At 62.1% G+C, this 57,671-nt stretch carries 49 protein-coding genes and 1 rRNA gene (1 of these 50 running past the window's edge); 20 read left to right on the top strand and 30 right to left on the bottom strand.

Annotated features, from left to right (window positions below; all coding sequences use genetic code 11):
* The 3 genes from VW35_RS00240 to VW35_RS00230 all read right to left on the bottom strand — a co-directional run.
* Positions 1-13, bottom strand: partial view of a DUF6035 family protein gene (locus VW35_RS00240; RefSeq protein ID WP_046141024.1) — the 5' portion only. Its footprint begins 1,445 nt before the window's first position; only the first 13 of its 1,458 coding nucleotides appear in the window; it begins with the start codon at positions 11-13; the stop codon falls past the left edge of the window.
* A gap of 65 nt (positions 14-78) precedes the next feature.
* Positions 79-1,293: an AAA family ATPase gene (locus tag VW35_RS00235; protein ID WP_046141023.1), complete on the bottom strand. Its 1,215-nt coding sequence runs from the start codon at positions 1,291-1,293 to the stop codon at positions 79-81.
* A 717-nt stretch (positions 1,294-2,010) separates the two neighbouring features.
* Positions 2,011-3,570 carry an autotransporter outer membrane beta-barrel domain-containing protein gene (locus VW35_RS00230; protein WP_152662415.1) on the bottom strand — a complete coding sequence of 520 codons (1,560 nt, stop codon included), beginning with the start codon at positions 3,568-3,570 and terminating at the stop codon, positions 2,011-2,013.
* Positions 3,571-3,721: 151 nt separating this feature from the next.
* On the opposite strand from VW35_RS00230, the gene VW35_RS21415 reads away from it, so the two are divergent.
* The 5 genes from VW35_RS21415 to VW35_RS00210 all read left to right on the top strand — a co-directional run bounded on the left by VW35_RS21415 (position 3,722) and on the right by VW35_RS00210 (position 8,721).
* The gene (locus VW35_RS21415; protein ID WP_161796824.1) at positions 3,722-3,871 is read left to right on the top strand and encodes a hypothetical protein; all 150 of its coding nucleotides are present in this window, start codon (positions 3,722-3,724) and stop codon (positions 3,869-3,871) included.
* On the top strand, positions 3,817-4,383 hold the full coding sequence (locus tag VW35_RS00225; RefSeq protein ID WP_280136748.1) for an amino acid ABC transporter permease: 567 nt from the start codon (positions 3,817-3,819) through the stop codon (positions 4,381-4,383). The genes VW35_RS21415 and VW35_RS00225 overlap by 55 nt, the downstream gene beginning before the upstream one ends.
* Positions 4,384-4,910: 527 nt before the next feature.
* Positions 4,911-5,393, top strand: a complete 483-nt coding sequence (locus VW35_RS00220) for a hypothetical protein (protein ID WP_046141021.1) — start codon at positions 4,911-4,913, stop codon at positions 5,391-5,393.
* A gap of 139 nt (positions 5,394-5,532) precedes the next feature.
* Positions 5,533-6,918 (top strand): M20/M25/M40 family metallo-hydrolase, encoded by a 1,386-nt coding sequence (locus VW35_RS00215; protein WP_046141020.1) that lies wholly within the window; start codon positions 5,533-5,535, stop codon positions 6,916-6,918.
* Between the two features lie 3 nt (positions 6,919-6,921).
* Positions 6,922-8,721, top strand: a complete 1,800-nt coding sequence (locus VW35_RS00210; RefSeq protein ID WP_046141019.1) for an adenine deaminase C-terminal domain-containing protein — start codon at positions 6,922-6,924, stop codon at positions 8,719-8,721.
* A gap of 14 nt (positions 8,722-8,735) precedes the next feature.
* Here the strand turns inward: VW35_RS00210 and VW35_RS00205 are convergent, their stop codons facing one another.
* From VW35_RS00205 to VW35_RS00170, 8 genes are all read right to left on the bottom strand, one after another.
* Positions 8,736-10,250, bottom strand: a complete 1,515-nt coding sequence (locus VW35_RS00205; RefSeq protein ID WP_046141071.1) for a DUF5060 domain-containing protein — start codon at positions 10,248-10,250, stop codon at positions 8,736-8,738.
* An 11-nt stretch (positions 10,251-10,261) separates the two neighbouring features.
* Positions 10,262-11,839, bottom strand: a complete 1,578-nt coding sequence (locus tag VW35_RS00200; RefSeq protein ID WP_046141018.1) for a DUF5060 domain-containing protein — start codon at positions 11,837-11,839, stop codon at positions 10,262-10,264.
* Positions 11,840-11,876: 37 nt separating this feature from the next.
* Positions 11,877-12,701, bottom strand: coding sequence for an ABC transporter ATP-binding protein (locus tag VW35_RS00195; RefSeq protein ID WP_046141017.1), 825 nt, complete (start codon positions 12,699-12,701; stop codon positions 11,877-11,879).
* Positions 12,698-13,609 carry an ABC transporter ATP-binding protein gene (locus VW35_RS00190; RefSeq protein ID WP_052951388.1) on the bottom strand — a complete coding sequence of 304 codons (912 nt, stop codon included), beginning with the start codon at positions 13,607-13,609 and terminating at the stop codon, positions 12,698-12,700. The genes VW35_RS00195 and VW35_RS00190 overlap by 4 nt, the downstream gene beginning before the upstream one ends.
* Complete coding sequence (locus tag VW35_RS00185) at positions 13,606-14,517, bottom strand: ABC transporter permease (RefSeq protein WP_200896849.1); 912 nt, start codon at positions 14,515-14,517, stop codon at positions 13,606-13,608. Before VW35_RS00185 ends, VW35_RS00190 begins: the two co-directional genes overlap by 4 nt.
* Positions 14,514-15,515, bottom strand: a complete 1,002-nt coding sequence (locus tag VW35_RS00180) for an ABC transporter permease (RefSeq protein ID WP_046141016.1) — start codon at positions 15,513-15,515, stop codon at positions 14,514-14,516. Before VW35_RS00180 ends, VW35_RS00185 begins: the two co-directional genes overlap by 4 nt.
* A 71-nt stretch (positions 15,516-15,586) precedes the next feature.
* On the bottom strand, positions 15,587-17,446 hold the full coding sequence (locus tag VW35_RS00175; RefSeq protein ID WP_161796823.1) for an ABC transporter substrate-binding protein: 1,860 nt from the start codon (positions 17,444-17,446) through the stop codon (positions 15,587-15,589).
* A 323-nt stretch (positions 17,447-17,769) separates the two neighbouring features.
* Positions 17,770-18,600, bottom strand: a complete 831-nt coding sequence (locus VW35_RS00170; protein ID WP_083982261.1) for a DeoR/GlpR family DNA-binding transcription regulator — start codon at positions 18,598-18,600, stop codon at positions 17,770-17,772.
* Between the two features lie 310 nt (positions 18,601-18,910).
* Here VW35_RS00170 and VW35_RS00165 point away from each other — a divergent pair, with 310 nt between their 5' ends.
* The 8 genes from VW35_RS00165 to VW35_RS00130 all read left to right on the top strand — a co-directional run bounded on the left by VW35_RS00165 (position 18,911) and on the right by VW35_RS00130 (position 27,250).
* Positions 18,911-19,750, top strand: a complete 840-nt coding sequence (locus VW35_RS00165; protein ID WP_342016355.1) for a transketolase — start codon at positions 18,911-18,913, stop codon at positions 19,748-19,750.
* Positions 19,750-20,709 carry a transketolase family protein gene (locus VW35_RS00160; protein ID WP_046141012.1) on the top strand — a complete coding sequence of 320 codons (960 nt, stop codon included), beginning with the start codon at positions 19,750-19,752 and terminating at the stop codon, positions 20,707-20,709. The genes VW35_RS00165 and VW35_RS00160 overlap by 1 nt, the downstream gene beginning before the upstream one ends.
* On the top strand, positions 20,706-22,169 hold the full coding sequence (locus VW35_RS00155) for an FGGY family carbohydrate kinase (RefSeq protein ID WP_046141011.1): 1,464 nt from the start codon (positions 20,706-20,708) through the stop codon (positions 22,167-22,169). The genes VW35_RS00160 and VW35_RS00155 overlap by 4 nt, the downstream gene beginning before the upstream one ends.
* A 13-nt stretch (positions 22,170-22,182) precedes the next feature.
* The gene (locus tag VW35_RS00150) at positions 22,183-23,175 is read left to right on the top strand and encodes a sugar phosphate isomerase/epimerase family protein (protein WP_046141010.1); all 993 of its coding nucleotides are present in this window, start codon (positions 22,183-22,185) and stop codon (positions 23,173-23,175) included.
* The gene (locus VW35_RS00145; RefSeq protein ID WP_046141009.1) at positions 23,175-24,080 is read left to right on the top strand and encodes a nucleoside hydrolase; all 906 of its coding nucleotides are present in this window, start codon (positions 23,175-23,177) and stop codon (positions 24,078-24,080) included. Before VW35_RS00150 ends, VW35_RS00145 begins: the two co-directional genes overlap by 1 nt.
* Positions 24,081-24,260: 180 nt before the next feature.
* A complete protein-coding gene (locus tag VW35_RS00140; protein WP_046141008.1) occupies positions 24,261-25,205 on the top strand; it encodes a Bug family tripartite tricarboxylate transporter substrate binding protein in 945 nt (314 codons plus the stop codon).
* The gene (locus tag VW35_RS00135) at positions 25,202-25,687 is read left to right on the top strand and encodes a tripartite tricarboxylate transporter TctB family protein (protein WP_046141007.1); all 486 of its coding nucleotides are present in this window, start codon (positions 25,202-25,204) and stop codon (positions 25,685-25,687) included. The genes VW35_RS00140 and VW35_RS00135 overlap by 4 nt, the downstream gene beginning before the upstream one ends.
* 15 nt (positions 25,688-25,702) lie before the next feature.
* Positions 25,703-27,250, top strand: coding sequence for a tripartite tricarboxylate transporter permease (locus VW35_RS00130; protein WP_046141006.1), 1,548 nt, complete (start codon positions 25,703-25,705; stop codon positions 27,248-27,250).
* Positions 27,251-27,268: 18 nt separating this feature from the next.
* On the opposite strand, the gene VW35_RS00125 is transcribed toward VW35_RS00130, so the two are convergent.
* The 9 genes from VW35_RS00125 to VW35_RS00085 form a co-directional block, all read right to left on the bottom strand.
* On the bottom strand, positions 27,269-29,815 hold the full coding sequence (locus VW35_RS00125) for a sensor histidine kinase (protein ID WP_244465798.1): 2,547 nt from the start codon (positions 29,813-29,815) through the stop codon (positions 27,269-27,271).
* On the bottom strand, positions 29,812-30,483 hold the full coding sequence (locus VW35_RS00120) for a response regulator transcription factor (protein WP_046141005.1): 672 nt from the start codon (positions 30,481-30,483) through the stop codon (positions 29,812-29,814). Before VW35_RS00120 ends, VW35_RS00125 begins: the two co-directional genes overlap by 4 nt.
* A gap of 83 nt (positions 30,484-30,566) precedes the next feature.
* On the bottom strand, positions 30,567-32,228 hold the full coding sequence (locus VW35_RS00115) for a urocanate hydratase (protein WP_046141004.1): 1,662 nt from the start codon (positions 32,226-32,228) through the stop codon (positions 30,567-30,569).
* An 11-nt stretch (positions 32,229-32,239) separates the two neighbouring features.
* Positions 32,240-33,337 (bottom strand): DUF917 domain-containing protein, encoded by a 1,098-nt coding sequence (locus VW35_RS00110; RefSeq protein ID WP_046141003.1) that lies wholly within the window; start codon positions 33,335-33,337, stop codon positions 32,240-32,242.
* Positions 33,338-33,408: 71 nt separating this feature from the next.
* A complete protein-coding gene (locus tag VW35_RS00105) occupies positions 33,409-34,161 on the bottom strand; it encodes an ABC transporter permease (RefSeq protein ID WP_046141002.1) in 753 nt (250 codons plus the stop codon).
* A complete protein-coding gene (locus VW35_RS00100; protein WP_046141001.1) occupies positions 34,158-35,093 on the bottom strand; it encodes an ABC transporter ATP-binding protein in 936 nt (311 codons plus the stop codon). Before VW35_RS00100 ends, VW35_RS00105 begins: the two co-directional genes overlap by 4 nt.
* Complete coding sequence (locus VW35_RS00095; protein WP_046141000.1) at positions 35,090-36,292, bottom strand: ABC transporter permease; 1,203 nt, start codon at positions 36,290-36,292, stop codon at positions 35,090-35,092. Before VW35_RS00095 ends, VW35_RS00100 begins: the two co-directional genes overlap by 4 nt.
* A gap of 39 nt (positions 36,293-36,331) precedes the next feature.
* Positions 36,332-37,243, bottom strand: coding sequence for a glycine betaine ABC transporter substrate-binding protein OsmF (gene osmF, locus VW35_RS00090; protein ID WP_046141067.1), 912 nt, complete (start codon positions 37,241-37,243; stop codon positions 36,332-36,334).
* Between the two features lie 191 nt (positions 37,244-37,434).
* Complete coding sequence (locus VW35_RS00085; protein WP_046140999.1) at positions 37,435-39,006, bottom strand: aromatic amino acid ammonia-lyase; 1,572 nt, start codon at positions 39,004-39,006, stop codon at positions 37,435-37,437.
* Between the two features lie 264 nt (positions 39,007-39,270).
* Here VW35_RS00085 and VW35_RS21875 point away from each other — a divergent pair, with 264 nt between their 5' ends.
* Together VW35_RS21875 and VW35_RS00075 are read left to right on the top strand one after the other, a co-directional pair.
* Positions 39,271-39,819, top strand: a complete 549-nt coding sequence (locus VW35_RS21875; RefSeq protein WP_152662414.1) for a biliverdin-producing heme oxygenase — start codon at positions 39,271-39,273, stop codon at positions 39,817-39,819.
* Entirely contained in the window at positions 39,797-41,938 is a 2,142-nt protein-coding gene (locus tag VW35_RS00075) for a histidine kinase dimerization/phosphoacceptor domain -containing protein (protein WP_244465797.1), read from the top strand. The genes VW35_RS21875 and VW35_RS00075 overlap by 23 nt, the downstream gene beginning before the upstream one ends.
* A gap of 118 nt (positions 41,939-42,056) precedes the next feature.
* On the opposite strand, the gene VW35_RS00070 is transcribed toward VW35_RS00075, so the two are convergent.
* The 8 genes from VW35_RS00070 to VW35_RS00035 all read right to left on the bottom strand — a co-directional run bounded on the left by VW35_RS00070 (position 42,057) and on the right by VW35_RS00035 (position 51,391).
* Complete coding sequence (locus tag VW35_RS00070; RefSeq protein WP_152662413.1) at positions 42,057-42,269, bottom strand: hypothetical protein; 213 nt, start codon at positions 42,267-42,269, stop codon at positions 42,057-42,059.
* 94 nt (positions 42,270-42,363) lie between these two features.
* Complete coding sequence (locus VW35_RS00065) at positions 42,364-44,226, bottom strand: adenine deaminase (RefSeq protein ID WP_046140996.1); 1,863 nt, start codon at positions 44,224-44,226, stop codon at positions 42,364-42,366.
* Positions 44,223-45,173 carry an ABC transporter permease gene (locus tag VW35_RS00060; RefSeq protein WP_046140995.1) on the bottom strand — a complete coding sequence of 317 codons (951 nt, stop codon included), beginning with the start codon at positions 45,171-45,173 and terminating at the stop codon, positions 44,223-44,225. Before VW35_RS00060 ends, VW35_RS00065 begins: the two co-directional genes overlap by 4 nt.
* Positions 45,170-46,267: an ABC transporter permease gene (locus VW35_RS00055; RefSeq protein ID WP_200896848.1), complete on the bottom strand. Its 1,098-nt coding sequence runs from the start codon at positions 46,265-46,267 to the stop codon at positions 45,170-45,172. Before VW35_RS00055 ends, VW35_RS00060 begins: the two co-directional genes overlap by 4 nt.
* A complete protein-coding gene (locus VW35_RS00050; RefSeq protein WP_046140993.1) occupies positions 46,264-47,808 on the bottom strand; it encodes an ABC transporter ATP-binding protein in 1,545 nt (514 codons plus the stop codon). The genes VW35_RS00055 and VW35_RS00050 overlap by 4 nt, the downstream gene beginning before the upstream one ends.
* 211 nt (positions 47,809-48,019) lie before the next feature.
* Positions 48,020-49,069 carry a BMP family lipoprotein gene (locus VW35_RS00045; protein ID WP_046140992.1) on the bottom strand — a complete coding sequence of 350 codons (1,050 nt, stop codon included), beginning with the start codon at positions 49,067-49,069 and terminating at the stop codon, positions 48,020-48,022.
* Between the two features lie 25 nt (positions 49,070-49,094).
* Positions 49,095-50,048: a nucleoside hydrolase gene (locus tag VW35_RS00040; RefSeq protein ID WP_046140991.1), complete on the bottom strand. Its 954-nt coding sequence runs from the start codon at positions 50,046-50,048 to the stop codon at positions 49,095-49,097.
* Positions 50,048-51,391: an amidohydrolase family protein gene (locus VW35_RS00035; protein WP_046140990.1), complete on the bottom strand. Its 1,344-nt coding sequence runs from the start codon at positions 51,389-51,391 to the stop codon at positions 50,048-50,050. Before VW35_RS00035 ends, VW35_RS00040 begins: the two co-directional genes overlap by 1 nt.
* 136 nt (positions 51,392-51,527) lie before the next feature.
* On the opposite strand from VW35_RS00035, the gene VW35_RS00030 reads away from it, so the two are divergent.
* The 5 genes from VW35_RS00030 to VW35_RS00010 all read left to right on the top strand — a co-directional run bounded on the left by VW35_RS00030 (position 51,528) and on the right by VW35_RS00010 (position 56,947).
* Positions 51,528-52,487: a cytidine deaminase gene (locus VW35_RS00030; RefSeq protein WP_046140989.1), complete on the top strand. Its 960-nt coding sequence runs from the start codon at positions 51,528-51,530 to the stop codon at positions 52,485-52,487.
* Positions 52,484-53,221, top strand: a complete 738-nt coding sequence (locus VW35_RS00025; RefSeq protein WP_046141065.1) for a creatininase family protein — start codon at positions 52,484-52,486, stop codon at positions 53,219-53,221. Before VW35_RS00030 ends, VW35_RS00025 begins: the two co-directional genes overlap by 4 nt.
* Before the next feature lie 9 nt (positions 53,222-53,230).
* Positions 53,231-54,238, top strand: coding sequence for a LacI family DNA-binding transcriptional regulator (locus VW35_RS00020; protein WP_046140988.1), 1,008 nt, complete (start codon positions 53,231-53,233; stop codon positions 54,236-54,238).
* A 3-nt stretch (positions 54,239-54,241) separates the two neighbouring features.
* Entirely contained in the window at positions 54,242-54,991 is a 750-nt protein-coding gene (locus VW35_RS00015) for a glutamine amidotransferase (protein WP_046140987.1), read from the top strand.
* Positions 54,992-55,078: 87 nt separating this feature from the next.
* Positions 55,079-56,947 (top strand): adenine deaminase, encoded by a 1,869-nt coding sequence (locus VW35_RS00010; RefSeq protein WP_046141064.1) that lies wholly within the window; start codon positions 55,079-55,081, stop codon positions 56,945-56,947.
* A 10-nt stretch (positions 56,948-56,957) separates the two neighbouring features.
* On the opposite strand, the gene VW35_RS00005 is transcribed toward VW35_RS00010, so the two are convergent.
* Both VW35_RS00005 and rrf read right to left on the bottom strand, forming a co-directional pair.
* Positions 56,958-57,461, bottom strand: a complete 504-nt coding sequence (locus tag VW35_RS00005) for a hypothetical protein (protein WP_052951386.1) — start codon at positions 57,459-57,461, stop codon at positions 56,958-56,960.
* 120 nt (positions 57,462-57,581) lie between these two features.
* A 5S ribosomal RNA gene (gene rrf, locus VW35_RS22220) occupies positions 57,582-57,671 on the bottom strand; the annotation flags it as partial.

Below are 57,671 nucleotides of genomic sequence, written 5' to 3'. Positions count from 1 at the left end.
TGGTCTTGGTCATTGAAGGGCATTCCTTCTGGTTTTTCTGAAAAAGTGGAAAAAGCGGAATTTTCGGAGAAGAAGGGGTCAGTGCAGCAGCGGTCGGGTGCGCACCGCCTGCGCCGCATCAAGCGCCTTGTGCAGCTTGCGTAGGCTTTTGATCTGACCAACCCGGCAGGCCTTGATGAGAGCGGAGACCAATTCGGGCTCGAGATGCCGCCGCTCGACTTCGCTCGCGGCAATGGCCGCAAGGTGATCTGGGGTCAAAGGCGGCAGCTGGATAACCTTGCAGCGATCGCGCACCGCTGGCGAAATGCGGTTGAGATCATTGGCCAACAGCACCCAGTTGAGGTGGCTGAAGTCGAGATCAATCCCGAGAAAGTGGTCATGGACCCGCCGCGCGCTGCCGCGCTCAAGGAAGGCGAGGAGGGCTTGGGTTGGATCCTGCCTTGCGCCGCGAGACATGTCCGCGATCTTGTCAGCTTCATCCAACACGACGATCGGATTGCCGATGCGGTTGTTGATCATGCCTTCGACGATGGTGCTGGCGCGAGAACTGCGGAAGACGGCATCGCCACCGATCAGTGGCACGGACGTCGTCATGGTCGAGCCATCAAGCCAGATCACCGGCAGTGCCATCCGATCGGCCAGGGCACGAGCCAGGGTCGACTTTCCCATCCCCGGGCCGGACGAAATAAGGATCGGGCGAAACTCGAGCCATTGCGCCCCGCGAGTAATGCTGAGATTGGCGCATTCCCGGATCGCCTGCAGAGCGGGGCCAAAATGCGGAAAGTGGGCATAAAGATCGGCAATCGCACTATCTATCAGATCGACAGAGTGCGGCCCTTTGAGCTCGGCAGCATCGCCAGAGTTAAGGAGCAGGTTCGCCTTGGTTGGATGATCCTTTCTCTCTTCGGCAGAAATCGCGCCCATGCTTACAACGAGGTCAGCATCGGTCAGGCGCATCACCGCAAAAGGCTTGAGCTTAAATAGCGCCACCCTGGGCTTGCCAAACCTCACTTCGCTTGCAGCACTATTGAGCCGATCAAGCTCGCGATAGGTCGTGATCCCATAGTCGCGGTACTCCCCGTAAAGGGCCCGAGCGAAGTCATCTAGTTCCGGCTCAGGCTGTTCCGACGTGTCATCGCCCTCATCGCCATCTGGTGGGCGATAGCTCAGATCGAGCGGATCAAGGTCTTCCGGTTTAGCGGGCTTGAAGAGACTGCGAGGCTGCTTGTTGGCATCGTCCTCAGGACGAGGGGGCGAAGCTTTTGACTTAGGCTTGGTGTTGTCATTGGTCATGGTGATTTGGACTCGTGGGCGAGCGAACCCGTGGCGCAGCAAGGCGCAAAGCGGGAAAGGCTCGCTGTGATCTGGACGGGCGTAGTCGATCCGCTCAGCGAAAAGCCGAGGGAAAGAACCCGCTATGAAGCTGGCGCTAGGCGCAGACCGCCCTTAAGCGGTCAGACGGTCCGGTGCGCCAAAGGCTTCAACGAGCCAGACAGAGACCAAATCTTTAGGGAAAGTGTTGCCGCGAATCTGATCGCAGCCGTAGATACGTTTAGCCATGTGGCTTCTCCTGTTCTAGCAGGGTGATGGCCGCCTGGTCAGGCCGTCGAAGTTGTTCCACCAACTTCGACGGCTGCTCCAATGGCAGCCGGGACATAAATCCCTCGCCTATCATGTCAACCTATTCTCAGTTGTCATCGACCATTGATCAAAATGGTTAATGTGGTACGGAGCAGTTGTGCCACAAAATGCGCTACGGACGGAGCTACGAGGCAAGATTGTCTTCGCCTAAACCATTGTGAATGCTGAAATATCTACGAGGGTTCAATTCCCTTCACCCGCTCCAGCGCCACCGCGTCGCGGTTAAGGTAACTCCCTGATAAACCGGTAAAAAACTGAGTGTCAGCCGCGCTGCAGCGTCGCATCGCCCAAAAACTTGGCTCACTGATCAAAGCCGCCTGTCGCACCTGCTGAGCTTAGCGCACGGTAACCTGGATACGGCGCCGCGTCCTATGACGTCGACCTGCCACCCGCCTGAAATCGTCCTGCTCGATCCGATAAGCACATCGGTATCGGAGGCAGACGAGAAGGACGAGATGCCAACACCGAAAAGACCACTGGCCTCTGCACCCCAGCGATGTTGACATCGACGTAGCCGGCTGCGGTCAGATTGGCGGCAAAAGACTGTTCGCCCGAAGCGCTTATTACGGACGCTTCCTCCTGCCTTAGTGAGGCAGTTCCCGTGCCAGTGATGGAAATGCCGTAGGCGCGGGCACCAGAGGTCATCACAAACGTTCTTGCTTGCAGCGACACCGAGCTTGCCCCGACACCGCGGTTGTTGACGAGAATGCCGTTCGCTTCAGTGCCTTTGGAATCGATGCGCGCGCCGGCCAGCATGCTGACGGCAGCTTGCCCCGCGCTCGCTGAATTATAGATGTTTGCCCGGATCCCGTTTGAAGACGCGCCATCTGTAGTAATAGTCCCGCCGGACGCTACGCTTACTTCACCCAAGCCAAAATTCAGCGCCCAGAGTCCATTGGAAATATCGCCTTTCGTCGTGACAGAAGCGCTTTCGGAAGCTGAAATGCGTGCATTTCCGGCGCTCGACGCATTGGTGATATATGCGATTGCGGCGTCCGAACTGTAATTGAGGGTCTCAATCTGGCCGGCCAGGGAGATGGATGCATCGCCAGATCCATCGTTGAGGCTGTAAAGACCGACCGCCTCTTCGCCATCCGTGACGACCGTCCCTTGTTCGGTCAGGCTGATCGGGGTTGTGCCGCCTGTTGTCAAAGTGTTCCAGGCATTGATCCCGTATCCCCGGAAACCAGCGGTTCCGATGCTGCCTGACGCGCTGATCGTTGCGGAACCCGCGCCATTATTCAGGCTGTAGATCCCGATGCCTTCCATACCGGAGACGTTTATCGAGCTATTTGCTTGTTGGACGATGCCTATATTGGCCGCCCCGGAAGAGTCGCTCGCCCATGCTTGCAGCCCGTATGTCCCGACGCCGGTTGGGGCAACAATGCTGGTAGGCACAGCGACGGCAATGTCTGCCGCCGAAGTTATGAACATGTCGCCAGAACTCTGAACGACGACACCACTCGCGTAGAGACCCGATGTGTTGACGACAACGCCGTTCGATAGCGTTATCGCGGCAGGGGCGCCCGTGAAGGTTTGCAATTGAACGCCGACATTGGCTGTGCCGGCCGTTCGATCGAGGATGATCCCACTTCCAAGATTGATTGCGACGATACCTGGCGAGGCATATGTTATCCCGTCAGCGAACGGATTATTCGAAGTGTCGTTGCAGGTGACCACACCCGCGACAGCAGGCCCGCATTCACCCGCGGCCATGCTTGGGCAAATAATAGCGCCCAGCCAGCAAAGGCTGGCGACGCCGAATATTGAGTACCTAGGCAAGGGGCTTGTGGCAAATCCCACCTTTTTTGTTTCCTCCTCGCTCGCCCGCAGGTTTTTGCTTCTCGAAGTCTTGGAGCATCGACGAACGCGGTTAAAAGGAGCTTTCTGCAGCCGGTCACACTTTGGCAGGGAAAGGTTCGGGAACATGTCGACACATGCCCAATCAGAGGGCACGACTTCTCAGTCTGCCGGGCGCTGATCGATTGCACCCTGTTCGTCGGTGCCTGCGCCTCAGATTTGCCGATTGCCCAGAACAGCGGGCCGGTCGCCGTGCGTATTGCCAATCAGCTCTAGCGCCATGTTCGATCCATCCAACCTCACAGCGGCTCTGCCGGAACTGCTCGCAGGAGCGGGCAACACCGTCGGCCTTGCAGCGGCCGCGATGCTGTTGAGCTGGGTCGTGGGCGCCATCGTTGTTGTCGGTCTCCTCGCGCCCGTCGCCCTCTAGCGGCGGGTGGCGGGGGTCTATGTCAGCTTCATCGCGGCACGCCCGGGCTGGTGCAGCTTTTCCTGATCTTTTTTGCGCTGCCCATGCTGGGGATAAAGGTGCCGCCTTTCTTTGCCGCAGCGATCACCCTGGGAATGAATTCGGGCGCCTATGTCGCAGAAATCCTGCGCGCAGGCCTCGTCTCTCTGCCGCCCGGCCAGGCCGAGGCTGCGGAGGCGATCGGCATGTCGCGCCGCCAGGTCTGGACCCGGATTCTCCTGCCCCAGGCCGTTCGTGTCAGCCTCCCATCCCTGACCAACGAGTTGACGCTTTTGGTCAAGACGACACCACTTGCCTCCGTCGTTGCCGTCACCGAATTGACCTTTGCCGGCCAGATCGTCGTGGCGCGCACCTTTGAACCTACCGAAGTGCTGCTTGCCGTGGCCCTGGCCTATTTCCTTCTCAACCAGGCCATCGTCGTTGGGTCTGGCCTTCTCGAGCGGCGTCTCCAGCCGGCTGGCGGCAGACGATGAATCTCGATCTCGAACTCCTTTCCTATGCGCTTCCGCTTCTGTGGAGCGGGTTCCTTTTTACCGTGCGGATCGGAAGCTGCATCGCTGTTGCTGCGGGCATTCTTGGCGCGCTTCTGGGCAAAGTGGGCGCGCCCGGATGCAACAGATTTCGGACCTGCACGACGAACTTGGGGAATTTTGACCGTCAGGCCTCTGGGCACCAGCCCCGGAGACCTGCGGTCGGCAGCCCGCGCCAATGGCAGCGACAACAGACACCAACGGCAAGACCGGTGAGCAACCCCATTTGAGTGCCACTCAGCATCAACTCGGCACGTATCGGCTCTGCCAGAATGAATGCTGCTTGAAGCTGTCACGGAGACCAAAGGTTAGAGGAAACGAGATGCCATCCAAGAGAAATTACTTGCCGTTCGCGGGATCGATCGAGCGTCCGCAATGGCCGGTCTTAGCATCCCGTTTACCAGGCTCGACCAGGATGGGGCGCGCGATCCGATCTCCGGGACGCGCGAGCCTATTCGGTCGGATGGTCCATGCGTACACCGTTTCTCTTCGTTCTCAGCCTTCTGTCTCTTCCAGCCTTTGCGGCCGATTGGAAATATGAGGGCGGGGCGACCCCGATTGCCTATGCTGACAATGGCGCCGCGCAGTTCCAGTTTGCTTGCCGTGGCAGCGTTCTCGCCATGGCCTATTGGGTCAAAAAGCCGAGCGCCAGCGTTGCCGGCTCGTCCTCGTTGAGCCTCGCGATGAATTCGGGCGGCGGCAGTGTTTCGGCCGGGGCCGACACTCGCTTCGCCCAGGATTTTCCGACCATCCACAATGACGGTAGTTCCCTTCTCATTCGCGGCCCCGTGGCCCAGCAATGGGCCCGCGCTGCGCAACAGGCGGGCGAGACGATCGAACTGGCCTTTGTTTCGACCCATGCGGCGGGCAAACCGACCTTTCTCGACACTCAGAAATTTGGTGCCAAGGGATCCTCTGCGGCGATCGCCAAAGTTTTAGGCCACTGCGGCTAAATCGCGCGCGCTACTCTTTTGGGCAGCGCAGCACGGGAATTTGCTGCCAAATCGCGGCAAGAGAAAAACTCATCAATCTTACCTTTTGTGCCGCGATGGCCCAGTGTCGGCGCAGTGCCCAGATTGATTCCCTTGTTCCATGACCACGCTCGATACCGTCCTTGCCGAAGCCGACCGCCAGCTCGACCAGAGCCTTGAAAGGCTTTTCGAACTCATCCGCATTCCCTCGGTCTCGACCGAGCCGCATTACGCGGCCGCTTGCCGCCGCGCTGCCGAATGGCTCCGCGACGAGCTCGCCAGCCTCGATTTCGACGCCAGTGTCCGGGACACGGCAGGCCACCCCATGGTTGTCGGCCACGGCCCCAAGGTCGCCGGCCCGCACGTGCTTTTTTATGGTCACTACGACGTCCAGCCGGTTGATCCTCTGGCGCTCTGGACGACGCCGCCCTTCGAGCCTTCCCTGGTGCCGCAGCCCGATGGCGAAACCTTCATCACCGGCCGCGGCGCCTCCGATGACAAGGGGCAATTGCTGACCTTCATCGAAGCCTGCCGCGCCTGGAAGACGGTGACCGGCAGCCTGCCCATTCAGGTCTCGATGCTCTTTGAAGGCGAGGAAGAGGCCGGTTCTCCCTCGCTCGGGCCGTTCCTCGAAGCCAATGCAGACGACCTCAGGGCCGACACGATCCTTGTCTGCGACACCGACATGTGGGACCGCGAAACCCCCGCGATCACCACCATGTGGCGCGGCTTCGTCTCCGAAGAGTTCGAGGTGACGACTGCCGATCGCGACCTTCATTCCGGCATGTTCGGAAGTGCCGCGCGCAACGCCGTCCAGCTCCTCGGCAGCATCATCGGCGCCCTCCGCAATGAAGACGGCAGCGTCGCCATCCCAGGCTTTTATGATGGCGCCATCGAATTGCCCGCCGCCAACAAAGCCGAGTGGGAACGTTTACCGTTCGACGCCGAAAAATTCCTTGGCGATATCGGCCTCTCCATTCCAGCCGGCGAAGCCGGTCGCTCGGTTCTCGAACAGGTCTGGGCCCGCCCGACCGCCGAAGTCCACGGCGTCTGGGGTGGCTATTCCGGCGACGGCTTCAAGACCGTCATCCCCGCCAAGGCCGGCGCCAAAATCTCCTTCCGTCTCGTCGCCGGGCAGGACCCGCACCGCATCCGCGACCTCTTTCGCGACTTCGTCCGCGCCATGATCCCGGCTGACTGCAGCGTCACCTTCAAGGCCTATGGCACCGCTGCTGCCCAATCCATGCCGCTCGATGGCAAATTGCTCACCAAGGCCAAAGAAGCCCTCACCACCGAGTGGCAGCGCGAAACTGCACTCGCCGGCACCGGCGGCTCCATCCCGATTCTCGGCGAATTCAAGGAGCGCCTGGGCATGGACAGCCTCCTCATCGGCTTTGCCCGCTTCGACAATCGCATCCATAGTCCCAACGAAAAATACGACCTATCGAGCTTTCACAAAGGCATCCGCTCCTGGGTGCGCATTCTTCACGCTTTCACCGAGGCCTGACCCATGGCGATCACCCGTTTTTCCGTAAGCCCGCTCCATAGCCAGATCACGACGCTCGCGGCCGTCGCTGGTGGCCGTGCGCCGGCCGATCTCGTCATCACCGGCGCACGCGTGCTTTCGACCTATTCCGAGCGTATCCTGGCCGACAAGGAAATCTGGCTCTCGGGCGGCCGCATCGCCGCCGTCAAACCGGCAGGCTCGTACAAGGCCGGCCCCGCGCCCAAAAAACTCTATGACGCCAAGGGCGGCATCATCGCCCCCGGCCTCGTCGATCCGCACATCCATATCGAAAGCTCGATGGTCACCGCCTGCGCCTATGCCGAGGCGGCGCTGCTCAACGGCACGACGACCATCTTCTGCGACAGCCACGAAATCGGCAATGTGATGGACGTTGCCGGTGTCGAAGCCATGTTGGAGGACGCGCGCCTCGCCCCGCTGTCGATCTTTCTCACCGTCCCCTCGACCGTGCCCGCCACCTCGCCGGACCTCGAAACCGCCGGCGGCGACCTGACGCCGGAAAAGATCGGCGCGCTTTTCGACAAATGGCCCGAAGCCGTCGCGCTCGGCGAGAAGATGGACTTTGTGCCCGTCGCCATGGGCGATCCGCGCAGCCACGCCATCATCGCCGAAGCGCTCAAGCGCGGCCGCCCGGTTTCCGGCCACATCTATGGCCGCGACTTCGTCGCCCCCTATGCCGCCTCCGGCGTCACCGACACACACGAAGCCATCGATCGCGACATTGCCGAAGATTTTGTTGAAGCCGGCATCTGGGTCTTCCTTCGCGGCGGCAATCCCGCAACGCCATGGAATTCCATCGTCGAAGCCATCAGGCCGATCACCGAGCTCGGCGCCAGCCATAAGCGCTTTTGCGTCTGCACCGATGATCGCGACGCTGACGATCTCCTGAGCTTCGGCCTCGATTGGGTCGTGCGCGAAGCCATCCGTTGCGGTGTCAGCCCCGAAAAGGCCTGGTCCATGGGCTCGCTCCACGGCGCCACCCGCTTCGGCATGGGCGACGACATCGGCGGCCTCGGCGGCGGCCGCCGCGCCGATCTCGTTTTGCTCGACGATGACCTGAAACCCGTCAACACCTGGTATGGCGGCGAGCTCATGGTCGAGGACCGCAAGGTCACGCCTTTGCTCGAAGAAACACTCAATCAGCGCTACCGCTATCCCGAAGCGGCTTACAATACCGTCCACCTTCCCAAAAGCCTCAAGCTCATTCCCGAGCTGCCTTCGGCCGGCGTCACCGCCAATGCCATCGGCATTGAAATGCCGGGCATCGTCCTACCGCACCGCAAGGTCGAGATCGCCCCCGCCAATGATTGGGCAACGGTTCTTGAGCGCGATAATCTGAGCTTCGTCACCGTCATCGAGCGTCATGGCAAGTCCGATGGCGGCATTGCCCATGGCCTGCTCCACGATTTCGGCATCAAGAACGGCGCGGTCGGCTCGAGCGTCGGCCACGATAGCCACAACATCATCCTCGCCGGCACAAATGAAGCCGACATGCAGCTTGCTCTCGACACGATCGAAGCCTCGAACGGCGGCGTGGCCGTTGTGCAGGAGGGCAAGGTCCTCGCCTTCGTCGCCCTGCCGATCGCCGGTCTCATCTCGGACAAGCGCGTGCACGAGGTCGCGGCCGAAAACCGCCTTCTCAAATCGGCCTGGCAACAGGTCGGCTGCACCATCCCCTATATGGGCTTCAACCTCATCCCGCTCTCGGTGATCCCGGAAATCCGCATCACCGACAAGGGGCTGGTAAAGGTCCCGGAAATGGTGCTGCAGCCGCTTTTCGACTGAGCCACCGTATCGCCCTATCTCGCGCCCCGTACGCGGATCGCGAGATAGGGCCGGCCCGGCAGTTCCACAGCAAACGCAGAATCTGGCCGCGTCGGCGCCACCACCGCGCCATGCCGCGTCGGATGATTTGCCGGTGCCGGAACGACCTTTGCCGGCTCGATCGTCATGTTCCAGGTGTCGATCAGGTCGACCTGATAATCGCCGTCCTCCTTGGGCAGGCCCGAGGCCCAGATCACCGGCTGGTGCTCGCCGAAATAGATGATCGTCGTGTCCCCGTCCCGCGCACCCGAAACCCGGTTCCACGGATAGCGCGTCTTGGGATCGATCGGCTCGAAGCCGTTCTTCGCATCCTCTTCCATAACCTGCCGCAGAAAGCCGATCCGCTTCCAGGCCTCGCCACGGAGTTCGCCTCCCTTGGCCCACCAGATCAGGTCTTCGGGATGGCTGAAGGTTTCGCCATGCCCCGCATAGCCCCCGCGCATCGTGGTAATCCAGAACCGATGGACGAGTTCCTGGGCCGAAATATTGCCCCAGACCTGGATGATATTGCCTTCATATTCCGGCTCGTCATTGACCACCGGCTTGCCATAGGCCGCGCGCCACTCGCCGGTCCGCTTCACATCCCAATTCTGGATGCAGGAATGGGTTACCCAAGGCTTGGTGTGATCGTAATTGGCTTCGGGGTCGCCATTGTGGATCGAGCGGAGATGATCATAGGGATCGTTCTCCTGGATGATGGAGAAGAACCGGTCCCACTGCTCCATCGGCTTGGTGTTGAGCAGGAAATCGTATTCGTTGGCGAGCGACCACCAGACATTGTGATAGGCGCCGAGCCTCGCGACGAGATAGGCGAAATAGCGGTAGTCCTGCGCTTCGCTCATGCCGGAATAGCCCCAGCGATCATAGGGGTGCAGCATGATGATATCGGCCTGAATGCCCATATCGCCGAGCGCCTTCACCTGATTTTCGAAGTGCCGGAAACTCTCGGGATTGGGCCGGTCGAAATCGAAGCTGCCATCGGCCTTGCGCTGATAGACATCATGCAGCGGCTCGTTGACGTTGTAGGGATAGTCCTTGGGGAAGACGCCCATGCGCAGCTTGTTGAACCGCGCCTTGGCGAGGGTGGACAGTGTCTTCTCCTGCTCGCTCAGCGGCTGGTGCGTCCAGGCGTAGCAGGTCGTGCCGAAGGACAGAAACGGCGTGCCGTCGGCATGGGCAAAGTGGAATTGGTTGGCGACGCGCACCGGTCCGTGCACCCCAGCCCGTGGTGCTGTTGCCGAAACGCTGCCGGTCTTGCCAGAAAGCGCCTGAGCGGAGGAGCTCGTCTCGTAGCGCCATTCTCCTTCCGCATCAGGCATGAAGCGAACGATATAGCGGCCCTCCCCATCGTAAAAGCCGGGCACGCGCACGGTGCGGCTGCCTTGCGAAAACACCGCCGCAAGCTCGACCTCGAGAAAGGGATTGCCCTCGCTCGGGCCATCCAGTGCCAGTTCGAAAATGTCCCAGACGGCTGTCGCACTACTAGTCATCGTCATTCCCCTCAGGCCTCGATACGATTGAGGCGCAGTGCCTGATAGGGCTTGGCCTTGAAGCGGAGCACATCTCCGCGCTGCACGCTTTCGGCAATAACCGCCTCGGTCATGTCCCAAGTGTCGATCAACGTTGCCCGATAATGCTCATTTGGTGGCACGGGCACGGCAAACTCGCCCGGCTGGTTTTGTCCGAAATAGGTGAGGTAATAGCGGTGCGGCTGCCCAGCCGTGGCAAAATGCGTTCCGACGCGAACCCAGCCTTCCTCGCCGGGATTGGGATTGATCAGCTCTCGCAGGTTCGCGTGATCGAGTCCGCCCGCCATCATCGTCTTGTATGAACCCGTGGTTGGCACCGGATCGAGCCCTTCGTCGGGCCCCGCTTCGAGAATGCGTTTCAAGAACGCGATACGCGCGACACTCTCGCCGACCAGCTTGCCGCCTTTGGCCCACCAGAGGTTTTCGGCTTCGTTGTAAAAGGTCTCGCCATGAGTGACCGAGCCGCCAGCCACCGTGCCGTCCCAGAACCGGTGCACCAGCTCGCGGCCTGAAATATTGCCCCAATGCTCGGCGATATCGCCTTCATAACAGCACTCATCGTCCGAAACCGGCTTGCCGAACTGCTTGCGCCAGAGCGCGATCCGCTCGGTATAAGGTCGCTGGATACTGACATGGGTGATGCGCTTGTCCGAATAGTCGTATGGCGCAAAACCATTGTGCACCGATAGCAGATGCCCGAACGGGTCGGCCTCGGCAACGACGCCGATCATGCGATCCCAATCGGCCAGCGTCTTGTTGAACATGAAGTCATATTCATTGGCCATCGACCACCAGACATTGGGATAGGCTGCTAGCCGCGCCACGACATAGCGCAAATACCGATCGTCCTGATCCGCCGACATATGGGCAAAGCCCCAGCGATCATAGGGATGGAGCAGGATCAGGTCCGACTCGATCCCGAGCGTATTGAGATCGGCAATGCGCTTTTCGAGATGCCGGAAATAGGCGGGCTCGAACCGGTCGCAATCGAACTCCCAGCCGCCGTTCTTCATCGAACCGCCCCACTCGCTCGTGCCGCGCTTGATCAGCGCGAAAGGATAGAGTGGCGGCTCGTTCTGGTTATAGCGATAATGCTTGGGAAAGACGCACATCCGGATCTTGGTGAAGGGCGCGCCAGCCAGCGTTGCCAGCGTTTCCTCTTCCATGGCATCGCCCTGGAGGTTCCAGACATAGGCCGTCGTGCCGATATTGATGTAGCGGCTGCCATCGGCATAGCGGAAGTGCTCGCCCATTGCGCGCACCGGTCCATGATCGCCTGCCTTGGCCGGCCCGACGGAAAGCGAGCCCTCGACCCCATCGAGCGCCGCGACATTGCTCGATGTCCGATAGTGCCAAGTTCCCTCGGCCTGCGGCATGAACCGCAGGCGATAGACGCCCTCGCCGTCATAAAAACCGGGCACCTTTAGCGTTGTGCCGCCCTGGCTGAAGGTCGCCTCGAATGTGACCTCCAGAAACGGGTTACCCGCCGAAGGACCATCGAGCGCGATCTCGAAGAGGCCCCAAAGCGTTGCGGAATGAGGATCACTCATAGGTCAAATCCAATAGTCTTGTTGTGCAGAAATGGGGTCAGCCGGCGCGACTGACCCGCGGCCGCCAGCGGCTCTTGGTGGTCGGAATGGAATCGAGCAGGAGCTTTGTGTAAGCGTGGCTCGGATTGCTCATCACCGCGCGGGCCGGCCCGAACTCAACCACTTGCCCCTTGTTCATCACCGCCACGTAGTCGGAGATGTAATAGGCCGTCGCGAGATCATGGGTGATATAGACAAAGCTCCGCCCCGCTTCGTCGCGCAGCCGCTTGAAGAGATTGATGATGATCATTCGCCGCGAAGCATCGATCATGCTGACCGGCTCGTCGGCAATGATCAGCTTTGGCTGCGGGATCAGCGCCCGCGCCACCGAAATGCGCTGCAATTCACCGCCCGAGAACTGGCCGGTATATTTGCCGCGGATCTCGTCATAGTTGAGCCCGACGTTTCTGAGGGCTTCCTCCACCGCCCGATCGGCCTGCGCCTCATCGAGCCCCGCCACGCGCCGCGCCGTTTCATGGAGGTACGTGTCGACAGGCCGATAGCGGCTGAAGGCTTCGAACGGATTCTGGAAGATGGGCTGCACGAGCCCGAGAAAATCGCGCTTTGACGGCGTCGCGCCAGGCCCGGCCACCGTCGTATCGTAAACGATCGCGCGGCCCGAGGTCGGCGTTTCGAGCCGCAATAAGGTTTTCGCAAGCGTCGTCTTGCCGCTGCCCGATTCACCGACGACGGCGATCACCACCGGCTTGTCGCTCTCGACGGTGATGTTGACCTCGTTGAGCGCGCTGATGGACTTGCCGCCCATAAGCCCGCCGCGGCGATAGACCTTGTTGAGGTTTTCGGTCTTGAGGATGAGGGTCATGCCGGCACTCCCGCCGTCTCTTTCGCCAGAGAGACGAAGTGGTTGGGCTTGACCTCGACAAGGCCCGTCCCGACACCGAAGGCCCGATCGCCCCCTGCCCCTGCCGTACTGGCGATCACCCCGCGCATGCTGTCGTCACCGATGGTCGGCAGGCTGTCGATCAGCATTTTGGTATAGGCGTGCTGGGGGTCGGCGAAGACGCTGTCGGTGTCGCCATATTCGACGACCTTGCCGGCATACATGATCAGCATCTTGTGGGTGACCTGAAAGTGCACGCCCATGTCGTGCGAAACGACGAGGATCGTGTTGTTCATCTCCTCCTGCAGCTCCATCAGCAGCATCAGGATTTCCTTTTGCACCACCACATCGAGCGCCGTCGTAGGCTCGTCGGCGATGATGAGGCCGGGCTGAAAGAAGGTCGCAAGCCCGATCATCACGCGCTGCCGCATGCCGCCCGAAAGCTGGTGCGGATAGGACGTCATGACCTCGGGCGGCAGACCGAGTTTGCCGAGAAATGCCGTTGCCCGATCGAGCACGCGCTTTTTGTCCCGATCGGTGCCGGGAAAATCGGTGAACTGCTTGCCGATGCGAACAACCGGATTGAGCGAGTTCATCGAACTTTGCGGCACATAGGAGATGGTCTTGAACCACTCGTCGCGGATATTGGCCGTCGTCACCGGCCTGCCGTCCGAACCGTTGAAGCCGTAGTCGATCGAGCCGCGCGAGATATACATAGGCGCCTGGATATCGCCGTAGATCGCCTTCATCAGCGTTGACTTGCCCGAGCCCGATTCCCCGGCAATGCCGACGATGCAACCCTCGGGAATGGTGAGGCTGACCCCATCCACCGCATCGATGACGCGGCTGCCGATGCGGTAGCTGATCTTGAGGTCGTTGAGGCGGATCATGAGACACCCCGCTTGCTGGCAAAGGCCTGGTTGAAGCCTGTCGAGGTGAGGAAAAGCCCGAGGAACAGCGTCACCGTGGCGACGATCGGCGCGACGAGCCACACATATTGGCCGGTAAAGAGCGCATTGTAGTTGAGCGCCCAGAAGATGATCGAGCCAAGCGTCGGCACTTCGACCTTTGAAAGCCCGATCACCGCCAACGTCGCCTCGGTGTTGATGGCAAAGAGCACGACATTGATGAAGCCGACCACCATATAGGCAGACACATAGGGAAAGATTTCCCGCGTGATGATCTGCAGCGTATTGGCGCCGGAAAACCGCGCCATGTTGATGAATTCGCGCTCGCGCAGCGACAGCGCCATGGATCTCACAGTACGCGCATCCCAGGCCCAGCCGAAGATGATGATGATCAGCCCGACCGTGAAGAACGAGGTATTGCCCCGGATCAAGGCGCCGAGAATGATCAGGATCGGCAAGAGCGGAATGGTGATGAACGTATCGACGATCAGCATCACGACCCGCTCGAAGCGCCCGCCGATATAGCCGGCGCTCAGCCCGACGATCGTCGCGATCAGCGTCACCCCCACCGCTACCAGGACGCCGAGCGCCAGCGAATTGCGGATGGCGAAGACGAGGAACCAGAAAATGTCCTGGCCTAGGGAATTGGTGCCGAGCCAATGAACGCCCGAAACTGGCAGGTTGCGCATATAGCTCGCCTGGATCGAGGGATCGACCGGCGCGAACCAGGGGAGGATCATGCTCCCTAGCCCCATGACGACCAGAATGACGAGGCCGATCGAAAGGCGCGGATTGAAGAGCCAGACAAGGCTACCCCGCCGCCGCGACTTGGCGATGGGCCCCGCCGGGACGGCCAAGACGATGGGATCGACGTCCTTGCTCATGCTCATTTGTGACGGATCCGCGGGTCGAGGAGAGGATAGATGAGATCGATCACGAGCCCGGCCGTGGCCACTGCGATGATCGAGAGCGTGATCGCGCCATAGAGCACGTTATAGTCCCCGCCCGTCGCCGCCGTGCGCATGATCAGCCCGATGCCGGGATAGGAGAAAATCATCTCCGTCAGCAGCGCGCCGTTGAACACCATGCCGAGCGACAGCGCCAAGGCGGTCACCTGCGGCAGCAGCGCATTGCGGAAGACATAGCGCGTCATCCGCGTCCAGTTCGACGCGCCCTTGAGCCGCGCATAGGTGACATAGGGCTCTTCGGTCGTCGCGACGGCCAGTGCCTTCATCGAGAGGATGTTCCAGCCGAAGCCGGCAAGCACCAGCGTGATCCCGGGCAGAAGCGAATTGTAAAAGATCATGCCGATCTTTTCCGGCGTCATCTGCCCCACTGGGAAAGTGGGCGAGAGCGGAAAGATCGGGAAGATATAGGCGAGCAGCAGCAACACCGTGACGGCGAGAATGTAATAGGGGATCGGGTAAAGCAGGATTCCCAGGAATTCGAGGACCGAAGCGGCCCGCTTTTTGTGGAAGTAGCCGGCTACGAGCCCGACCATATTTCCGAGCACCCAGGCGATGAATGTCGCCGTCAGCAGCAGCCCCAGCGTCCAGGGCAGCGCATTGAGGATCATCGCCGAAACCGGCTGCGGGTAATAGGTAAAGGACGGCCCGAAATCGAACTGCAGCACAACGCGCTTCAAATACGAAACATACTGGGTGAAAATATCGCCGTTGAGACCGTAGAGTTGTTCGAGGTTGGTGCGCATCTCGGCAATGGCTTCCGAGGTCAGCGTGCCGTTGGCGCGGCTCTGCAGCTGGCCGATATAGCCATCCACTGGATTGATCGGCATCAGCCGCGGCAACATGAAGGTTATCGTCAAGCCAATGAACAGAACGGCCAGATAGAGGCCGAGGCGCTTGGCGACATAGCGCAGCACACCCATGGGCGGATCCTTTGACGGAGAAGAAAAGGCAGGGCGGCGGAGGACATGCCGCCCTGCCCGAACCGGTCAGATTATTGCTGGCCGGTCGGTTCGATCGAGACCACGGTCTTCTTGAACGAGCTCCACCAGGTATAGGGCGCTGCGTAGAAGTTGTCCTGCTTGGGGAAATTGGTCCAATAGGTCGAGTTGGTCGGGATCGTCGTCGGGATGTTCATCAGGTTGATGATCTGCATCTCGCTCGCGATCCGCATGGCGATATCCTGGCCGTTCTGCACGAATTTTGGATCATCGAGCGGCAGCTTGGCGCCTTCTGAAACGAGGTCGAGCACTTCCTGATCGGTGATGCGGGCATAGTTGCCGCTCAGCGGATCGTTGGAGTCGGCCGGCTTGATGTTTTCAGTGCGGAACTGGTTCCAGTTGCCCAGCCAATTGGAGTTGTAGACGCAGGTATTGGACCAGTTGATCTGTAGCTCGTTGCGCGCATTGGTGTTCTGGACGGTGGTATATTCACCATTGTCCACCTGGCGCGCATTGACGTTGAACCCGGCCTGGCGCCAGCTATCGGCAATCGAGAAGCCAAGACGCTGGAGCACCTTATTCCAATCGCCGGGGATGACGAATTCGATCACCCAGGGCGACCCGTCGGGCATGGCATAGAAGCCATCGGCGCCCTTCTTGATGCCCACCGAACCAAGCAGCTTTTCAGCTTCCGCCGGATCGTGCTTCCACCAGCCCGCGCCGAACCCGGCATTGACGGCATCGCCGGTCGGCAGGAGCGAAGGATCGATCCCCTGCGCTTTCAGCGTTTCGACGAGCGTCGTGCTGAACCCTGGATCGAAAGGCTTGTAGCCATCGCCGATCGTCAGGTCCTGCAGCTTCTGGAGGTTAGCCTCGTAGAAAATCGGGCCGGTGATTGGCGTATCGGGCAGCGGCAGAGCCGCAGCCTTGAACTGCCCGCTCATCGCCGAAATGCCGACCTGCGACAGGTCGAGCGACAGGGCCAGGGCCCAGCGCACTTCCGGCATGTCATAGGGCGCGCGCTGCTGATTGATATAGACGCCATAGGAACAGGCGTCGTTCATGTCGTGATAGGGGAAAGTCGGCGAGAACGTCTCGACCTTTGGGTTGCGGGCCTTGGCAGCGTCGATGCTGTCCGGGCTCATGAAGGTGTCGACGTCATACTGGTTCTGGACGAAGGCCAGTGCACGCGTCTCTTCGGCGCCAAAGTCCTTGTAGAGTATGTATTTCGGCTTTGGCGTGCCGAGATTGCCCCAGCTCGATTTCTGCCAATCCTCGCGCAATTCCCAAAGCTGCCAGAAACCGTTGGGGTCGAATTCCTTGACCTTATAGGGCCCGAGTGTCACCGGCGGCGCGTTCTGGAAGGTCACGACCTCGTCGCCAAGCGGCTCGAACACATGCTTGGGCACCCAGTTGAACGGCGTACCCCAGGTATAGACACCGAGGCGCGTCGTCAGGTCGTAGGACGGGTTCACCGTCTCGACCTCGAAGGTGTAGTCGTCGATCTTCTTGTAGCTCTTGAGATAGACCGTGACGCTCGCGACGTTGGTTAGCTGCTCGCGATATTTGAAAGCCGTGTCGAGCGAATAGATAATGTCGTCGGTGGTGAACTCGACGCCGTCGCTCCAGGTGATCCCCTTGCGGATCTTGATGCGGAACTGGGTGTGCTCGTCATTGAGCACTTCCGGCATGCCGTCGGCCATTTCGGGGTAGGACTCACCGGTGGCGGTGTCCATTTCCCACAGATACCCCCAGCCCAATTCGCGGAAACCGCGCCAGATGGCGTAGGAATTGAGCGGGTTCTGCGCCGTCGGGTTGGCCGAGCGGCCGTCGAACGTCTGCACGATCAGCGTTTCGCTGCGTGGCGTGCCGACATCGGTCATCGCCCCTTGCGCGAACGCCGTCGTGGTCAACAAGCCTCCCAGAAGCAGGGATGCCATCAAAGAACGGCCAAGCCGTGCCATAGTCTCCTCCTTTGCTGGCCGCTCCTTGAGCTGGCCACAGAACTTGTGGGTCTGTTTCCGGGGTTGGCAGACAGGCGCTTCCGTTCGCGCTCCGGGGTTAAAACCGGGCGCGTCAAAACCGTGAAATGCCGTATGCTTCCTCCCGCGCGTTCCCGACGCGGTCGCAAGTTTCGTGTTTTTTGTTTTCGATTACTTGCGATTTCTAACGAATAGGATCGAGCCTTTCGCTTGTCAATGGCCCTCCTGCAGCCAAATCGAAACGTTCGCAATCATCAAGGCGCGACGATGACCTCGACGCCGCGCCGCTCGAATTCGGCGCGATCGGCATCGGATATGCCGCTATCGGTGATGAGCGTATGCACCATCTCGACCCCGCCGAGCGCCGAGAACGACACCCGGCCGATCTTGGTCGAGTCGGCGAGGAGATAGACGTGCGAGGCCGCTTTCACCATGGCGCGCTTGACGTAGATATCCCCGATGGCGGGATAGGTCAGGCCCACATCGAAGGACACGCCCGCCGTCGCCAGGAACAGCTTTTGCGCGTAGATGCCGACGAAGAACTCCACCGACTTCTCGCCGCTCAGCGACAGCGTCGGCGCCTTGAACTGTCCCGCTGGCATGTGGACGGTGTTGGTCGGGATGGCACCCAGGATCAGCGCGATGTTCAACGCATTGGTGATGATGTTAAGATCCTGACGAACCTTCAGATTTTCCGCGAACTGCGTGGTCGTCGTACCGGAATCGATGATCAGCGTGTCGTGGTCCGACACCAGCGCTGCCGCCGCCTGCCCGATCGCCCGCTTGCGGTCCATGTTCTGCACATGCTGCAGCGACATCGATTGCACCTGCTGCGGAATGGACTTGAGGTAGGCGCCACCATGCTCGCGGGTGATATAGCCCTCATTGTCAAGCCGCTCGAGATCCTGCCGGATCGTCGCTTCCGAAACACCGAAGGCCGCCGACAGATCGCGAACCCGCGCACTGCCCTCTTCCTGGAGCCATTCGAGAATACGCATACGCCGCGGCTCGGCCAGAAGTTGCGGCTGCCCCGTCGGTCCTGCCGCTGCGGTGTTTTTCCTGGCCGTTCTCGGCTTTTGCGCCATTCCAAAATCCCCCGACTGCCGATGATTTTACCGCGTACCCGCGCCATACGGCATCCTCAACCTGCTTTTCCACGATTTAGATTTTTTCGCTCATTTCGCATAAAGCAAAAACAAAACGCAAAAATTCGCGAATTTTCCTTATTGCGCGAAAGCGGGTGCGGCTGTAGCTATTCAAAAAACGAAGAACGGCGCAAGCTGGTCAGAGGAGTTCAGTAATGGCAGCCCGGTTCGGCTCGAAGCCGAAGGGTAGTCTATTGCCGAAAGCGCCTCGACACTTCTTTCGCGCCGGCCGGCTATCCAGGAGGCCGCCTTGCCATCGCCCGCCACACCGCTCACTACCGATCTCGTCGGCGAGATAGCAGCCCAGGCGCTGTGGATCCGCCGTCGCAGCTTTCAGATGGTCTATGAAGCCCAGCAGGGGCACCCCGGCGGCGACTTCAGCGCCACCGACGTGCTCGCGACGCTCTACTTCGGCGTCATGCGCTACGATCCGAAGAACCCGCGCGACCCCAAGCGCGACCGCTTCGTCATGAGCAAGGGCCATTGCACCGGCGCCTTTTATTCGGTCCTTGCCCGCGCCGGCTATTTTCCGGAAGCGGACCTTTCCTCCTATATGGAGCCGCTGTCCAAGCTGAACGGCCACCCCAACCGCAATTACCTGCCCGGCGTCGAAACCAATACCGGCCCCCTCGGCCATGGCCTGCCCGTCGCCCTCGGCATCGCCATTGCCGGCCAGATCGACAATGCCGAGTTCCGCACCTTCGTGCTCACCGGCGACGGTGAACTCCAGGAAGGCAGCAATTGGGAAGCCGCCCTCAACGCCGGCCACCGCAAGCTCGAGAACCTGACTCTGATCATCGACCGCAACCGCCTGCAACAGGGCGCCCGTACCGAGGAAACCGCCTCGCTCGATCCGCTGGACGAGAAGTGGCGCGCCTTCGGCTGGCATGTCGAGAACGTCGACGGCCACGACCATGCCCAGCTTCTCGAAGTCCTCTCAAAGTCCCCCAAAGGTCGCGAAAAGCCGCTCTGCGTCATTGCCAACACCTTTAAGGGCAAGGGCGTCAGCTTCATGCATGACAACGTCGCCTGGCACCATGGCGTGCCGACCAAAGAACAATACGAACAAGCCATGCGGGAACTCGTCTGATGAGCGTTGCTGCCCCCTCCAAAGCCGGCCTCTACGATTGCCGCGACAGCTTCGCCAAAACAATCGAAGCTTTGGCCGAAGCCGACCCCCGCATCGTCACTGTGGTCAGCGATAGCGTCGGCTCGTCCAAGCTCGGCGGCTTCAAGACAAAATTCCCCGAGCGCATGGTCAATGTCGGCATTGCCGAACAGACCCTCGTCGCCGTCGGTGCCGGCCTTGCCAATGGCGGCAAAGTGCCCTTCGTCTCGGCTGCCTCGTGCTTTATCACGGGCCGCGCGCTCGAACAGGTGAAAGCCGACATCGCCTATTCCAACGTCAACGTAAAACTGATCGGCCAGTCCTCCGGCGTTGCCTATGGCGAACTGGGCCCGACCCATCACTCCATCGAAGACCTCGCCTGGCTCCGCCTCTTCAACAATCTCAAGCTGATTGTGCCCGCCGACCCTTGGCAGACCGCCGAAGCCATCAAGGCCGCCGCGGCCTATGATGGCCCGGTCTTCGTTCGCGTCAGCCGCATGGCCGTCCCCGCCCTCGATCGTCCGGCGAATGCCACCTTTGAAATCGGCAAGGCCGAAACCCTCGTCGACGGCTCTGACGCAACGATCATCGCCAATGGCACCATGGTCCACCGCGCCGTCGCTGCAGCCAAAACCCTCGCCGCCGAAGGCATCTCCGCCCGCGTCGTCAATATGGCCACCGTCAATCCGCTCGATGACGCCGTCATCGCTGCCGCGGCTGAAACCGGCGCCATCGTCACCGTCGAAGAACACTCCGTCCGTGGCGGCCTCGGCGGCGCCATTGCCGAGGTTGTCATCTCGACCAATCCTGTGCCCATGCGCATCCTCGGCTTCCCTGGTTTCGTGCCCACCGGCTCGGCCGATTTCCTCTTTGATCACTTTGGCCTCAACGAAACCGGCATTGCCGACGCCGTGCGCCAGACCATCGCGCGCAAGAAATGACCAGCGAGCTGATCCTCGCCATCGACCAGGGCACCACCAACACCAAGGCCTTGTTGGTCGACGCCACCGGCCGCGTCCTGCACCAAGCCTCGGTTCCGAACATCGTCACCTATCCCCAGCCCGGCTGGGCCGAGCAGTCAGCCACCGCACTGGTGGATGGGGTAAAGACGGTCATCGCCGAAGTTGTTGCCAAGGCCGGCAGTGCCGACATCGCCGGCATCGCCATCTCCAACCAGCGCGAATCCATCCTCGTCTGGGACGCTGCGACAGGAAAGCCCACCGGCCCCGTCGTCATCTGGCAGTGCCGCCGCTCCGCCCCCAAATGCGACGCCCTCCGCGCCGCTGGCCACGCCGAGACCATCGAGGCCAAAACCGGCCTTGCGCTCGATCCGCTCTTTCCGGCCGCCAAGATCGCCTGGCTGCTCGACAACACGCCCGGTGCCCGTGCCCGTGCCGAAGCAGGTGAACTCCGCACCGGCACCGTTGATTCCTGGCTCCTCTGGAATCTCACCGGCGGCGCGGTTCACGCCACCGACCATTCAAACGCCTCTCGCACCCAGCTCTTCAACACAGAGTCTCTGAACTGGGACGCCGACCTTTGCGCCCTCTTCGGCGTGCCGCAAAACATGCTGGCCGAGGTCAAATCCTCCGACACCAATTTCGGTGTCACCGCTGAAGGCGCCACCGCCCTCCCCGCCGGCACACCCATCCTTGCCATGATCGGCGATTCGCACGCCGCCCTCTTCGGCCACGGCGTCCGCTCTCCCGGAACAGTGAAGGCCACCTACGGCACCGGCACCTCGTTGATGGCCCTGACGCCCAACCGCGTCCGCTCCACCCATGGCATCTCCAGCACTATCGCCTGGAGCCAGAACGGCCACGTCCAACACGCGCTCGAAGGCAATATCTCCGTCTCCGGCCAGACCGCCGCCTTCGCCGCCGAACTTTTGGGGCTCGCCGACGCCGCCGCCCTCTCGGCTCTCGCCGAAACTGTCCCCGACAGCAATGGCACCGCTTTCGTGCCCGCCATGGTCGGCCTCGGCGCCCCTTATTGGCGTGCCGACGCCCGCGGCACCATCACCGGCCTTTCCCTTGGCACGAAACCCGCGCACCTCGCCCGTGCCGCTCTTGAAGCCATCGCCTTCCAGGTCGCTGATGTCTATTCTGCCATGGAAGCCGACACGGGTTCTCCCTTGGGCGAACTCCGCGCCGATGGCGGCGCCTCACGCAACGCGACAGTGATGCAGTTCCAGTCCGACATCCTCGGCCGCCCAGTCGCCGCCGCCGCCGCGCCCGAAGTCAGCGCCCTCGGCGCTGCCGCCCTCGCTTTCTCAGCCCTTGGCATTTCCATGCCGGGCGTCCCCGCCGCCGGCCGTTTTGCGCCCGCCATGGACGCCGAAACCGCCCAAAAACATCGCCAGCGCTGGCAGTTCGCCGTGACCCAGACCCTGGCTACCTAAACAGGAGGAACCCATGACCACGCAACGTTTCGGTGCCGGCATCTGGCACTTTGCGACCTATCTCGACCGCTACGCCACCGACGGCTACGGCATCCCGCGCAACATCATCGAAGCCATCGATCTCGCTGGGCAGGTGAAAGACCTCTCGGTCGTCGACCTCAACTGGCCCTATTTCGGTGGCGAATTCTCCGACACCGAGATCAAGACCGCGCTTGACCGCAACGATCTCAAGGTCATCGGCATCACGCCGGAAATCTACACCCGCGATTTCGTCAAAGGCGCCTTCACCAATCCCGACGCCGGCATTCGCCGTAAGGCCCACGAGCTCGTCACCGCCGCCTGCGACATCGTCCGCTTCCATAAGGCGGACTATGTAAAGCTCTGGCCCGGTCAGGACGGCTGGGACTATCCCTTCCAGGTCGATTATTCGACCCAGTGGCAACGCTCGCTCGACGGCGTCGGCCAGCTTGCTAGCGAAAACCCGGACCTCAAATTCGTCATCGAATATAAGCCGCGCGAACCCCGCGTCCGCATAAGTTTTGGGTCCGTCGCCCGCACCATTCTCGGAATCGAGAAGATCGGCCTCCCAAATGTCGGCATCCTCCTCGATTTCGGCCACGCCATCATGGGCGGCGAATCCGCCGCTGACTCGGCCCAGCTCGCCATCGATCATGGCCGCCTCTTCGGCATGGACGTCAACGACAATTACCGCTCCTGGGACGACGATCTCGTCGCCGGCTCGCTCCACCCGCTCGAACTTTTCGAATTCTTCTACGTCCTCAAGAAGAACAAGTGGGAAGGCGTCTGGCAGCTCGACCAGTTCCCGTTCCGCGAAGATTCCGTCGCCACGGCCACCCACGCCATCGATTTCCTCAAGGCGGCAGCCAAGGGCCTCGACCGTCTCGATATCGATGCGCTGCAGGAAGCCCAAAGCCGCCACGACGCCATCGGCGCCATGAAGATCGCCCAAAAGGCTCTCTTCAGCGCGCTGGGGGAACAGGACTAATGACCAATCTCCCCCGCGAAAAGCGCGCTCGCCTGATTCTGAACACCGACGCCAAGAACGAGGCCGACGACCAGTTCACCATCGTCCACGCGCTCCTGACGCCGACCTTCGATTTCCACGGCATCATCGCCGCCCATTTCGGCGCGCACCGCTCCAAGACCTCGATGGAGGACAGCCGCCAGGAGATCGATCATCTCCTCAAGCTCATGGACCTCGAAGGGCGCATTCCAGTCGCCAATGGCGCCGCCGCGGCCCTTCCCGACGAGACCACGCCGGTTCCCTCTCCGGGCGCCCAGATGATCATCGATCAGGCGATGAGCGACGATGACCGCCCGCTCTATGTCGCCTTTCTCGGCCCCCTGACCGACATGGCCTCGGCCATCCTCATGGAGCCGCGCCTCAACGAGAGCAACGTCATCTGCGTCTGGATTGGCGGCGGTGTCTGGCCCTCAGGCGGCCGCGAATTCAACCTCATGAACGATATTGCCGCTGCCAACGTCGTCATGCGCTCGAAGGTCCAGGTGTGGCAGATCCCTTCCACCGTCTATCGCATGATGTCGGTGAGCTATGCCGAACTGCAGGAGCGTTGCGAGGACAAGGGCGCGATCGGCAAATATCTCGTCGACCAGCTCATCGACTGGAATCTTCGCGTGCACCAGGGCCCGATCGAGCATCGCTCTCTCGGCGACACCCCCGCCCTCTCGGTGATCCTCAATCCCCTCGGCGGCACCTTCGACTGGCGCCCCGCCCCCGAGTTCTCGCCGCAGATGCACTACATCCACAATGGCCAGCACCGTCCGATAAAAGTCTACGACACCATCGACATCCGCTACATCCTCGAGGATTTCTACGCCAAGCTCGCCCGTTTCCACCGCGGCGTACAGGGTCTGGCCAACTTCGGCTGACCTAAAAACACCATCCGGGATCGGACCACGACGCTCCTCCCGGATGGCTCCCACCTCTCGCAGCACCCGGCAGCTGGCACGGAACGCTCGGGCAATCCCTTGACGACAGGACGATGACAGGAAGCCGCTCTAGGGTTGGGGCAGGACGCAACGACGTTCCCCGTTCACTTGGGAGGATCCATGAACAAGTTCATTCTCGCCGCGCTGGTTTCCGGCGCGCTCGCCCTGCCATCCTTTGCTGCTGACTATACCATCATGGCCCCCGCGGCCCCCGGTGGCGGCTGGGACCAGACCGCCCGTACCATGCAGGAATCGCTGCAGGCCGAAGGCATTTCCGGCAATGTCCAGGTGACCAACGTGCCCGGCGCCGGCGGCACGATCGGCCTTGCCCAGTTCGTCAACCAGTCCAATGGCGATCGCAATGCCCTGATCGTCGGCGGCTATGTGATGGTGGGCGCCATCCTCACCAACGCGTCCCCGGTCACGCTCGATCAGGTCACCCCGATCGCCCGCCTCACCGGCGAAGCCATTGCCATCGTCGTGCCTGCGTCCTCGGCCCTGCAGTCGGTGGATGACCTTGCAGCAGCGCTCAAGGAAAATACCGGTGCGGTGTCCTGGGCTGGCGGTTCGGCCGGCGGCGCCGACCACATCACGGCGGGTCTCATCACCAAGGCCGTCGGCGCCGATCCGACCCAGGTCAACTACATCGCCTATTCGGGTGGCGGCGAAGCGCTCGCAGCCGTTCTCGGCGGCCAGGTCACGGTCGGCATTTCCGGTTATAGCGAATTCGCCAGCCAGATCGAAGCGGGCGAACTGCGCCTCCTCGCCGTCTCGACCGCCGAGCGCGTTCCCAATGTCGATGCGCCGACCCTCAAGGAATCCGGCGTCGACGTTGCCGTGCAAAACTGGCGCATGGTTGCCGCTGCGCCCGGCATCACCGATGAGCAGAAGGCCGCCATTTCGGCCGATATCGAGAAGATGGTCAATTCGGCGAGCTGGAAGGCCGCGCTCGAATCCCGCGGCTGGGTCAACACCTATCTCGCCGGCGACGCCTTCAAGGCCCAGCTGACCGAGGATATCGCGGCCACCGAATCCATCCTGCGCGAAATCGGCCTCGTCCAATGAGCGCCGAGCCCGTCCGCCTTGCGCGCCGCCCCGATGGGGCGGCGCTGGTCATAGCGGCGATCCTTGCCGGGATCGCCGCCGTCATCGTCTGGCAGACGAGCCAGATGCGCGTGCCGCCGATCCAGGCGCGGATCGGCCCCACCGTTTTCCCCTATATCATCGCCGCGGGCCTGGGCCTTCTTTCCATCGGCACCGTGGTGTCCGCTTTCCGCCGCGGTTTCCCGCCGCGCGAGGATGACAATTTCATTCCCATCGCCTGGATCATCGGCGGGCTCGTTGCCCAACTCCTGACCCTTGGCTGGGCCGGCTTCTCCATCGGCACGGGAATTCTCTTCGCCTTCACTGCCAAGGCCTTCGGTCGCGGTCCGCTCTGGCAGACCATTCCCCTTGGCGTGGTTTTCGCATTTGCCGTTTGGTTCATCTTCGCGAAGGGCCTGCAGCTCTCGCTGCCGATGGGTCCGCTCGAGCGGCTCGTTCCCTGATCGGACGCCTTTGACATGGACACGTTCGGACTGCTTGCCGAGGGCCTGCTTGCTGCCCTTCAACTGCAAAATCTCATCTATGCGCTGATCGGCGTCACGCTCGGCACCGCCGTCGGCGTCCTGCCCGGCATCGGCCCCGCGCTCACCGTGGCGCTGCTCCTGCCGGTCACCTATCGCCTCGATCCGGCCGGCTCGCTAATCATGTTCGCCGGCATCTATTATGGCGGCATGTATGGCGGCTCGACCACGTCGATCCTCCTCAACACGCCCGGGGAATCCGCTTCAATCGTCACCGCGCTCGAAGGCAACAAGATGGCGCGCAAGGGCCGCGGCGGCCCGGCGCTCGCAACGGCTGCCATCGGCTCGTTCATCGCCGGCCTTATCGCCACGCTGGCCCTCGCCTTCGTCGCCCCCTGGGTCGTCAAGTTCGCACTCGCCTTCGGCCCCGCCGAATATTTCGCGCTGATGGTGCTTGCCTTCATCACTGTCTCGGCCGCCTTCGGCGACAGTGCCCTGCGCGGCCTCACCGCCCTCTTCATCGGGCTTGGCCTTGGCATCATCGGCATCGATCTCCAGACCGGCCAGGCGCGCCTTTCCTTCGGCATCCCCGATCTTCTCGACGGCATCGAAGTGACGACCCTTGCCGTCGCACTCTTTGCCATCGGCGAAACCCTCAAGATCGCGGCCGACCGGGCCCTCGCCAAGGAAGAGGTGCTGGCGGTCAAGGGCTCGATCTGGATGACCAAGGACGATTGGAAGCGCAGCTGGATCCCATGGCTGCGCGGCAGCGCCATCGGCTTCCCGATCGGCGCCATGCCGGCCGGGGGCGCCGATGTCGCGAGCTTTTTGAGCTACAGCGCCGAACGCACCTTTGCCAAGCGCCCCGAAGAGTTCGGCCATGGCGCCATCGAGGGCGTGGCGGGTCCGGAAGCTGCCAACAACGCTTCGGCCGCCGGTACGCTCGTGCCGCTCCTGACGCTGGGCCTGCCGACCACCGCGACCGCTGCGATCATGCTCGCCGGCTTCCAGCAGTTCGGCCTCCAGCCCGGCCCGCTGCTCTTTACCAACAACGCCTCCCTCGTCTGGGCGCTGATCGCGAGCCTGCTCGTCGCCAATTTCATGCTCATCGTGCTCAACCTGCCCCTGATCGGGCTCTGGGTGAAGCTGCTGACCATTCCGCGGCCCTGGCTTTATGGCGGCATCCTGGTCTTTGCAACGCTCGGCACGCTTGGGGCCAATGGCGCCATGTCGGGCCGGCTCGGGCCGATCTCGTTCTCGTTCGAGCTGCTGCTGCTTCTCGCCTTCGGCATCCTCGGCTATCTCCTCCGCCGCTTCGGCTATCCGATCGCGCCGGTGGTGGTGGGCCTGATCCTGGGGCCCATGGCCGAACAGCAATTGCGCCGGGCGCTGGCGATCAGCCAGGGCGATCCGATGATCCTCGTTCATTCGCCCATCGCCATCACGCTTTATGTCGTGGCAGCGGCTGCCGTGCTCTTGCCGCTTTATCTGCGGCTGAGAGGCAGGGGCGACGTGCTCGGCCAATTGGCGAGCGACGAAGACTGATCCTTTGCATCCGGGATTTCAGGTCCCGGATGCATTCGCCGCCGGCAAGCCGGATTTGGGCGCCACGATCTCTCCCCAGCTATCGAGAAAGCGCTTGCGCCGCTGCTGATCGAGCGAGACGAGCAGCGCCGGCCCCAGCGGAATGGGCTGGATGACGCCGCGCCCCATGTCGGCGATCGCCTGGCTCGTCCAGGGGCCGACGATGCCTTCCGACACCGATCCCAGAGCCGTTTCTCCCGCAGCGATCGCCTGGCCGCTTGGGGAAAGCGCAAAGTCGACGAATAGCCGCGCCAGATCGGGATGTTCGGCCTCGCGCGGGATGAGCAGGGAGCGGGTCAAGACCAAAACGTAATCGTCCGGAACGACGATCTCGATATTGGCGCCCGCGGCCTTGCGCGCAAAGGCATAGGAGCCGAGCACATTATAGCCCAGCGCCAGGCTGCCATCGGCAACGCCATTGAGAATGGCGGGGCTCGACCCGCTGAATTGCGCGCCTGCGCGTCCGAATGCGGCAGCCAGGCGCCAGAAATTGGATGAAATCACCTGATCCTGCGAGGCGAGAAGATAGCCGACCCCCGAAGCGGTGATGTCATACGTCGCGATCATTCCCCGAAACCGCTCCGTCTCGGTCTCGAGCATTTCGGCAAGTTTTAGGTGGGTGCGCGGCACATCGCTCGCCGCAATCCTGTCGGGATTGTAGATGATCACCGCAGGTTCGAAGGTGAATCCAAAAACCTCGTTACGCCAATGCGCCCAGTCCGGCAGGACGCTGAGATAGGGGCTGTCATAGGCGAGCGCATAGCCGTCATTGGCGAGCTTGATCTGCAGGTCCGAAGCCGAACTGATCAGCAGGTCCGGCGCCGGCACCAATTCTCCCGCCACGAAGCGCTCGAAGAGCGGCCGGGAATCGGTTTCCTCGTAAACCACCGTCACATCGGGATATTGGCGCTGAAACCCGTCGACGAAATGGGCAAAGAGCGGCGTGTCGGTCACCCCGACGATGTGAAGGACGCGCGCGCCATCCCCGCTCGGCGCCTCATAGCGCAGCGGCTCGGCGCGAACGTCTCCGGGCAAAAGGAAGAGACAGAAGAGGAGCGCCGAAAGGCTCCCCAATGCCTTGCGCATCTGTTCGAGTTTCGGCGTGCGCCCGACAAGCGGCAGCACGATTTCGACCACCAATCCGCCACCCGTCCGGTTCATCAGCGTAAGTGTTCCCCGATGGCCTTCGGCCACGCGCTTGACGATCGACAGGCCAAGGCCCGATCCGGGTTTCGAGCCGCTCGAAGACCCGCGCTTGAACCGGTCGAGCACCGTCGTCATTTCGCTTTCGGCAATCCCCGGCCCGCGATCGGCAATGGTCACCGTCAACAACCCGTCCGAAACCGCCCCGCCGATCTCGACCAGGCCTGCCGAATAGATGAGGGCATTGTCGAGAACATTGCGCACCATTTCGCGCAAGCCAACCCGATCCCCGCGGATAGCCGCTGCAGCCACCGCTGGCGCGATGGCGACCACCACCCGTTCGGCGCTTTCCGGATCGAGCCTCTGGCGCACCTCGTCGATGATGCTGCCGAACTCGGTCACTTCCACTTCCTGGTTTTCGAGCCGGTGGGAAATCGTGGCTTCCATCAGCAGCTGCGACACCAGTTGGCTTGCCTGCACGGCGCCGAGGTGAATGCGCTCGACGCGGCGGCGCAGTGCCTCCGGGTCCTTTTCCTCCATCGCCACCTCGGCCTGGGCCCGCAGCGAAGCAAGCGGCGTACGCACTTCGTGCGCGGCTTCGGCCACAAGCCCGGTTACGCGGTCGACGGCGCTGCTCAAGCGCCCCATGAAGGCATTGAGCGCCTTGACCAACTGGCTGACCTCAACCGGCACCGGCACATCGAGCGGCGATAGATCATGCGGCGCCCGCATCTGCAGTTCGCGCTCGAGCTGATAGAGCGGCACGAACATGCGTCCGATGCCGAACCAGACAAGCCCGATCGCCAAGAGGGTCAGGGCAATCACCGGTACGATGGCATTGGACAGAATCTCGGAGGCCAGCGCCTCGCGTTCGCTCTGGGTTTCGGCCACGTGAATGGTGACCCAGCTGGCATCGGCCCCGGACGAGGTCAGGCGCCCGACGCTGGCAACCCGCACCACGTCGCCCCGATAGTGCAGGTCGATAAAACTGGGCCCGGCCGAGCGCATTTCCGGCAGCAGCGCCGAAAGGTCCTCGTAGCCGGTCACCGAGCGCCCGCCTTGGCTTTCAACGGCGTAAAACAAGCGGTCCCTGCCCGAAAACATGCCGAAAGAGGCATAGGGCAATTCGACCGTCACGAGATCGCCATCGACCTGCACCGCCCCGGCTATGGTCAGCGCAGAGGCTGCAAGCAAACGATCATAGGCCCGGTCTGCAGAGCGCTCGGCATAGTCGCGAATAAAGACGATCAGCACCACCGCGGCCGCCAGCAGCAGCGCCAGCGCCAGGGCAACGATCCGCCGGCGAATGGAAAACGAGCGGCGATCCCGATCAGCCGCAAGCGGCGCATTGCCCTCACCCAAAGCTGACTGCACCGTGGTCACGACCGCGCCGCGCGCATGACGTAGCCGACGCCGCGCACCGTGCCGATTTCGACATCTGCCGCCTCGATCTTCTTGCGCAGGCGGGAAATGTGCAATTCGAGCGCATTGATCGACACTGCCTCGTCGAAATTGAAGAGCTGGTTCATCAGCCGCTCCTTGGGAACGACCTTTTCAGCGCTGGTGACGAGAATTTCGAGCAGCCGGAATTCGCGGCGCCCGAGATCGAGCGGCACGCCTGCCACCATTGCGTTGAGCCCGGCCACGTCGAGTTCGAGATTGCCGACTTTGAGCGTGCTGGTGGTCTGTCCGCCGGTGCGCCGGATCAGCGCGCGCAGCCGGGCTTCGAGTTCGCGCAGGTCGAAGGGTTTGACGAGATAATCGTCGGCTCCGAGATCGAGCAGGCTGACCTTGTCGTCGATTTCCGAACGGGCGGTGATGACGAGGATCGGCGCGCTGAAGCGCTCGCGCCGCAGGTCGGCGATCAGCTTGATGCCGTCCCGATTGGGCAGCATCAGGTCGAGCGCCACCGCGTCGAACTTTTCGCTCATCGCCACCGAGACGACGTCGTTGCCGTCGCGCACCCATTCGACCGAATGCCCGGCATTGCGCAGCCGCTGGGCGACGGCGTCCCCCAGGTCTTCGTTGTCCTCGACGAGCATGATGCGCATGCGCTGGCCTTCACCGGGCGCCGTCTGCTGCGGCGCCAGTCTTGGCTAGCACGGAAATCCTCGGCGCTGCCAGAGCAGAGGCCCTAGCCAAGCGGCAGGTGCGGGATGTTCTTGCGCGCGATTTCGTCGAGCGATTCCACGTAGCCGGCATCGGCATAGCGCATGACTCCGAGGCCGGTGTCGTTTGTGAGCGACAATGTCAGCCGCTCGTCGGCGGCATCCGTGCCGTCGGCCACCAGCGTCACGCCTGCCGACGTCATGTAGCCGGCATAGCCGCCACCGCCCGAATGGACGACCACGAGATCGGCTTGGGAGGAACAGAGCAGCATGGCGTCGAGCAATGGCCAGTCGGCAATGGCGTCCGAGCCGTCCTTCATCCGCTCGGTCATGATATTGGGATGCGCCATGGCCCCGGCATCGAGATGATCGCGGGAAAAAGCGATAGGCCCGGCGAGTTCGCCCTTCCGCACCATGTCGTTGACCCTGAGCGCCAGCGCCGTGCGCTCGCCGTGCCCGAGCCAGGCAATGCGGGCGGGCAGGCCCTCGAAAGGCACGTGCTGGCGTGCCAGGGCAATCCAGTTGGTGACGATCTTATTGTCGGGAAACATTTCCAAGACAGCATCGTCAATTTTACCGATATCGGCCGGGTCGCCCGAAAGCGCCATCCAGCGGAAGGGCCCGATGGCGCGGGCAAAGAGCGGGCGCAGATAGGCTTCGGTGAAAATCTTGATGTCGAAGGCATTGTCGACGCCGCCTTCGCGCGCCTGGGTGCGGATCAGATTGCCATTGTCGAACACTTCCGAGCCAGACGCCTGGAATGCCAGCATGGCGCGGACATGATCGACGATTGAGGCGCGGCTTGCCGCCATCAACTGCCCCTGCCCCTCGCTGCGGAGGCGCTTCACCTCCGCAAGGCTCATGCCCTTGGGAATATAACCGTGAACGAGATCATGCGCCGAGGTCTGGTCGGTGACGATGTCCGGCACGACGCCGCGGGCGTAAATTTCGGGATAAAGCTCAGCCGCGTTGCCGACGAGGCCGATCGAGGTCGCGCGCTTTTGAGCAACCGCGCGCTCGATCATTTGGAGCGCCGTATCGAGGTCGGGCGCGATCTCTTCGAGATAGCCGATCTCCTTGCGCTTTTTGGCGCGTTCGGCGTCGATGTCGATGCAAAGGATCGCCGCGCCCGCCATGCGCCCGGCGAGCGGCTGCGCTCCACCCATGCCGCCCAAGCCGGCCGTCAGGATAAAGCGTCCGGCCAGCGAGCCGCCAAAGCGCTGTTCGGCAATGCGCATGAAGATTTCATAGGTGCCCTGGATGACACCCTGGCTGCCGATATATTGCCAGGCCCCCGCCGTCAGTCCGCCCCAGGCGATCAGCCCCTTCTTCTCAAGCTCATAGAACACCTCGGCCTTGGCCCATTGCCCGACGATGTTGCAATTGGCCATGATCACCAGCGGCGCCTTGGCATGGGTCTTCATCAGCCCGATCGGCTTGCCTGACTGCATGAGAAGGGTCTGGTCCTCGTCCATGGCTTTCAGCGTCTCAACGATCTTTTCATGCGCCGCCCAGTTGCGCGCAGCCTTGCCGAGCGCGGCGTAAACGATCAGCTGGTCCGGATTTTCGCCCACCGCCAAAACGTTTTCGAGCAGCCGCAGCAGTCCCTCTTGCCGCCAGCCCTTGGCGCGCAGTTCATGCCCGCCGGGAATGGGAAAATTGGGGTGGCGCGGATTGGAGCTGGGCATGGCTGCGGTTCCTAGCGCTTAATATCGAGAGCATATCTGGCAAGTTCGATCCCCATCGCCTTTTCGACATAGGGATAAACGCTGGGGTCAAGGACGCTCGAGGCGAGCGGAATGATCGTCTTGGGCACATGCAGCACGAAAATTTCCATCCCGACCTCGACTTCGCCGACACTCAGCGGCTTTCCCTCGGCATCAAGCGTCGTGATGACATCGGGGAAAGTCGCGATCCGGGTGCCCTCGGCCGTGTCGATCGCCATATACTCGTTCATCACATGAAGCGTGTGCGCCGCGTCGCCCGTGCCGACGGTGATGGTGCCGATGTCGAATGCGTCCTTGGTATAGACGACGTTCTTGGCGGTCACTGTCCCGGAAACGGCGATGTTGCCACCGGTCGTCTTGACGATGGCGTCGATGACGGCGCTGCCGTTTCGCTTTTCCGCAGCAATAATCGCTTCGCCGAGCGTCAACGCTAACGAAATGCCACCCAAAGCAGCGTTCTTGCGCACATAAGCGGCGCGCAGCGGATTGCGGCAGGATGCGATGAACCCGCCCGATTGATCCGCCGCCGTGCGCAGCACCGGCGAGACTTTCGCCGTCGCGCCCTTGACCACCAATTCGATATATCGGTTCTCCGAACGATTGCCGCCGACCGCCGTCTGGATCATCTGCTCGGGCGAACCGGCCATGCCGATCGAGCCCATGTCGCCGGTCGGATGCGCGCGAATATCCCCAACGGCATCAAGCACTTTGGTGCCGAGCACCGCCGATGGCAGCCAGCCGTTGAGCGTCGAGGATTTGCCGTTTTGCCCGACCATCAGCGCCGCAAGCTTTTCGCCCAGGGTCTCCTGCAGCAGCGCCACCGCCTTGATGTAGTCGACACCCTGCATTTCCCAAGGCGTCGTCGAAGCCGGCGCGCCGATGGCCGCGGCCGTCGCGACCCAGTCATTGTCGTCGAGTTCCTCGATCGAAATCAACTCCGGCTTGCCGACGCTCACCGCCGCATAGCCCAGCATGCGGCCATGGTCGGCCCAGCCGCCGCCGCCCGCTGCATAAACAGACCCGCCCTTGACCGCCGGCTCGACGTCCTTGTCGGTGAGAATCCGTCCCATCAGGCATGCTCCGTTCGCGTTGGCGGCAGCGCTAATGTCAGCGATTGTGCAGCGCAGCCAATGGCATAGGTTCAGGCTTCGGCGCGCCGTGTCAAGCCGGCCCGCCGCGCCAGCAGGCGTTCGAGCGCCGAAAGCGCATCGCTCAACAGCACAGCCAGGATGCCTACGATCAACCCGCCCTGCAGCACGAAGGCCGTGTTGCTGGTCGTCAATCCGGCAATGATGACTTCGCCCAGCGTCCGGGCAGCGACGGTCGATCCGATCGTGGCCGTTGCCAGCGAAATGACGGCCGCGACCCGGATGCCCGAAAGAATGACCGGCAGCGCCAGCGGCAGTTCCACGCCAACGAGCCGCTGCCAGCCAGTCATGCCCATGCCGCGTGCCGCCTCGTCGACATCGCGGGGCACATTGGTGAGCCCGGTCAGCGCGTTCTCGAAAATCGGCAGGAGGCCATAAAGGAAAAGCGCGATCAGCGTTGGCTCGGTGCCAAAGCCCAGCACCGGCACGGCGAGCGCCAGGACGGCAACGGGCGGAAAAGTCTGGCCGACATTGGCAAGGCTCCGGCTTAGGGACAAAAACTCCTTGCCGAACGGGCGCGTCACGAGGATAGACAGCCCCACCGCCACGATGGTCGAGGCAAGCGTTGCGAGGAAGGTGATCCAGAGGTGGCTCAGCGTGATGTCGAGGAGGCTCCCCTGATTGTAGATGGGGGGCGCACCGAAGCGCGTCAGCGGCGCAAAGACCGGCGCAAAGCTCTGCGGCGCCAGAAGAAAAGCCAGCAGCAGGATCAGGATGGCCAGCCTGACAATGGCTCCGGGCGTCATTGCGGCCTCGCAGCCAGCGCTGTCAGGCGGGAGAGCGTGACCCTGCCAATCCGCTGGCCGGCCTCTTCCACCGGAATGGCGTCGCGTCCCGACCACAGGCATTCGGCATAGGCGTCGCGCAGGGAGAGGCTGGCATCGATCGCATCGCCTGCCGCTTCGCCGGGCTCGACATGATCGAGTACGGTTTCGAGCGAAAGGAGGCGGAACGGCCGGTCGCCGGTGCCGATCAGCTGGTTGACGAAGTCGGTCGCGGGACGGGCGATGATCTCGGCCGGCGTCGCATATTGGAGCAGCTTGCCCTTATCCATCACCGCGATCTTGCTACCAAGGGTAATGGCTTCTTCCATGTCGTGCGTTACGAGGACGATCGTCGTGCCGAACCGCTTCTGGATGGCGAGAAGGTCATCCTGCGCCTTGCTCCGGATGATCGGGTCGAGCGCGCCGAAAGGCTCGTCCATGAGAAGAATATCAGGCTCTGCTGCAAGGGCACGCGCAACGCCGACGCGCTGCTGCTGGCCGCCCGAGAGTTCGCTGGGCAGGCGATCGCGATAAAGGGCTGGATCGAGCTGAAAGAGGCTGAGAAGTTCATCGACGCGCGCAGCGATGCGCGGCTTTTCCCAGCCCAGAAGACGCGGCACAGTGCCGATATTCTGCCCCACGGTGCGATGGGGAAAGAGACCATGCCCCTGAATGGCATAGCCGATCTGGCGGCGCAGCTGATGGGCAGGACGATCGCGGGTATCGCGGCCATCGATCCGGACCGTGCCGGCGGTAGGCTCGACGAGACGATTGATCATCCGCATCAGCGTCGTCTTGCCCGAGCCCGACGTGCCGACGATGACGCAGATTTCGCCCTTCTCGATCGTCAAGGAAACATGGTCGACGACGGTTGTCGCCTCATAGGTCTTGGTGAGGCCGTCGATCTCGATCATGCGGATGGTACCCTTTTGGGGGAGACAAGTTCAACGAGAGCATCGAGTACCACGGCCGCGACAAAGGCCAGCGCCACGGTCGGCACGGCACCGAGGAGTACGAGGTCCATCGCCGTCTGCCCAATGCCCTGGAAGACGAAAACCCCAAAGCCGCCGCCCCCAATCAGCGCGGCAATGGTTGCAAGCCCGATATTCTGGACGAGGACGATGCGGATGCCGGTCAGGATGACCGGAAAGGCAAGCGGCAGTTCGACGCCGAACAGCACCTGGTTGTCCGTCATGCCCATGCCCCGCGCCGCGTCTTTGACCGAAGCGTCGACGCCATCAAGGCCAATGACTGTATTGGAGACGATCGGCAACAGGGAATAGGCAAATAGCGCGATCATCGCGGGAGCGGTGCCGATGCCGGATATTCCAACGGCCGACGCCCCCGGCACATTGGCCGCGAGCCAGGCCAAGGGGGCGATCAGGAGACCGAAAAGCGCGATGGACGGGATCGTCTGCACCATATTGAGCACCGGCAATAGTGCCGCGCGGACGCTGGACCGACGATAGCAGAGAATTCCGACAGGTACCCCGATCACGGTGGCCACCGCCAGTGAACCGAAGGCCAGCGCCACATGGGTTCGCGCCTCCGCCCAGAAGGCGGCGCCGCGGTTGGCATATTCCTTGAGAATGGAAAGGTTCTGCCAAACGCCCGCCCAAAGCATGGCGGCGATAGCCGCCGCTACGAGCAGCAGCACGCCGATGCGCGCCAGAGGGCCAAGCCTGAGGCGCACCAGCGCGTCAGCGGCTATCAAGGCAAAGGCGAAAACCAGCACCCAGAAGCCGGCTCCCGGAGAAACACGCGCCACCGTATTGCCCTCCGGCGTCAGGAAATTGGCGGCGCCCCCGAGGAACAGACAGAGCGACAGCACGACGACAAAACTCGACGCCAGCCGCCAAAGGCTCGGCACGCGCAACAGCCCGATCACGCTGCCGAGCGCGATCAGACCGTAGAGGACGATGGCTTGCAGAGCCGGAAGCGCGCCGGAAATCGGCAGCGCCATGCCGGCGACGATCCGGTTGGGGCGCGAGATGACGAAGGGCAGGAAAAACACAGCCGCGAGGACGAGGACGGCGATGATGATGCCAAGCTTGTCGAGCCGCGGGACGCGGGCTGCCTGCAGGTCACTCGGGGAAGAAAGAAGCTGGGCCATACGAAAACGGGGCGACCTGAGCCGCCCCGCATCTTTTTCTTATTTCAGAAAGCCGTTTTCGGTCAGCCAGGTCTTGGCAACATCGGCAGCAGCCTGACCGTCGACCTGGATCTTGCCGTTGAGGTTCTGCAGCGTCACGAGATCGAGCTTTTCAAACACCGGCGCAAGCAGGGTTTCGATCTGCGGATATTCCTTGAGCACCGCTTCGCGGATGATTGGCGCGGGCTCGTAGACCGGCTGCACGCCCTTGTCATCCGTCAGCACTACGAGGCCGGCTGCGGCGATGGCGCCGTCGGTACCATAGACCATGGCGGCATTGGCGCCATCGGTCCCCTGGGCCGCGGCAGCGATCGTGGCGGCGGTGTCACCACCGGAAAGCACGATCAGCTGATCGGACGAAAGGGTGAATCCATAGGCGGTCTGGAAGGCCGGCAGGGCAGACGCGGAATTAACGAATTCGGCAGAGGCGGCAAGCTTAACTTCCCCACCATCGGCGACATATTTGCCGAAATCGGAGAAGGTGACGATGCTGTTGGCGCTCGCCAGATCCTGTTTGATGGCGACAGCCCAGGTGTTGTTGGCCGGGGCAGGCTTGAGCCAGACGATCTTGGCATTGTCGTAGTCGAGTTCCTTGGCCTTCTCATAGGCCGCGGTCGCGTCCTTCCAGGCCGGGTCATCGGCAACGTTATAGAAGAAACCGGCATTGCCGGTATATTCGGGGTAGATGTCGATTTCGCCGGCGGTGATGGCGCCGCGCACGATCGGGGTGGCGCCGAGCGAGAGCTTGTCGGTCACCGGCACGTCATTGGCTTCCAGCACCTGCAGAATGATGTTGCCGAGCAGTGCGCCTTCGGTGTCGATCTTGGAGGAAACGACGACCTGCGCCGAGGCCGCAGTCGCCATGAGCGCGAAGCCGGCAGCGGCACCAACGATCCGGGTAATCAATCGCATAACGGTCTCCTGATTTGCATCGGTTCTCCCCGACGCCTTGCGATGCATTAAGGTAATTCAGGTGGCGTGCTGAATGCGGCCACGGGCAGCGGAAATTCATGCTAGCGCATTCTGGCCCACTGGCAAAACAAACCTAAGCCGTTCACGTTCCCGAGATTTGGCGCACAACGCAAAAAAGAATTGGCGCCTGGTTACTCGGGCATGCGCAAGGCAAAGAAACTATCGACATCGTCGAGCACCGACAGCCCCAGCAACTCGTCGAGGAAGGCCTGCGAATTGAGCGCTTCCTCGATGCTTTCGATATCGGTCGAGAGCGGCCGGTCGGCGACATAGAAGGCGGAAACCTCGCGCGTCGTGCGATAAACGAGCCCGGGAACATTGCCCGGCCGGTCCCCGGAAATATCCATGGCCTGCGCGGCGAGGATTGCCTCGATCGCCGCCATGCGCCGCAGGGCCAGCACCTGCCGCTCGAGCCGTTCGATGACAAGCGGCAAAAAGGCCGCCTCGTCCTCGAGCCCACCGGCAACGACGAGCGCCTGGGCCGAGATCGGCGCCATCAATGTCTGGACGCGCACGAAAAGATCGCCGGCCAGTTTGATCAGCGGCCCGAAGCCGGTGGCGATGGCGCCGGGCGCCACGAGATTGACCGGCAGGTTGCGCCGTCCGCCATTGCCGAGCAGCACGCAGCGATTGAAGGAATTGCGCGCGATATGGGCGATGGCAAGCTGGGCGGCCTGGACGAAGATGGTGACATCGAGCGGCAGGGAACCGCCCGAGGTCAGCACCTTGCCCCCGGCCACCACCGGATTGTCATCAGGCCGCCCCGTAGCGTTAAGAATGGTGGTGGCAGCCGTGGTCAAGGCCTCGAAGGCCGTCGCAAACACCTGGCTCATCATGCGCAGCGAGAGCGGGTCCTGCACATTGGTGCCGCCCGGCCATTCCCAGCCGAGTGCGTTGAAATAAAGCCAGGCGCCGACTGTCGCCTCCCGCGCCGTGCCGACATGGGCGACGGCGCGCCAGGGATCGCGCGAGGCGCCGAGGGCGCCGGCCGTGGTGAGCCCGGTGGCGAGCAGCACGCGGCTGGCATGCGCGGCTTCGCGCACGGCATTGGCCGCAGCGGCAAAGGCCACCGAATTGGTCGATACGGCAGCCAGACTATCGCGCGGCGCCAGCGTGACGGGCCGCAACCCGGCCGCTTCGAGCGCTTCGGTCGCCGGCAGGCGCTGGCCACGATGCATGGCCTCGCCTACTCCCGTGAGCACCGCCCCGATCTGGCCCATCAGTCCGATATCGGCGCAACCGATCGAGCCCGTCCGGCGCACGACGGGAATGACGTCCCGATCGAGGAGATCGAGAAAGGCCCGCACGAGGTTGGGCGTACACCCGACCTTGCCGGTCAGCGCCATATTGGCGCGAATGGCGATGGCATTGCGCACCACCTCGATGGGAAAGGCCTCGCCCGTACCGAAATGATGTGCCCGGACAAGACCCATATTAAAGGCGTCGAGTTCCTCGGATGACCAGGATGCGTCCTTCATCGCGCCCACACCCGTTGTCGTGCCATAGACCGGCCGGCCCGATGCCATGGTATCGAGCAGGACGGCGCGCGATTGGCGTACGGCGTCCATGGCACTCTCGGCGGCCCGCACCACGTTGGTCCGTCGGGCGATCCGCGTCAGCGTCAAGAAATCGAGCGGCTCCCCCGAGAGCATGATGGGAGCGGGAGCGGGCGGAACGGGCGTCTGGAAATAGTCGAGGCTCATGGCGCCGCACGTTGCCAAAAAAACCAAGCAAAGGCGAGAGCCGCGCGACGCTGCCCTTGCCCTTGACTGTCACGAAATCGCTTGCCAACCGGTGCATTTGCTTTAGACGACCGTGTCCCCGCTTCGCACGGCTCCTGTTGAGCAGACCGAGCCGGCCAGCCAATTGGCTCGGACATGTAAATGTTAAATCCCACGTCTGGCACGTTGTGCTAGGCGTGAGACGAGTCGCTGCTCGCAGTCGGCCTGACTTTGGAGCGTGACGTGGTGACCATGGATCTCAGAGCCGACCTCAGGCGGGCGACTGCCGCTGTTCATGAAGAGCTCGACGCGTCCGTCGGCCAGTTCAACGACCGGGCGAGCTATGGCCGGTATCTTCACAACACCCTCGCCTTTCGCGAACGGATCGAGCCTGCCCTGGCGCAAAGCACAATCTGGTCGACGCCATCGCTCCTCGATGATCTGCACGCCGATCGCGACGATCTCGAGCTTGCAGTCCTTCCGGCCAAGCTCCCGGTCAACGCGATCACCGATGCCAGCCGACAGATCGGCGCCTTCTATGTGCTCGAAGGCTCGTGTCTCGGCGCGCGGCTGCTCGTACGCCGCGCCGAGGCAATTGGGCTGACCGGCCTTTTCGGCGCTCGCCACCTCGCCGCGCAGGCGGGTGATGCAGGCCGCTGGCGAAATTTCCTTTCACTTCTCGATCGCGCCGAAGATCTCGATCCGGCCCGCGCCATCGACGGTGCATTGGCGGTCTTCGAGGTCGCCCTTGCCATTTATACGGAGAAGATCGGTGAACGATCCCAAGGCGTTTGACCTGACGAGCTGTGATCTCGAACCCATCCATATCCCGGGCTCCATCCAGCCCTATGGCGTGATGCTGGTTGCCGATCCGCGCAGCGGCGAGATCGTCGGCTATGCCGGCACCGGGAACACGTCCGATGCCCTGTTGGGGCGTAATCTCGCCGATCTTATCGGCCACAGCGCCGAAAGCATCGTGCCCTTACTGCCGCGCACAGGCCTGCACGTCATCGGCGAAGTCGGCTTTGGCGAAAAGCTTCAGGATGCCGTTGCTTATCGGAGCGGGGAACATCTCGTGGTCGAACTGACCGACCGCGCGGATGGCACGCAGCTCGGCATCGCCTCGCTTGCCCTTCTCGATACGCTTGAAGCCCGGCTTGAGCGCACCGTGACGATCGAGGCGCTTTCGACGGAAGCGGCGCGCGTCTTTCAGCAATTGACCGGCTATAGCCGGGTCATGCTCTATCGCTTCCTCGATGGCGACGCCGGCGTTGTCCTTGGCGAAAGCATCTCGGACCAGTCACCGAGTTTCATGCACCACCATTTCCCGGCCTCGGATATTCCGCGGCAGGCGCGCGCGCTTTATGTGCGCAACAAGGTGCGGGTTATCGCCGATGTCGGCTACGAGCCGGCCCCGATCGTCAGCGCCAGTTCCGATCTGACCAGCATCGATCTCAGCGATTCAACGCTGCGCAGCGTCTCGCCCATCCATATTCAATATCTCAAGAATATGGGCGTCGCCGCTTCCGCCTCGATGTCCATCGTCAAGGATGGCATGCTCTGGGGCCTCATTGCCTGCCATCATCACGAAGTGCGGCCGCTTTCGCTCAACACGCGTATCGCCTGCCAATCCATGGCAGCGAGCCTGGCTCGCATGGTCAAGTCGCGCGAAGAGAACGAGCTTTATCGCGAGCGCGTCAAGCTGCGCGCGCAGGAAGACAGCATTCTCAGCCACCTCGGCGGTGATCATAGCCTCACCGATTTCTTCGCCCGGTCCGGTGAAGACCTTGCAAAGCTCCTCGATGCTGATGGTTTTGCTGCCGTCCAGGGCGGCGATCTTTTCCGCTACGGCCACTGTCCGGATCCGGCCGATATTCGCGCCATTGCCGATTATGTCCGGGTTCCGGCGCTTCTCAAGCCCGTCGCGACACGTGAACTTTCCGCAGAATTTCCGATAGCGACCGACTTCCGGGACAGCGCCAGCGGGCTTGTCGCCGTCACCATGTCGACCGAAGTGCCGACCATCCTGATGTGGTTCCGCGTCGAGCAGCTGCAGGTGGTCAAATGGGCCGGCAACCCGCACAAGGACGTGCCGCATGAGCCCGGCGCCACGCTGACCCCGCGCGCCTCGTTCGAAGAATGGTCGGAAAACGTACGCGGCCGTTCCCGCGAATGGAGCCTGGCTGAAACCGAGTCAGCCGCGCGCGTCGTGAAACTTCTTCTTGAAGCACGCAACAATGGCCGCATCCGCCAGCTCAACCGGGAACTGACGACCACGCTGCGCGAAAACGAGCAGTTGATCGCCCAGAAGGATTTTCTCCTTCGCGAGGTCAATCATCGTGTCCAGAACAGTCTTTCGCTCGTTGCGGCGTTTCTGCGCATGCAGGGCCGTGCGGCCGGCGGGGATACCAAGGACGCGCTCGAACAGGCGCAACACCGGCTCATGGCCGTGTCGCTCGCTCACCGGCGGCTCTACCAGGATGACAGCGTCGAGATCATCGATCTCTCGCGTTATCTCGAAGAGCTCGCGACCGAACTGCTCGATGCCATGGATACCGGCTGGCGGCACAATCTTCATCTCGATCTCGCGCCCATCCTGATCAGCACAGATCGCGCTGTTTCCGTCGGGCTCGTCGTCAACGAGTTGCTGACCAATATCACCAAATATGCCTATGGCGGCGTGCCCGGCCCTGCGGTTATCAAGCTCGAGCAACATCGCACCATGCTGCGGCTCATCATCGCCGATTCCGGTCGCGGCATGGGCACCGAGGTGACGGGCACCGGCTTTGGCAGCAAGATGCTGAGCGTCCTTGTGCGCCAGTTGCAAGGTACGCTCGATTACGAGGACAACCTTCCGGGCACACGCGCGGTCATGACCGCCCCCATCAAGGCCCAGAGCGAAAGCGCCAACTAGGTCCTCGACCACAGCCTTGTTTGCCGCTTTTTTCTTGATGGCCCGTGCCTCGAAGGTGCGCGAGCCGCAACGCCAGGACTTTGATCTTGCTGTTCAATCTCGGCGGCTGACGCCGTAACTACCAGCGCAGGCCCGAGGGACTCGGGCGCTTGAAATGATCGGTCAGCGCCAGCAGCACCACCATGTGAAGGCGCTCGGCCGATCCGGGATCCTTGAGGCATTTGACGCGCGAGGAGACGGTAAAGTGGAGACCGTTGCGAAGACCCGTCGCGGTATAGGAAAGCAGATGCGCTGCCGCATCGTAACTTGCCGTGACCACTTTGAATTCCATCGTCGCCATCGCCTCGCCTGAATAGACCAGAGCCTATTCATCTTGAGTTTGCGGCAAGCGATTGGCAAGCACTTCAAGATTGCGTCAGGCCTGTCTACCAGACGATTTTGTGTGTCTCGCCGGTCTGGACATTGACGAAACCTTCCGGACAGAGCGCGGAAGGCGCGACCAAGACCCAGCGCCAGGGCGAACAGGTGAGCGTCGCAAAGATCAAAAATTCAGGAAAGCCAGGTTTCCAGCGGTTCATCGCGGCAGGGGCATAGACCCAGTCCACCTCCTCGGCGCGGGCGAGGAAGGCCTTCATATCCGCGTCGAACGCTTCGGCGGGGCGCGCGGTCATGAGACCGGCGATTTCGAGGCGCAGTTCGGCAACGACCTCGCCGCGATGGACGAGGACATAGCCACCATCGATTTCGGCGAGGCGATTGACGGCCTTGGCCATGGCGGCGTCGGACGAGCCGATGCACCAGATATTGTGGCTATCGTGGGCGACAGAGCAGCAAAGGGCGGTGTCCGGATCGGCAGGGCCGACGCCGGTCCAGAACATGGACGCCACCGCGCCATCGCCGCGATAGCGATCCACCATCGACCATTTGGTGATGAGTTTTTGGGGATCGCGCTGCACTTCGCCGTTTTCGACCGGAAGGGTCTCGACGGCAAAATCCTCGTTCCAGGCGAAGGGGCGAGAGATCGCCGCCTGCATGGTGGTGCGGCCAGGTTCGGCTTTGATGGCAAAATCGGCGGCGGTCAGCGTGCGGCCGATATTGACGGAGCCAGACGCCCAATCGGGCCAATCGATGCGGGTCTTGGGACCGGTATAGGTCCTGCCCTCGGAGACCAGCTGGCCATCGGAATAAACATGGGCGATGTCGATCGAGGGGACGTCGCGCAAAAGCACTATGTCGCCATAGCGTCCCGGCGTGATCGAGCCGACCCATTGGTCGATCCGCATATGGCGCGCCGGATTGATGGTGGCGCATTGGATGGCGATTTCCGGCGAGAGGCCGTAGTGGATCGCGTGGCGGACATTGTGGTCGGTGGCGCCATCGCGCAGCGTATCGCTGGCGCTGCGATCGTCCGTCGTGAAGGCGATATTGGACCAATCCTTGAGGCCCTTTTCGATGAGGCCGGGAATTATGGCGTCATAAGAGAAGGGACGAAGCTCGGTAAAAAGCCCGCGCAGCAGCCGATCCCAGGTTTCTTCGAGCGCCCAGACTTCGTGGTCGGAGGAAAGGCCAGCAGCAGCGAAGGCGGAAATATCGTGGAGATCGGTGAGACCATTGCCGTGGCCTTCGACGACGCCGCGCATTTCAAAGGTGGCGCGGATCATGCCCCACATGCGCGCGTAGCCCGGATTGGTGGGGTCCCAAACCGAGGGCCAGTCCATGACCTCGTCGAGGCTCGTCACCGAGAGATTTTCCGAGAGGAATTTTCTCTGCTCGTCATATCCAAAATAGCCGCCGGACTGCTCCCATGGCGTGGGCGGCACGGCGGAACCCGGTTGGATGAACACCTTTAAAGGCGAGCCGGCGCGGCGGGCCTTTTCCCAGAACTCGATGTTTTTGGGGCCATTGACGTTGGCGAATTCGTGGCTGGCTTCGCAGGTCCAGGTGTTGCCGCGCGGGAGGACGAGCTCGGCCTCGAAATCGGGCGTGATGTGGGTGGATTCGATGTGCTTGTGGACTTCGCCGAAGCCGGGGACGGCGGAGAGGTCGGGATAGGAAACGCGGGATTTGACCTCGCCACGATAGGAGCCCACCGGGCCGACATAGGCAATGCGGCGGCCGGCGATGATGATCTCCTGGTTGTCCATCCACTCATTGGCATGGACGGCAAGGAGGCGGCCGACTTCCACGGCAAGATCGGCCGGTCTTTTGCCCAGCGACACCAGCAACAGATGCTTCCGGATGGCGACCTCATCGGTCGCGGAGAGGATGAGGTCGTCGGGGAGGGTCATATCTTGGTCAGGGTCCGCATTTGGCGGGCGCGCTGGGCGCGATAGCTGAAAAGGATCAGGGCAAGAACCGTGACCACGAAGGGAATGGTCTGGATCATTTCGCCGGGAATCCAATTGAAGAGATTGGGCATGACCACCGCGAGGGCTTCGAAAATGCCGAAGAGGAGCGCGGCGAGCATGGCGCCGACCGGATGGCGCGCGCCGAGCAGCACGGCGCCGAGGGCAATAAAGCCGCGGCCCGCGGTCATGTCACGAGTAAAGCCGATGTAGTTGAACATGGCCAATTGCGCGCCGCCAATGCCGGCAAGAGCGCCCGAGGCGACAAGGCTCCAGGCGCGCACCTTGGTGACGTTGATGCCCGCCGCTTCCGGGGCCGCCGGATATTCGCCGACGCCGCGGAGCCAGAGGCCATAGGGGGTGCGGTAAAGGAAATACCAGACCGCAAAGACCATGAAGAGTGCGAGCCAGGAGAGGATCGAGTGGTCTGAAAGGAGGCTGCGCAGGGTCGGCCCGACGACGGGGATGGCATCGAGGAAGGAGAGATTGACCGCCGGGACAGCCTTGGATTGGAGATTGATCGACGTGCCCTTGTCGCCCCCAGTGGCTTGCGAGAGGGCGAAGACGGTGCCGCCGGTCGCGAGAATATTGACGGCGAAGCCGACGAGGATAATGTCGGCTTTCAAGCGCAGATGGAAGAAGGCCATGAGCGCACCGAGCATGGCGCCGGCGCAGATGCCGGAGAGCACCGCGACATACCAGGGCGCATAGACCGAGATGATGACAGCGGTGAGCGCCGAGATCAGCATCATACCTTCAAGCGCGACATTGAGCGCGCCGGAGAGATCGGAAATAAGGCCGCCGAGCGTGGCGAAAAGCAGTGGTGTCGTGGTGCGGATGACCGTGACGAAGAAGGTCGCGGAAAAGACCGTCATCAGGAGTTCGATCATTTCGCGGCCTCCGGCGTGGCGGCTGGTGTCGTCTTGCGGCCGAGGAGATTGGCAAAGAATTTCTTGCCCGGCAGCGAGAAGGACGAGGCAACGAGAAGGATGATGATGGCCTGAACCACCGAGATCATTTCGGTGGGCACGTCGGTGCGGATGCCCATGAGCTGGGCGCCCTGGCGGAGATAGCCATAGGCCAGCGCCACGAAGGGCACGGCGAGCGGCCGCGAGCGGGCGACAATGGCAATGAGAATGCCTTCGAAAGCGAGATTGCCGTCAAAATTCTGCGCGAGATTGCCGAAGGCGCGGCCCTGGACGAAGACGGAGCCCAAGAGGCCGCCGAAGGCGCCTGCGACGGTCATGGCCGAGACCATTATGAAGCTCGAGCGGATGCCGGAATATTCGGCAAATTTTGGATTGTGTCCGACCAAGCGCAGTTTGAGGCCCCAATTGGTGCGGTAGAGCAGGAACCAGACGACGAAGGTCGCGACGAGGGCGACGAGAATGCCGAGATCGAAGCGCGTGCCGGGGAGGATGGCGGGATAGATCGCCGTGTCGGGGAACTTGGCCGTCGCCAACTGGCCTGTGCCTTGCGGGGCGAGGTGGGCGCGGATGAGGTAATTGACGATCAAAATGGCGATATAGTTGAGCATGAGCGAGGAAACGATCTCGCTCGCGCCGAAGCGCGCCTTGGCATAGCCGGGGATGAAGCCATAGACGGCGCCGGCCAGCATGGCGGCAACCATGGCGACGGGAATGGCGAGTGGCGTCGCGCCAATCGGCGACATGGCGATGAGCGCGGCAAAGAGCCCGCCCATATAGACCTGGCCCTGCACGCCCATGGAGAATTGCCGAGCCTGGAAAACGAGGCTGAAGGCGAGACCGGTGAGCGTCAGTTTGGCGACATCGTCGATCCAGAGGCCCATGGTGCGATTGGACGAGAGCGGCGCGGTGAGCAGCGTCTGGAAAGCGGCGCCAGGATCGGCTGACGTCAGAAGGATCACGACGAGGGCGACGAGCAGCGCGATGACGACAGCGGTGACGGCGCGGCCGGTTTCGCGGCCGATCATGGCCCAGCGGGAAGGAGAGTTCTGGCTCATTGGAGGGCTGCCCGCATGGTTTCGGGATCCTGGCGCGAGAGGCCGAGCATATAGGTGCCCAGCGTTTCGGCGGTGAGGTCATCGGAATTGACGAAGGCCGCGACGATCTTGCCGCGATAAAAAACGACGAGGCGATCGGAGAGCGCGAGCAGTTCGGAGAGATCGGCGGAACTCAAAAGCACCGCGGCGCCGCCATCGCGGGCTTCGGTGAGGGACTTCCAGATGAACTGGGTGGCGCCGAGGTCGACGCCGCGGGTCGGCTGATTGACGAGCAAGAGTTTCGGCTGCTCGGAGAGTTCGCGCGCGACGACGACCTTTTGCATATTGCCGCCCGAAAGCGTGCCGACCGGATAACCGGGGCCGCCAGCGCGGATGGAATAGCGCTCGATGAGTTTGAGGGCTTGGGCCTTGATGGCCTTCAAATCGAGCAGGCCATTGCGGACATAGCGCTTGTCGGCAAGGCGGGTGGCGACGAGGTTTTCGGCGATGGTGGCACCGGTCGCGAGCCCGCGCGCGATGCGGTCCTCGGGGATGCTGGCAAGGCCCAATTCGCGGCGCTCGAGGGTCGAGAGCGGGTTGAGTTTTTCGCCATTGAGATAGACGACGCCGTCGGCGATTGCGCGAAGGCCGGCTATGGCTTCCAAGAGCTCGGCCTGACCATTGCCCTCGACGCCGACAAGGCCGAGGATTTCACCCTGATGCACCTTGAGGTTCAGGTCTTCGGCAATCGGCGCGCCACTTTCGGCCGTGAGTTTGAGCGCCTTGACTTCGCAGGCAAGATCGCCGCGGCCCTTGGCGCGATCGACGCGGAGCGCGATTTCGCGGCCGACCATCATGGTGGCAAGACTTTGTTCGGTGACTTCCTTGGCGTTTACCGAGCCGACCGTCTTGCCGGCGCGCATGACGGTGATGCGATCGGAAATGGCGAGAACTTCGGGCAGCTTGTGGGCGATGAAGATGACGGTGCGGCCCTGGGCGACGAGGGCGCGGACGGCGACGAAGAGTTCTTCGACTTCCTGCGGCGCAAGGACGGCAGTCGGCTCATCGAGAATGAGGATGCGCGCGTTCCGATAAAGCGCCTTGAGGATTTCCACCCGCTGCTGCTGGCCGACAGGGAGTTGGCCAACCGGCGGCAGGGGGTCGACCGCGAGGCGGAATTTTTCGGAAAGCGCGCGCACCTCTTCGATCGCCTTTTGGCGGTCGAATTTGATGCCAGTGCGCGGCTCGGAGCCGAGCACGACGTTTTCATAGACCGAGAAGGACGGCACCAGCGAAAAGTGCTGGAACACCATGCCGATGCCATTGTCGATGGCCTCGCGCGGATTGGCGAAGGAGACAGGCTTGCCGTCGAGGCGCAGTTCGCCGCGATCGGGCTGTTCGATGCCAAAAAGGATTTTCATCAGCGTCGACTTGCCGGCCCCGTTCTCGCCGACGACGGCATGAACTTCGCCCGCTTCGATCGAGAGATTGACGCCGTCATTAGCGACGGTGCCGCCGGGATAGGTCTTGCCGATGGAAATGGCTTCGAGCAGCGGCGCCATGGCGTCTCCTCGCGAAAAGAAAGTCTTACTTGGAACAGTCGGCGGTGTCGTGGATCCTTCGCCCCCTCTCCCCTAGAGGGGAGAGGGAGGGGCTGAGGAGTGAAGGCCGTCGGTTAGTCCGACAGTCTGAACCCCTCATCCGAAGCTAAGCGCCACCTTCTCCCCCTCAGGGGAGAAGGAAAGAGCCACGGCACGCCAACTATCAGCCAAATCAGTTCATGCCGGTATCGACGGTGATTTCACCGGCGATGATCTTGGCTTCCTGCTCATCGACTTCGGCGCGGACATCGGCCGGAACAAGCTTTTCATAATAGCTGTTCTTGGCGATGCCCACAGCGCCATCGGCAAGGCCGAGGATCAGGTTGGTGCCATAGGGCGCGGTGCCATCAAGGGTCTGCTGCAGGGCGGTATAGAGCGAATCCCCGACCTTCTTTTCGACCGAGGTAAAGATCACATCGGCCTGAGCCGGATCGGTGGGCGCGAAAATTTCGGCCTGATCGCTGTCGACACCAACGGCAAGCTTACCTTCGTCGCGAGCAGCCTGGAGCGCACCGATGCCGGTGCCGCCGGCGATCGGGAACACCACGTCAACGCCTTGGGCGAACTGGGCCAGCGCCAGTTCCTTGCCCTTGGCCGGATCGGTGAACGAGCCGGCGACAGCGCGGGTCACCTGGACATCGGGATTGGCGGCCTTGGCGCCCTGCTCGAAGCCAAGGGCGAATTCGACGACGGTCGTGCCTTCAACGCCGAGGATCTCACCAAGCTTGCCGCTCTCGGAGATCTTGGCGGCCGCATAGCCGGCCAGATAAGCGGCGGTCGAGACGCGATAGTTGATGGCGAGCATATTGCCGAGGTTTCCGGCGGTGAAATCAGGCGCATCGTCAAAAACGATGAACTTGGTTTCCGGATAGTCCGGAGCGAGTTCGGCCATGAAGCCAGTCATTTCCCAAGTGCCAGCGATGACGACGTCATAGCCCTGGTCGGTGGCGTCGGCGAGGGCCGGCTGCCAGCGGCCGCGATCATTGCCCGCTTCGATGACGGTAACATCGACCGGGAGATCCGCCTCGGCACGGTCCAGACCCGCAGCGGCGGAGTCAAAGAAGCTCTTGTCGCCGAGATTGCCGTGAACGACCAGGGCAACCTTGAGCGGGTTCTCCTTGGTGTATTCCTGCGCGAAAACGGCGCCAGCGGATACCGAGGTCATCAGACCCGCGGCAAGAAGACCGCCAAAGGCGCGGCGGGTGAAGGTGGGGTTGGACATTGACGAAGCTCCCTTAAGGCTTGGGTCAGGCGGTGACGCGGTAGGCAACGGACGCGCGGTAGAGCGCCACGAGGCGATCGACCTTTGCTTCCTCGATCAAGGTCACCATCGGCGTGCCGAGGCGGCCTGAAGGATCGACCACGGTCATGCCGCGCGCGATCCCCGGCGCAAGCGCCACATCGACGGAGGCACGAATGGTCTTGGTGACGAGTTCCGGCTCGATGACCGCGGCAATGGCCAGCGGATCGACGAAGCGGAAATGATCGGGCCCGCCATAGCCGACAGTGGTCTTGCGGGCGTGGTCGACAAGCGCGGCCGAAAAAGTCTTTTCCGGGCTATCGGGAATTTCAGCGAGGAGCGCATCGACTTCGTCGCCGGTCATGAAATGGGTGACGCAGGGCTCCCACGGCGCGACAAGCGTTTCGACGTCGGCGCCGAAGACGATCGCGGCAGCTTCGGGGTCGGCATAGATATTGAATTCGGCGGCGGGCGTCGTGTTGCCGCGGCCATAGACAGTTGCGCCCATGATGGTGAGCTGGCCGATGCCCGGCACGATTTCGGGGGCGAGCCGCAGGGCAAGCGCCAAGTTGGTCAGTGGCCCGATCATCAGGATATCGACCTTTTCGCCAGCCTTGGCGGCGGCGCGGAAGGTCTCGATGAGAAAGCCGACGCCGTCGGTGCTGGCGACATCAGGGATTCTGGCAGGTCGCGGCGCGCCGCCAAGGCCGTCTTCGCCGTGGATATATTTGGCATCGATGACCGGCTGGGTCAGCGGACGATCGGCGCCCTTATGAACCGGCACCGAGCCTTTGCCCGCGACTTCGAGCACAGTGAGAATGTTGCGCGTTGCCGCATCGAGGCCGACATTGCCGAAAACGGTCGTGATCGCGTCCGGCGTCTTGCCATTGGCGATCAGCATCATCAGGGCCTGCGCGTCGTCGACGCCACCATCGGTATCGAGAATGAGTTTTCTTGCCATTATGCCACTTTCCGAGCCGCTGCGACGCGGTCCCAGAAATCCCTATAGGTGTTTGAGTACTCGGCCCTGATCTCGGACAAGGGCCGGCGCAGGAGCTGCCGATCTTGTACCAGCTGCTCGCCGGCGACAAAAACATGGCGCACATCCCGTCCGCTTCCGGAATAGACCAGCAGCGTCTCGATGTCAGGGGTCTCGGAATAGCCTGCACCAGAAATATCGATCGCGATGATATCGGCCGCCTTGCCCACTTCGAGCGAGCCGATCTCGGAAGCGAGCCCCAGCGCCTTGGCGCCTTCGATGGTCGCCATGCGCACGAGCTCGGCGCTGGAGATCGGCTGCGCTGTCCGCTCGCGATGAGAGGCGACAAGACCGGCAACCCGCATTTCGTTGATCATGTCATAGCCGTTGTTGGCCGCGACATTGTCGGTGCCCAAAGCAACAGTGACGCCCGCAGCCTTGAGATCGACCACCGGGCAGATGCCCTCGCGGCCCGAGCGAAGGCCGGCCGTCGCATTGTGGGAAATGGAAGCATGCGGCGCGCGGGCGAAAACCGCGATATCCTCAGGGCTGAGATCAAGGCAATGCGCTGCGTGGATGCGGCCATTGAAGAAGCCAAGCTTTTCGAGCGCCACTGCCGCCGTCGTGCCATAGCGCCGCTCGGTTTCTTCATTGTCTTCAGGCCCGCACGCCATGTGCAGGTGCAACCCGACGCCGAACTCATTGGCGACGGCGACTTCGGCGAGAAGCAGATCTTCCGTGTTATCGACATAGGGTGCATGCGGGCCGAACCAGGGGATCACCCGCCCATCGGCCGAGCGCTGCTGGCGCAGAAAATCGGTCGCCTTGGCAAGTTCTTCCTCGCCGCGCTCTTTGTCGCCCAATTGCACGATGCCATAGGCGATGACGGCACGAAGACCTGCATCCTTGACGGCCGCCGCAATCTCTTCGGCAAAAAAGTATTGGTCGCAAAATGTCGTCGTACCGCTCAGCGCCATTTCCGCGCAGGAGAGCGCCACGGCTGGCCCGATGTCCGACGAAACAAGCGACAGCTCCGGCTCGCGAATGGAATTGTACCAGCCCTCCATGGTGAGAAGGCTCTGCCCTTCCGAGCGGCCGCGGAACAATATCATGGCCGAATGGGTATGCGCATTGACGAGGCCGGGCATGACGATATGGCCGGCCAAATCGTGGACTTGGTCGAAGTCGGCACCCCTTGGACACGTCTCCGCTGCACCAACGCCGGTGATCCTTCCGTCAACGAAGCTGACCCATCCACCCGAATAAACAGCGTTGCCGCTATCCACAGTCAGGACCGTTGCGTTGCAAAGAAGCGTAGAACCCATTTGACCTATCGTTGGTAAAGCGCTTTACATAGCCAATCTAACGATGGTTTCACGAAGGTTGTCAAATGCAATCGCTAGGGATGTGCACAAGAGCGAAGCTCTTCGCTTTTATGCATAAATCTTCGGCAGGCGCGCTGTGAGCACTAATCCGTTCATCGCCGACCCGACAGTTCCAGCTCGTCTCGCCGCGATCTCGGAGGAAACGCGCCGGACAATCGCGGCGCGTATCGAAAACGCGCTAGGCGACGCTCAGGGGTATCGGAATGCTAACGAAGGCAGCGTCATTCCGGCCCGATTGGCAGCCGATCTTGTTGCCGAATTCGCCCTTGTCTCAATACGCGATCTCATGTGCTTGTTGCTCGATGTTGCCAAGAAAATCGCCCGGCCGAGCATCTCAAATTTTCACGTCGGCGCCGTCGGCCTCGAAGCCGAAACAGGCAACCTCATTCTCGGCGGCAATGTCGAATTTCCGGGCACCCATCTCGGATTTACCCTGCACGGAGAAGGGTTTGTCTTCACCCGTGCCATGAGCCGCGGCACCAATATTTCCGTCATCGCCATCGGCGAAGCCCATCCCTGCGCCCATTGCCGCCAGTGCCTTGCCGAATATGCGGCTAGCGACAGACTCGAACTGATCGATCCCCTCGGCCACACGCTGACCCTCGCCCAGCTCTATCCCTGGCCGTTCGACCCCGACTATCTCGGCGAAACCGGCGCCGTCCCAGGCCGCGAACTCTGGCCCCCTCTCAGATTCGACGAAGACGCCAGTTCGGCCTGGTCGGAAACGCTGCTCGCCGCGGGCCGGCGCAGCCATTCGCCCTATAGCAAATGCCCTGGTGGCGTCCTCCTGCACCTTCGAGACGGCAATATGGTTTCGGGCCATGCCATTGAAAGCGTTGCCTTTAATCCGACCATCCACCCAATCCAGGCCGCCATGGTGGACCTGCTCGCCCATGGCTATGACTATGCCGACATCACGGGCGCGACGCTCGGCACGGTGCGGGGTGGCGCTGTCGATTACACGGTCAGCACACGCGAATTGCTAACGCGCATCGTGCCCGGTGCCCCGCTTATCGTCCTGGGGTGGACCCCGTGAGCGCGGCGGATTTTTCCCGGACACCCTGGGTAGATGTCGCAGAGCGCATCGAACGGGGCGCCCTTGCGGTCCTTGCCATCGGCGCCTGCGAGCAGCATGGCGCGCATCTGCCGCTGACGACCGACACCGATATGGCGCATGGCGTCGGCAGACGGCTTGCAGATGATCTCGATGCGCTTCTCCTCCCGCCGATCACCTATGGCGACGCATGGACGGCAAGTGCTTATCCCGGCACCATTTCCATCTCGCCGCGCACGCTACAGGCCATGATCGAAGACATCGGCCACGAGCTTTTGCGCATGGGTGTGCAAGGCCTGATCATCGTCAACGGCCATTTCGGCAATCGCGAGCCGATGCTGCTCGCCGCGCGCCGTCTCACAACCGCCGGCCTGCCGGTTTGCCATCTCGACTATCCCGGCCTCGAGCGTCTTGCCGGCGATATCTGCGAGAGCGCGCCAGCGGGTCCCGGATTTTATCATGCCGACGAAGTCGAGACGGCGATCATGCTCGCCATTGCTCCCGATAGCGTCGACATAGCGCGTGCCGAACCCTCCTACCCACAATTTCCGCCGACATTCGGCAGCGAACCCATGCAGTTTCGCGATTTCAATCCCTCTGGCGTTTTCGGTGACCCACGGCCGGCAACGCGGGACAAAGGCGAAGCTCTCATTGCCGGTATCCTCGGGGAAAGCCTCAAACTGGTAGCGGCTTGGAGGGCGCGCCATGGCATCTAGGGCCTTCAGATGGCGACCCTGAGTGAGGTCGCGGCCGAGGCCGGCGTTTCGCCAACAGCGGTCTCGCGTTATCTTAATCACCGCATCGAGCTGCCTCAGGCAACGCGTGACCGGATCGACGCCGCGATCGCCAAGCTCGACTATCGCCCGAACCTGCTGGCGCGCCGACTGTCCACGGGCAAATCCGAAGCCATTGCCCTTGTGACACCGGATATCGCCAACCCATTCTTCGCAGAGCTTGCTGCCGCCGTCGAACGACAGGCCCATGCCAGCGGCTACTCGGTCTACATAACCTCGACCGGCGGACATGCCGATGCCGAAATCAACGCTATCCGGCGCATGGCCGACAGCCACGTCGATGGCCTGATCATGACGACGAACCGCGTCGACGACGGCTCGCTTGCCGGTCTTCTTGCGGGGCGCGAAAACGTCGTGCTTCTCGACGAGGATATTGCCGGCGTCACCGTTCCGCGTGTCTTCGTCGATAATGCTGAAGGCAGCTATCGCGCGACGCGGCACCTGATCGAAATGGGGCATCGCAGCATCGCCCTGATCGGTGGGCCGCATCGATTGCTGAGCGTCGGCGAGCGCCTGGCAGGGTTCAGCCGCGCCATGGGTGAGGCAAGCCTGACCATTCGACCCGGTTGGGTTCTGCTTGGCGAGTATACGCGGGACTATGGCGCTGCTGCCACCCATGTGCTGCTCGATGCAGCCGAACCGCCAACGGCGATCCTCGCGTGTTCGGACTACATTGCCATCGGCGTCATGCAGGGGGTGCGTGAGCATGGCTTGTCCATTCCCAAGGATATTAGCCTCGTCGGCTTCGACGACATGGCGTTTGCAGCGCTCGTCGACCCGCCGCTCACCACAATCCGCCAGCCTGTCGCGGCCATGGGCGAACTGGCCGTGCGGCACTTACTTTCCCTTCTCGACGGGCACGTTCCCCCGGCCGAAACACGGCTACCGGTGGAGTTGATGATCCGCCAATCCGTCGCCCCCCCTTTCAAGCAAGGCTAGACCATGACCAAACGCATCCTGATTGCCGGCGAATCCTGGACCGTTCACTCGATCCACCAGAAGGGGTTCGACAGTTTCACCACCACCGAATATGCCGAAGGCGTGCGCTGGCTGAAGACTGCGCTCGAAAAAGGCGGTTGGGATGTCACCTTTCAGCCATCCCATGTCGCAGCGCGCGATTTTCCCTTCACGCCGGAAGATCTTGCCGCCTATGACGTCGTGCTGCTTTCAGATATCGGCGCCAATACGTTGCTCCTTCATCCCGAGACCTTTACCAAGTCCCGCGTCCTGCCCAATCGGCTCGCCTCGATTCGCGACTATGTCGCCAAGGGCGGCGGGCTCGTCATGGTGGGGGGCTATCTCACTTTCCAGGGGATTGACGCAAAGGCGCAGTATGCCGGCTCCCCGATCGAAGAAGCGCTGCCGGTTTCGATCGAACAGGGCGACGATCGTGTCGAAGCTCCCCAAGGCATTCATCCAACGATTGCCGATGGCAACCACCCAATCGTCGCCGGACTTGATGACGAGTGGCCGATCCTTCTCGGCTACAATCGCATTGCGGCTAAGCCCGACGCCACTCTGGTCGCCCGAGTCGGCGATCATCCGCTCATCGTTGCGGGCAGCTTCGGCCAAGGCCGAAGTGTTGCTTTCGCGTCCGATTGCGGGCCGCACTGGGCGCCGCCGCCATTCGTCGAATGGCCGGGCTATGACAGGCTCTGGACCCAACTTTGCGATTGGGCGGCCGGCCAGTAACGCTTAGACCGCTGCAGGCCGTGACAATCGTGCAGTTTCACGGCAAGACAGCGCCGAGCCCATTGCACCATCATATTGGACGCGCGCGTGAACGACCTTTTGCCCGAAGACCTGATCGTCAACGCCAAGGACGAGGTAGCGATCCGCAAGCACCTCGCGCTCGTCGCCTTGGGCAAAAGGCCCGCTGACCGCGCGGTCCGCGTCGGTAGGCTATTTGACAGCTATGGCCGCAAATGGCACGAGGACCAGGAGGTCGTGATCTCGGGGCGCCGCATTGCCTGGGTTGGGCCAACCGGTCAATTTCCCGGCGAAGTCGGGGAGCGGGTCGACCGCCGGCATTTGAGCGCTCTTCCCGGATTCGGCGAAGTGCATAAGCATATCGAGTCGAGCCATCTGACCCCGGAATGGGAGGCAGCGCTGGTCCTGCCGCATGGCTGCACGTGGACCTGCGAAGCGAGCCACGAATTCTCCAATGTCAACGGCTCGAGAAACCTCGAATTCTGGCTGACCGCGCGACGTGCCGGCTCGCCGGCAAAGATCTTCCCACTCCCCGGTTCCGCGGTTCCGCCAACGGCTTATGAATGGGGTGGCGGGCATTTCGGCTATGCCGAACAGACCGAATTCCTGCGCGACAACCTCACCGTGGCGGGACTCGATGAGGTCATGGACTGGCCGGCAGTCTGGAATCCCGAGAACCCGTCGCATGACAGACTCTGGGGCATGATCGAAGCGACGTTCGCACAGCGTGGCGTCGTTGAAGGACATGCTGCCGGCATGCGGGCAATCGACGACATCAACGCCTTTGCCGGAGCTGGCATGGCGTCGGACCATGAGGCCTGGACGCCACAGGAAGTCGCAGACAAGCTGCGCCGTGGGCTGTTCATGGAACTCCGCCCGCATTCGCTCAAGGAAATCATCAGCGGTCTGATCGCCGAAGGGCAGGACGATTGGTCCAATTTTGCCCTTTGCACAGATGATCGCAGCGCTTCCGACACCATGAAGCTTGGTGCTACGGACCACAATGTCCGCCTCGCGATGGAAGCCGGACTGCCGCTCGAAATCGCCGTGCAACTCGTCACGATCAATCCAGCCCGCCATATGCGGCTGACGCCTTGGGTCGGCGCCATAGCGCCGGGGCGCTTTGCCGATCTCGTTCTTCTTGACGATGAAAAGACGCTCGGGATCGCGGAAGTCTGGGCGGACGGGAAGCAGATTTCGGCCGGCCGGACCTATATCGCCGAAGTTCCGAAGATTGCCTGGCCGATATGGGCGACGTCATCGGTCAATATTCAGCGCCAACTGACGCCGTCCGATTTTGCGATTGCTGCGCCGGCTGGCCGTGAAAAGGTCAATGCCGCGCTCCTGCGCCCCTTCCATTGGCATGACGATTTCATCACCAGCAAACTCTCAGTGGTGGATGGCCTGGTGCAGCGCGACAGCGACCAGAACATTACGAAATTTGCCATCGTCGACCGATTTTCGGGCGAAGGCCGAACCGCGAAGATGTTTTGGCTAGGAACCGGGCCAAAGACGCCAGATACGGCACTCGCCTGCTCTATGGGGCACGACAAACACAATATCTGGGTTGTCGGGTCATCCGACGACGCCATGGCCTTGGCGGTCAATACACTGACCGAAATCCAGGGCGGGTGGGCCTTGGTCAGCGGCGGCAAAGTGTTAGCGACGGTTCGCTATGAGATCGGCGGCCTCATGACCAATCGTGCCGCGCCCGAACTCGATCGGGAAATGCTCGAACTCTATCGTCAGGGCGAAACGATAGAGTGGATGTATGAGCCGACATTTTCGCCCCGATGGTGGCCCGGATTTCCAGAAAGACTGGCCTTTGCAACATTGACCTGCTCGCCATGGCGATGGGTGCTTGTCGCTCCGTCGCCTTTGGCGCCGGAAGGATTTGTCAATGTTTCCAACGGCCAGACCCATCCGATCGTCTGGTGAAGACAGGAAATTAGGCGGCAAGCGCGGTGCGGAGACGGCGAAGGAAAGCACGGCAGTCCTTGAGAGTCTGGTCGACCGCGGCGGCATTCTCCTCAGAATAGGTATCGGCCTGGGCTGATAGCGACGCCAAGAGAGATAGGCGCTCCTTGTGCAGCGCGGCATCGATTTCGAGATCGGCGGCCGTGACGAACGCCCGGCGCATCTCCTGAAGCCGCAGCAGCATGGAAAAACTTGCATAAAGACGTCGCGCCACACTGGGGTCGCGCCGCCAGTTTTCCCCGGCAAACGCCGCCGATGCCCGCTGCCCTGCGCCTAGACAGTCGAATTCTTCGCAGCCATCGTAACCCAGTTCCTCGCGTTTGGCGTGAATGGTGCACCGGAAGTCGCTGGCGAGGTGGTGGCATGGCTGCCCGGCGGCCTTGTCATGTGCAAACTGGCTGCCGCGATCGAATGCAAGGGCGGTGCAGCAGAGCGCAAAGCATTTGCTGCAGTCGGCAAAGAAGTCCGTTTCCATCTTGTTCCCCGTCCCCAGCCGTCGACTTGTCCCGTTTGACCGTTGGAACGCAAAAAGCCTCCGCTTATGTGCGGAGGCTTTTAGGTTTGGTTTTGTAAAGAGGTGATGTGTTTTTGGCAGACCTTGCAGTGACCTACTCTCCCAAGTCTTGAGACTTAGTACCATTGGCGCGGAGGGATTTGACGGTCGAGTTCGGGATGGGATCGGGTC

The organism is Devosia soli (assembly GCF_000970455.1).
GTDB lineage: Bacteria > Pseudomonadota > Alphaproteobacteria > Rhizobiales > Devosiaceae > Devosia > Devosia soli.
This window is presented reverse-complemented; position numbering and strand designations above follow the sequence as displayed.

Excerpts from the sequence above, each read along its gene's own strand:
- VW35_RS00120 (WP_046141005.1), bottom strand. The coding sequence starts at position 30,483 with ATGCGCATCATGCTCGTCGAGGACAACGAAGACCTGGGGGACGCCGTC.
- VW35_RS00115 (WP_046141004.1), bottom strand. The coding sequence starts at position 32,228 with ATGCCCAGCTCCAATCCGCGCCACCCCAATTTTCCCATTCCCGGCGGG.
- VW35_RS00100 (WP_046141001.1), bottom strand. The coding sequence starts at position 35,093 with ATGATCGAGATCGACGGCCTCACCAAGACCTATGAGGCGACAACCGTC.
- VW35_RS00210 (WP_046141019.1), top strand. The coding sequence starts at position 6,922 with ATGGCGATCACCCGTTTTTCCGTAAGCCCGCTCCATAGCCAGATCACG.
- VW35_RS00110 (WP_046141003.1), bottom strand. The coding sequence starts at position 33,337 with ATGGGACGGATTCTCACCGACAAGGACGTCGAGCCGGCGGTCAAGGGC.
- VW35_RS00145 (WP_046141009.1), top strand. The coding sequence starts at position 23,175 with ATGACCAATCTCCCCCGCGAAAAGCGCGCTCGCCTGATTCTGAACACC.
- VW35_RS00140 (WP_046141008.1), top strand. The coding sequence starts at position 24,261 with ATGAACAAGTTCATTCTCGCCGCGCTGGTTTCCGGCGCGCTCGCCCTG.
- VW35_RS00045 (WP_046140992.1), bottom strand. The coding sequence starts at position 49,069 with ATGTCCAACCCCACCTTCACCCGCCGCGCCTTTGGCGGTCTTCTTGCC.
- osmF (WP_046141067.1), bottom strand. The coding sequence starts at position 37,243 with ATGCGATTGATTACCCGGATCGTTGGTGCCGCTGCCGGCTTCGCGCTC.
- VW35_RS00160 (WP_046141012.1), top strand. The coding sequence starts at position 19,750 with ATGAGCGTTGCTGCCCCCTCCAAAGCCGGCCTCTACGATTGCCGCGAC.
- VW35_RS00200 (WP_046141018.1), bottom strand. The coding sequence starts at position 11,839 with ATGAGTGATCCTCATTCCGCAACGCTTTGGGGCCTCTTCGAGATCGCG.
- VW35_RS21415 (WP_161796824.1), top strand. The coding sequence starts at position 3,722 with ATGTTCGATCCATCCAACCTCACAGCGGCTCTGCCGGAACTGCTCGCA.
- VW35_RS00005 (WP_052951386.1), bottom strand. The coding sequence starts at position 57,461 with ATGGAAACGGACTTCTTTGCCGACTGCAGCAAATGCTTTGCGCTCTGC.
- VW35_RS00035 (WP_046140990.1), bottom strand. The coding sequence starts at position 51,391 with ATGGGTTCTACGCTTCTTTGCAACGCAACGGTCCTGACTGTGGATAGC.
- VW35_RS00055 (WP_200896848.1), bottom strand. The coding sequence starts at position 46,267 with ATGAGCCAGAACTCTCCTTCCCGCTGGGCCATGATCGGCCGCGAAACC.
- VW35_RS00135 (WP_046141007.1), top strand. The coding sequence starts at position 25,202 with ATGAGCGCCGAGCCCGTCCGCCTTGCGCGCCGCCCCGATGGGGCGGCG.
- VW35_RS00185 (WP_200896849.1), bottom strand. The coding sequence starts at position 14,517 with ATGAGCATGAGCAAGGACGTCGATCCCATCGTCTTGGCCGTCCCGGCG.
- VW35_RS00150 (WP_046141010.1), top strand. The coding sequence starts at position 22,183 with ATGACCACGCAACGTTTCGGTGCCGGCATCTGGCACTTTGCGACCTAT.
- VW35_RS00060 (WP_046140995.1), bottom strand. The coding sequence starts at position 45,173 with ATGATCGAACTCCTGATGACGGTCTTTTCCGCGACCTTCTTCGTCACG.
- VW35_RS00155 (WP_046141011.1), top strand. The coding sequence starts at position 20,706 with ATGACCAGCGAGCTGATCCTCGCCATCGACCAGGGCACCACCAACACC.
- VW35_RS00215 (WP_046141020.1), top strand. The coding sequence starts at position 5,533 with ATGACCACGCTCGATACCGTCCTTGCCGAAGCCGACCGCCAGCTCGAC.
- VW35_RS00230 (WP_152662415.1), bottom strand. The coding sequence starts at position 3,570 with ATGTTCCCGAACCTTTCCCTGCCAAAGTGTGACCGGCTGCAGAAAGCT.
- VW35_RS00015 (WP_046140987.1), top strand. The coding sequence starts at position 54,242 with ATGACCAAACGCATCCTGATTGCCGGCGAATCCTGGACCGTTCACTCG.
- VW35_RS00130 (WP_046141006.1), top strand. The coding sequence starts at position 25,703 with ATGGACACGTTCGGACTGCTTGCCGAGGGCCTGCTTGCTGCCCTTCAA.
- VW35_RS00205 (WP_046141071.1), bottom strand. The coding sequence starts at position 10,250 with ATGACTAGTAGTGCGACAGCCGTCTGGGACATTTTCGAACTGGCACTG.
- VW35_RS00095 (WP_046141000.1), bottom strand. The coding sequence starts at position 36,292 with ATGGCCCAGCTTCTTTCTTCCCCGAGTGACCTGCAGGCAGCCCGCGTC.
- VW35_RS00195 (WP_046141017.1), bottom strand. The coding sequence starts at position 12,701 with ATGACCCTCATCCTCAAGACCGAAAACCTCAACAAGGTCTATCGCCGC.
- VW35_RS00190 (WP_052951388.1), bottom strand. The coding sequence starts at position 13,609 with ATGATCCGCCTCAACGACCTCAAGATCAGCTACCGCATCGGCAGCCGC.
- VW35_RS00170 (WP_083982261.1), bottom strand. The coding sequence starts at position 18,600 with ATGGCGCAAAAGCCGAGAACGGCCAGGAAAAACACCGCAGCGGCAGGA.
- VW35_RS00085 (WP_046140999.1), bottom strand. The coding sequence starts at position 39,006 with ATGAGCCTCGACTATTTCCAGACGCCCGTTCCGCCCGCTCCCGCTCCC.
- VW35_RS00050 (WP_046140993.1), bottom strand. The coding sequence starts at position 47,808 with ATGGCGCCGCTGCTCGAAGCCATTTCCATCGGCAAGACCTATCCCGGC.
- VW35_RS00105 (WP_046141002.1), bottom strand. The coding sequence starts at position 34,161 with ATGACGCCCGGAGCCATTGTCAGGCTGGCCATCCTGATCCTGCTGCTG.
- VW35_RS00070 (WP_152662413.1), bottom strand. The coding sequence starts at position 42,269 with ATGGAATTCAAAGTGGTCACGGCAAGTTACGATGCGGCAGCGCATCTG.
- VW35_RS00235 (WP_046141023.1), bottom strand. The coding sequence starts at position 1,293 with ATGACCAATGACAACACCAAGCCTAAGTCAAAAGCTTCGCCCCCTCGT.
- VW35_RS00040 (WP_046140991.1), bottom strand. The coding sequence starts at position 50,048 with ATGGCAAGAAAACTCATTCTCGATACCGATGGTGGCGTCGACGACGCG.
- VW35_RS00065 (WP_046140996.1), bottom strand. The coding sequence starts at position 44,226 with ATGACCCTCCCCGACGACCTCATCCTCTCCGCGACCGATGAGGTCGCC.
- VW35_RS00020 (WP_046140988.1), top strand. The coding sequence starts at position 53,231 with ATGGCGACCCTGAGTGAGGTCGCGGCCGAGGCCGGCGTTTCGCCAACA.
- VW35_RS00220 (WP_046141021.1), top strand. The coding sequence starts at position 4,911 with ATGCGTACACCGTTTCTCTTCGTTCTCAGCCTTCTGTCTCTTCCAGCC.
- VW35_RS00180 (WP_046141016.1), bottom strand. The coding sequence starts at position 15,515 with ATGGGTGTGCTGCGCTATGTCGCCAAGCGCCTCGGCCTCTATCTGGCC.